Source organism: Nocardia sp. NPDC057227, from assembly GCF_042669725.1.
Lineage (GTDB): Bacteria > Actinomycetota > Actinomycetes > Mycobacteriales > Mycobacteriaceae > Nocardia > Nocardia asteroides_A.
The window spans coordinates 548528-603850 of sequence record NZ_JBHUXA010000001.1 but is presented as its reverse complement, the minus strand read 5'-3'; the positions used below and the strand labels follow the sequence as shown (position 1 = coordinate 603850).

General features: G+C 70.7%; 55 protein-coding genes and 1 pseudogene (1 of these 56 running past the window's edge). 23 read left to right on the top strand and 33 right to left on the bottom strand.

The window, feature by feature from the left end; genetic code table 11:
• Nucleotides 1-188 precede the first annotated feature (188 nt).
• Nucleotides 189-2594: a DUF6185 family protein gene (locus ACFUJ1_RS03120; RefSeq protein WP_378641850.1), complete on the top strand. Its 2406-nt coding sequence runs from the start codon at nt 189-191 to the stop codon at nt 2592-2594.
• A gap of 402 nt (nt 2595-2996) precedes the next feature.
• Here ACFUJ1_RS03120 and ACFUJ1_RS03115 read toward each other — a convergent pair.
• Nucleotides 2997-3130, bottom strand: a pseudogene (locus ACFUJ1_RS03115) (transposase); the annotation flags it as partial.
• 65 nt (nt 3131-3195) lie between these two features.
• Entirely contained in the window at nt 3196-3930 is a 735-nt protein-coding gene (locus ACFUJ1_RS03110; RefSeq protein ID WP_378641919.1) for a transposase, read from the bottom strand.
• A 121-nt stretch (nt 3931-4051) separates the two neighbouring features.
• On the opposite strand from ACFUJ1_RS03110, the gene ACFUJ1_RS03105 reads away from it, so the two are divergent.
• Entirely contained in the window at nt 4052-5152 is a 1101-nt protein-coding gene (locus tag ACFUJ1_RS03105) for an IS630 family transposase (RefSeq protein ID WP_378641848.1), read from the top strand.
• 57 nt (nt 5153-5209) lie between these two features.
• Here ACFUJ1_RS03105 and ACFUJ1_RS03100 read toward each other — a convergent pair whose 3' ends face one another.
• The 5 genes from ACFUJ1_RS03100 to ACFUJ1_RS03080 form a co-directional block, all read right to left on the bottom strand.
• A complete protein-coding gene (locus tag ACFUJ1_RS03100) occupies nt 5210-5620 on the bottom strand; it encodes a winged helix-turn-helix transcriptional regulator (protein WP_378641846.1) in 411 nt (136 codons plus the stop codon).
• 177 nt (nt 5621-5797) lie between these two features.
• The gene (locus tag ACFUJ1_RS03095; RefSeq protein ID WP_378641844.1) at nt 5798-6688 is read right to left on the bottom strand and encodes an amidohydrolase family protein; all 891 of its coding nucleotides are present in this window, start codon (nt 6686-6688) and stop codon (nt 5798-5800) included.
• On the bottom strand, nt 6685-7713 hold the full coding sequence (locus ACFUJ1_RS03090) for a nucleoside hydrolase (protein WP_378641842.1): 1029 nt from the start codon (nt 7711-7713) through the stop codon (nt 6685-6687). The genes ACFUJ1_RS03095 and ACFUJ1_RS03090 overlap by 4 nt, the downstream gene beginning before the upstream one ends.
• A gap of 29 nt (nt 7714-7742) precedes the next feature.
• Nucleotides 7743-9089 carry a CoA transferase gene (locus ACFUJ1_RS03085; RefSeq protein ID WP_378641917.1) on the bottom strand — a complete coding sequence of 449 codons (1347 nt, stop codon included), beginning with the start codon at nt 9087-9089 and terminating at the stop codon, nt 7743-7745.
• Nucleotides 9090-9230: 141 nt separating this feature from the next.
• On the bottom strand, nt 9231-9998 hold the full coding sequence (locus tag ACFUJ1_RS03080; RefSeq protein WP_378641840.1) for an SDR family NAD(P)-dependent oxidoreductase: 768 nt from the start codon (nt 9996-9998) through the stop codon (nt 9231-9233).
• Nucleotides 9999-10304: 306 nt separating this feature from the next.
• Between ACFUJ1_RS03080 and ACFUJ1_RS03075 the strand changes: the two genes are divergently transcribed.
• On the top strand, nt 10305-12089 hold the full coding sequence (locus ACFUJ1_RS03075; protein WP_378641839.1) for an acetolactate synthase large subunit: 1785 nt from the start codon (nt 10305-10307) through the stop codon (nt 12087-12089).
• A gap of 10 nt (nt 12090-12099) precedes the next feature.
• Nucleotides 12100-12849, top strand: coding sequence for a thioesterase II family protein (locus ACFUJ1_RS03070; RefSeq protein ID WP_378641837.1), 750 nt, complete (start codon nt 12100-12102; stop codon nt 12847-12849).
• On the opposite strand, the gene ACFUJ1_RS03065 is transcribed toward ACFUJ1_RS03070, so the two are convergent.
• The 4 genes from ACFUJ1_RS03065 to ACFUJ1_RS03050 form a co-directional block, all read right to left on the bottom strand.
• Nucleotides 12792-14216 carry an MFS transporter gene (locus tag ACFUJ1_RS03065; RefSeq protein ID WP_378641835.1) on the bottom strand — a complete coding sequence of 475 codons (1425 nt, stop codon included), beginning with the start codon at nt 14214-14216 and terminating at the stop codon, nt 12792-12794. The genes ACFUJ1_RS03070 and ACFUJ1_RS03065 overlap by 58 nt on opposite strands.
• Nucleotides 14217-14273: 57 nt before the next feature.
• Nucleotides 14274-15011, bottom strand: coding sequence for a sulfite exporter TauE/SafE family protein (locus ACFUJ1_RS03060; RefSeq protein ID WP_378641833.1), 738 nt, complete (start codon nt 15009-15011; stop codon nt 14274-14276).
• A gap of 89 nt (nt 15012-15100) precedes the next feature.
• Nucleotides 15101-15475: a DUF2784 domain-containing protein gene (locus ACFUJ1_RS03055; protein WP_378641831.1), complete on the bottom strand. Its 375-nt coding sequence runs from the start codon at nt 15473-15475 to the stop codon at nt 15101-15103.
• 65 nt (nt 15476-15540) lie between these two features.
• Nucleotides 15541-16425 carry a phosphotransferase gene (locus ACFUJ1_RS03050; RefSeq protein WP_378641829.1) on the bottom strand — a complete coding sequence of 295 codons (885 nt, stop codon included), beginning with the start codon at nt 16423-16425 and terminating at the stop codon, nt 15541-15543.
• Between the two features lie 142 nt (nt 16426-16567).
• Here ACFUJ1_RS03050 and ACFUJ1_RS03045 point away from each other — a divergent pair, with 142 nt between their 5' ends.
• The 3 genes from ACFUJ1_RS03045 (at nt 16568) to ACFUJ1_RS03035 (ending at nt 18497) form a co-directional block, all read left to right on the top strand.
• On the top strand, nt 16568-17104 hold the full coding sequence (locus tag ACFUJ1_RS03045; protein WP_378641827.1) for an NUDIX hydrolase: 537 nt from the start codon (nt 16568-16570) through the stop codon (nt 17102-17104).
• Nucleotides 17105-17511: 407 nt separating this feature from the next.
• Entirely contained in the window at nt 17512-18309 is a 798-nt protein-coding gene (locus ACFUJ1_RS03040; protein ID WP_378641825.1) for a Scr1 family TA system antitoxin-like transcriptional regulator, read from the top strand.
• Nucleotides 18306-18497 carry a DUF397 domain-containing protein gene (locus ACFUJ1_RS03035; RefSeq protein WP_378641823.1) on the top strand — a complete coding sequence of 64 codons (192 nt, stop codon included), beginning with the start codon at nt 18306-18308 and terminating at the stop codon, nt 18495-18497. Before ACFUJ1_RS03040 ends, ACFUJ1_RS03035 begins: the two co-directional genes overlap by 4 nt.
• A gap of 7 nt (nt 18498-18504) precedes the next feature.
• Here the strand turns inward: ACFUJ1_RS03035 and ACFUJ1_RS03030 are convergent, their stop codons facing one another.
• Entirely contained in the window at nt 18505-19935 is a 1431-nt protein-coding gene (locus ACFUJ1_RS03030) for an SDR family NAD(P)-dependent oxidoreductase (protein ID WP_378641821.1), read from the bottom strand.
• A 146-nt stretch (nt 19936-20081) separates the two neighbouring features.
• Here ACFUJ1_RS03030 and ACFUJ1_RS03025 point away from each other — a divergent pair, with 146 nt between their 5' ends.
• From ACFUJ1_RS03025 to ACFUJ1_RS03015, 3 genes are all read left to right on the top strand, one after another.
• Nucleotides 20082-21227, top strand: coding sequence for an acyl-CoA dehydrogenase family protein (locus ACFUJ1_RS03025; RefSeq protein WP_378641819.1), 1146 nt, complete (start codon nt 20082-20084; stop codon nt 21225-21227).
• Nucleotides 21211-21852 carry a TetR/AcrR family transcriptional regulator gene (locus ACFUJ1_RS03020; protein ID WP_378641817.1) on the top strand — a complete coding sequence of 214 codons (642 nt, stop codon included), beginning with the start codon at nt 21211-21213 and terminating at the stop codon, nt 21850-21852. Before ACFUJ1_RS03025 ends, ACFUJ1_RS03020 begins: the two co-directional genes overlap by 17 nt.
• A gap of 120 nt (nt 21853-21972) precedes the next feature.
• Complete coding sequence (locus ACFUJ1_RS03015) at nt 21973-22719, top strand: hypothetical protein (RefSeq protein WP_378641815.1); 747 nt, start codon at nt 21973-21975, stop codon at nt 22717-22719.
• Here the strand turns inward: ACFUJ1_RS03015 and ACFUJ1_RS03010 are convergent, their stop codons facing one another.
• Nucleotides 22720-23241 carry a hypothetical protein gene (locus tag ACFUJ1_RS03010; RefSeq protein ID WP_378641813.1) on the bottom strand — a complete coding sequence of 174 codons (522 nt, stop codon included), beginning with the start codon at nt 23239-23241 and terminating at the stop codon, nt 22720-22722.
• Nucleotides 23242-23417: 176 nt separating this feature from the next.
• On the opposite strand from ACFUJ1_RS03010, the gene ACFUJ1_RS03005 reads away from it, so the two are divergent.
• A complete protein-coding gene (locus tag ACFUJ1_RS03005) occupies nt 23418-24719 on the top strand; it encodes a TerD family protein (protein WP_378641811.1) in 1302 nt (433 codons plus the stop codon).
• A 2-nt stretch (nt 24720-24721) separates the two neighbouring features.
• Here ACFUJ1_RS03005 and ligD read toward each other — a convergent pair whose 3' ends face one another.
• The 5 genes from ligD to ACFUJ1_RS02980 form a co-directional block, all read right to left on the bottom strand.
• Nucleotides 24722-25726 (bottom strand): non-homologous end-joining DNA ligase, encoded by a 1005-nt coding sequence (gene ligD / locus ACFUJ1_RS03000; protein WP_378641809.1) that lies wholly within the window; start codon nt 25724-25726, stop codon nt 24722-24724.
• Nucleotides 25723-26805 carry an ATP-dependent DNA ligase gene (locus tag ACFUJ1_RS02995; RefSeq protein WP_378641807.1) on the bottom strand — a complete coding sequence of 361 codons (1083 nt, stop codon included), beginning with the start codon at nt 26803-26805 and terminating at the stop codon, nt 25723-25725. Before ACFUJ1_RS02995 ends, ligD begins: the two co-directional genes overlap by 4 nt.
• A gap of 103 nt (nt 26806-26908) precedes the next feature.
• Nucleotides 26909-27301 (bottom strand): cold-shock protein, encoded by a 393-nt coding sequence (locus ACFUJ1_RS02990; RefSeq protein WP_378641805.1) that lies wholly within the window; start codon nt 27299-27301, stop codon nt 26909-26911.
• 92 nt (nt 27302-27393) lie between these two features.
• Nucleotides 27394-28020 carry a TetR/AcrR family transcriptional regulator gene (locus tag ACFUJ1_RS02985; protein ID WP_357013387.1) on the bottom strand — a complete coding sequence of 209 codons (627 nt, stop codon included), beginning with the start codon at nt 28018-28020 and terminating at the stop codon, nt 27394-27396.
• A 216-nt stretch (nt 28021-28236) separates the two neighbouring features.
• The gene (locus ACFUJ1_RS02980; protein ID WP_378641803.1) at nt 28237-28473 is read right to left on the bottom strand and encodes a hypothetical protein; all 237 of its coding nucleotides are present in this window, start codon (nt 28471-28473) and stop codon (nt 28237-28239) included.
• A gap of 611 nt (nt 28474-29084) precedes the next feature.
• Here ACFUJ1_RS02980 and ACFUJ1_RS02975 point away from each other — a divergent pair.
• Together ACFUJ1_RS02975 and ACFUJ1_RS02970 are read left to right on the top strand one after the other, a co-directional pair.
• Nucleotides 29085-29318, top strand: coding sequence for a DUF397 domain-containing protein (locus ACFUJ1_RS02975; RefSeq protein ID WP_233017640.1), 234 nt, complete (start codon nt 29085-29087; stop codon nt 29316-29318).
• 148 nt (nt 29319-29466) lie between these two features.
• Nucleotides 29467-30423, top strand: a complete 957-nt coding sequence (locus ACFUJ1_RS02970; RefSeq protein ID WP_378641801.1) for a helix-turn-helix domain-containing protein — start codon at nt 29467-29469, stop codon at nt 30421-30423.
• A gap of 152 nt (nt 30424-30575) precedes the next feature.
• Here ACFUJ1_RS02970 and ACFUJ1_RS02965 read toward each other — a convergent pair whose 3' ends face one another.
• The 4 genes from ACFUJ1_RS02965 to ACFUJ1_RS02950 form a co-directional block, all read right to left on the bottom strand.
• Nucleotides 30576-30806 carry a hypothetical protein gene (locus tag ACFUJ1_RS02965; RefSeq protein ID WP_233017641.1) on the bottom strand — a complete coding sequence of 77 codons (231 nt, stop codon included), beginning with the start codon at nt 30804-30806 and terminating at the stop codon, nt 30576-30578.
• 611 nt (nt 30807-31417) lie between these two features.
• Complete coding sequence (locus ACFUJ1_RS02960; protein WP_378641799.1) at nt 31418-32071, bottom strand: NAD(P)H-binding protein; 654 nt, start codon at nt 32069-32071, stop codon at nt 31418-31420.
• 40 nt (nt 32072-32111) lie between these two features.
• Nucleotides 32112-32573 carry a DUF2599 domain-containing protein gene (locus ACFUJ1_RS02955; RefSeq protein ID WP_378641797.1) on the bottom strand — a complete coding sequence of 154 codons (462 nt, stop codon included), beginning with the start codon at nt 32571-32573 and terminating at the stop codon, nt 32112-32114.
• A gap of 93 nt (nt 32574-32666) precedes the next feature.
• Nucleotides 32667-32915 carry a hypothetical protein gene (locus ACFUJ1_RS02950; RefSeq protein ID WP_378641795.1) on the bottom strand — a complete coding sequence of 83 codons (249 nt, stop codon included), beginning with the start codon at nt 32913-32915 and terminating at the stop codon, nt 32667-32669.
• 282 nt (nt 32916-33197) lie between these two features.
• Between ACFUJ1_RS02950 and ACFUJ1_RS02945 the strand changes: the two genes are divergently transcribed.
• From ACFUJ1_RS02945 to ACFUJ1_RS02915, 7 genes are all read left to right on the top strand, one after another.
• Nucleotides 33198-34424, top strand: a complete 1227-nt coding sequence (locus ACFUJ1_RS02945; protein ID WP_378641793.1) for a lipase family protein — start codon at nt 33198-33200, stop codon at nt 34422-34424.
• Nucleotides 34425-34638: 214 nt separating this feature from the next.
• The gene (locus tag ACFUJ1_RS02940; RefSeq protein ID WP_378641791.1) at nt 34639-36075 is read left to right on the top strand and encodes a lipase family protein; all 1437 of its coding nucleotides are present in this window, start codon (nt 34639-34641) and stop codon (nt 36073-36075) included.
• Between the two features lie 142 nt (nt 36076-36217).
• On the top strand, nt 36218-37279 hold the full coding sequence (locus ACFUJ1_RS02935; protein ID WP_378641790.1) for a fused (3R)-hydroxyacyl-ACP dehydratase subunits HadA/HadB: 1062 nt from the start codon (nt 36218-36220) through the stop codon (nt 37277-37279).
• 319 nt (nt 37280-37598) lie between these two features.
• Nucleotides 37599-38456 (top strand): helix-turn-helix domain-containing protein, encoded by an 858-nt coding sequence (locus tag ACFUJ1_RS02930; protein WP_378641915.1) that lies wholly within the window; start codon nt 37599-37601, stop codon nt 38454-38456.
• 161 nt (nt 38457-38617) lie between these two features.
• Nucleotides 38618-39436 (top strand): SigB/SigF/SigG family RNA polymerase sigma factor, encoded by an 819-nt coding sequence (locus tag ACFUJ1_RS02925; protein ID WP_378641788.1) that lies wholly within the window; start codon nt 38618-38620, stop codon nt 39434-39436.
• 68 nt (nt 39437-39504) lie between these two features.
• Nucleotides 39505-40500, top strand: coding sequence for a helix-turn-helix domain-containing protein (locus ACFUJ1_RS02920; protein WP_378641786.1), 996 nt, complete (start codon nt 39505-39507; stop codon nt 40498-40500).
• Between the two features lie 78 nt (nt 40501-40578).
• Nucleotides 40579-40992, top strand: coding sequence for a DUF3052 family protein (locus tag ACFUJ1_RS02915; protein ID WP_378641784.1), 414 nt, complete (start codon nt 40579-40581; stop codon nt 40990-40992).
• Between the two features lie 20 nt (nt 40993-41012).
• Here the strand turns inward: ACFUJ1_RS02915 and ACFUJ1_RS02910 are convergent, their stop codons facing one another.
• From ACFUJ1_RS02910 to ACFUJ1_RS02890, 5 genes are all read right to left on the bottom strand, one after another.
• Nucleotides 41013-41828 carry a SigB/SigF/SigG family RNA polymerase sigma factor gene (locus tag ACFUJ1_RS02910; RefSeq protein ID WP_378641782.1) on the bottom strand — a complete coding sequence of 272 codons (816 nt, stop codon included), beginning with the start codon at nt 41826-41828 and terminating at the stop codon, nt 41013-41015.
• A gap of 172 nt (nt 41829-42000) precedes the next feature.
• A complete protein-coding gene (locus tag ACFUJ1_RS02905) occupies nt 42001-43506 on the bottom strand; it encodes a PP2C family protein-serine/threonine phosphatase (protein ID WP_378641780.1) in 1506 nt (501 codons plus the stop codon).
• Between the two features lie 8 nt (nt 43507-43514).
• Nucleotides 43515-44234, bottom strand: coding sequence for a GAF domain-containing protein (locus ACFUJ1_RS02900; protein WP_378641778.1), 720 nt, complete (start codon nt 44232-44234; stop codon nt 43515-43517).
• 140 nt (nt 44235-44374) lie between these two features.
• Nucleotides 44375-45355, bottom strand: coding sequence for a helix-turn-helix domain-containing protein (locus tag ACFUJ1_RS02895; protein WP_378641776.1), 981 nt, complete (start codon nt 45353-45355; stop codon nt 44375-44377).
• Nucleotides 45356-45555: 200 nt separating this feature from the next.
• A complete protein-coding gene (locus tag ACFUJ1_RS02890; protein ID WP_378641774.1) occupies nt 45556-46134 on the bottom strand; it encodes a TetR/AcrR family transcriptional regulator in 579 nt (192 codons plus the stop codon).
• Nucleotides 46135-46235: 101 nt separating this feature from the next.
• On the opposite strand from ACFUJ1_RS02890, the gene ACFUJ1_RS02885 reads away from it, so the two are divergent.
• The gene (locus tag ACFUJ1_RS02885) at nt 46236-47375 is read left to right on the top strand and encodes an acyl-CoA dehydrogenase family protein (protein WP_378641772.1); all 1140 of its coding nucleotides are present in this window, start codon (nt 46236-46238) and stop codon (nt 47373-47375) included.
• An 8-nt stretch (nt 47376-47383) separates the two neighbouring features.
• The gene (locus ACFUJ1_RS02880; protein WP_378641770.1) at nt 47384-48091 is read left to right on the top strand and encodes an endonuclease/exonuclease/phosphatase family protein; all 708 of its coding nucleotides are present in this window, start codon (nt 47384-47386) and stop codon (nt 48089-48091) included.
• Here the strand turns inward: ACFUJ1_RS02880 and ACFUJ1_RS02875 are convergent.
• From ACFUJ1_RS02875 to ACFUJ1_RS02865, 3 genes are all read right to left on the bottom strand, one after another.
• Nucleotides 48078-48965, bottom strand: coding sequence for an alpha/beta hydrolase family protein (locus ACFUJ1_RS02875; protein ID WP_378641768.1), 888 nt, complete (start codon nt 48963-48965; stop codon nt 48078-48080). The genes ACFUJ1_RS02880 and ACFUJ1_RS02875 overlap by 14 nt on opposite strands.
• Nucleotides 48959-51040: an acyltransferase family protein gene (locus tag ACFUJ1_RS02870; protein ID WP_378641766.1), complete on the bottom strand. Its 2082-nt coding sequence runs from the start codon at nt 51038-51040 to the stop codon at nt 48959-48961. The genes ACFUJ1_RS02875 and ACFUJ1_RS02870 overlap by 7 nt, the downstream gene beginning before the upstream one ends.
• Nucleotides 51041-51215: 175 nt before the next feature.
• Nucleotides 51216-51383, bottom strand: a complete 168-nt coding sequence (locus ACFUJ1_RS02865; RefSeq protein WP_084505282.1) for a DUF4236 domain-containing protein — start codon at nt 51381-51383, stop codon at nt 51216-51218.
• 150 nt (nt 51384-51533) lie between these two features.
• On the opposite strand from ACFUJ1_RS02865, the gene ACFUJ1_RS02860 reads away from it, so the two are divergent.
• Nucleotides 51534-51959 carry a DoxX family protein gene (locus tag ACFUJ1_RS02860; protein ID WP_378641764.1) on the top strand — a complete coding sequence of 142 codons (426 nt, stop codon included), beginning with the start codon at nt 51534-51536 and terminating at the stop codon, nt 51957-51959.
• A 58-nt stretch (nt 51960-52017) separates the two neighbouring features.
• Here ACFUJ1_RS02860 and ACFUJ1_RS02855 read toward each other — a convergent pair whose 3' ends face one another.
• From ACFUJ1_RS02855 to ACFUJ1_RS02845, 3 genes are all read right to left on the bottom strand, one after another.
• Complete coding sequence (locus ACFUJ1_RS02855) at nt 52018-52953, bottom strand: TauD/TfdA dioxygenase family protein (protein WP_378641762.1); 936 nt, start codon at nt 52951-52953, stop codon at nt 52018-52020.
• 82 nt (nt 52954-53035) lie between these two features.
• Nucleotides 53036-54271, bottom strand: coding sequence for an MFS transporter (locus ACFUJ1_RS02850; protein WP_378641760.1), 1236 nt, complete (start codon nt 54269-54271; stop codon nt 53036-53038).
• Nucleotides 54268-55323, bottom strand: partial view of an LLM class flavin-dependent oxidoreductase gene (locus tag ACFUJ1_RS02845; protein WP_378641758.1) — the 3' portion only. The gene runs 285 nt beyond the window's last position; the window shows 1056 of its 1341 coding nt (coding positions 286-1341); its start codon lies off the right edge, out of view; the stop codon is at nt 54268-54270. Before ACFUJ1_RS02845 ends, ACFUJ1_RS02850 begins: the two co-directional genes overlap by 4 nt.

Sequence of the window (55323 nt, the reverse complement as noted above, 5' to 3'; positions counted from 1 at the left end):
AGCAGTAGTTTGAGTGTCAATCGTTCGTAGGACACAGCAGATCAGAAAACGTCTAGCTGGTAGAGTTCGCCCCGAGCTGGAATTCGTCCACGCTCTTCGGCGCTGCTGCCAATCTACGAACTCAGAGAGAGCTGAATGCGAGTCAAGGTGCGGTTCCACGCCAATCCCGCTGCCTCGGAGTGTCGCATATGAAAGCGCTAGTGGATGTGGCCAAGACACTAGTTGGGTGCGCTCTCCTTGTATCTCTGGTCGCGATGCCAGCAGGATCCTTCTACTTCTTCCTGAAACGGCTGCCCCCCAAGGAGCACTCTGTTTCGGCTCTTGTCGCTGCTTGTCCCAGCGGACCTATCGCAGATGCCCAGGTCAGTTTGATGGTGCGCGTTTCAAACGATAACTTGAATTCGCCAAGATTGATGACTAATCTTTCAATTGACTTACCGATGAATTCATACTCCCGTCAACTCTTCGAGTCGGATCATCAGTCCGGTTACAAATCGACTGTTCGATGCATATTGGGTCGAGAGAATGGCTGGTTTTACAGCGAAGAACGAAGAAGACCATTTTCCGTAAGTATACGCAGTGATAGGATTACCTTCGAGAGTGTTGTAGAGGTAGATATCCCGCCTAGTGCAAACGAGTTACATTGCGGTCCCTTGAAGCTCGTAAGGAGGCAGCCTGGACTATGGACCATTCACGTGGAAAGACCCAATGCACTGGCTCTCGCTAAATGGCATTCAGTGAAGTTTGAGGCACCCGCGCGTTGGCTTGGGAATCCCTATGTCTGGCCACCGCAGGAGTCTGATGAGACTCATATAACGTGGGCTCCCTTGACTTTGATACCGCCCAGCGGGATCTTGGTCGATCTTGCCCTTGGTCATGAAGAGTATTTGAAAGAAAATTCGTACTCAGGGCGAAACAATTCCGCGTACGATTTTTTGTTCGCCATGTCATTATTCAGCGCCGCAATCGTTGCTTATGTATTTATTGTCAACTCGACAAGATCGCAGATAGTGACGGGAATGAGTTTAATTCGCAGACAATCTCGCGTTCTCGGTGGTGTTGCCGTAATAGTGATTGCGGGAGTGAACGCGCACCTTGTGACGCAGTTCATCCCTGCCGTCCAGAATCTGAGTGCTGCCCATACGGTTCTCAAGGACGCACTAATTGCTGCAGTGTGCTCTACTATCCTCTGCATAGGACTTAGGAAGAGTCGAGTTGTCAGTCTTCTTGTCGGGACTTTGGTCGCTATTGTGATCACCTATGCCTTACGTGGCTACGCAGAAAATTCTGATGGCACGATACTTGCAATTGGCATAAGTCCGATCAGTTGGATAGCCTGGAAGATGGCAGTAGTAACGGCATTGCTTCTTGTCGCTAGCTTTGGGAGCCTTGCGATTATCCGCTCCACTCTGTTTCTCGGAATTGTGAATTTAAACCCTCTTCCGGTATGGGTCGCGGCTGGTATTGCAACGCTGTTGTTGTTGAGTGACCGCGTATTGGTCAACTTTCTAGACGCGAAGCGCATCTACGCTCTTCATCCTGTGCCGATTCATGCTGACAGTTTATGTTGCGCTTTCGATTGGTTCCCGGGTCAGATTTCTGTTCAGTTGGAATTTGTAGCGACTACAGTCTTGGCTGTGCTGGTTTGGCATATATGTCAAGCCAGCTATCATCTCGGCGTTGCGGATAGGAAATTACTTGTTCGAGCATCAGCTTTGATTCTTGTTCTTGTTGTGCTCAGTCGGCATTTTTGGGTCATAGGTTGGGCAATACCGGTCACCCCGGCCCTCGGATTACTTGCGTATTGGAGCCTATCTAAGTGCGGGTCTCCATTAGATTGCATAGGTCCAAATGGGGTCAGCATGAGGGATAGGATGTCGGGTTCTGAGTGGTCCAGGATCCGAGATCGGTACCACTCCGGGGCCGCTGTGCTCGCCTTGGGGCCCTCTATCCCTCCCCTACCTGACCGGATGGTTGATGTTGACATTCTCCTGGCGGTGGGCCCGAACCAGAGTCCGATTGCTAATGCGAAGATTGCTGCGAAGATTGCCGTCATGATCGGAACCCCTCTGGGGCTCGCTTTTCAAGTCTTTCGATCATGGAAAGTCTGGAATATCAGTTCCTATCAGTCCGAGTTTATTGGTCAAATTATTTTCCGGATACTGCCGGAGATGGCCACGTGGCTTGGCGCTGGGGTGGTTCTCGGGCTGCTTTGGCAATATTTACCCGGCAGGCGAGGGATGGCGAAGAGCGCAGTGCTCGTCGGCCTGTACAGCCTCCCTCTGGGAGTCAATTTAGTGGGTGATGTTATTTCTTATCCGGCAGACTTTGCCTTTGACTTAGTGGCAATCGTCTTGTTTTCTATCGTTATGATGCTAACGGGTATTGCGATTGATTATAGAACATTGAGGCCGAACGATACGCGATCGGTGAAGTTCCTTCTTCAAGCCTATGGAGTCAGGGATCTGGCGGGGCAGGGAACATTCTTGTTGGCCCAAGTAGCTGCAATCCTGGCGATCATTAGTTTCTTGCGAGGCCAAGGAGATGCTCCCTCCTACCCCTCCATAGATCCGTTTCAGTCTTCTCGGCCATAATTGCTCCCAAACGGCGCTATTCGGGGTCGTAGCCCATGCCTGAGCTTGGTGACTGGATCGGCTAAGTATCGGTGTTCTCGGTTGTTGTGCAGCATATTCGGCCGTGTTAGCACCCTGAATCATGGATGCCAAGTCGCAGGCAGTGGCAGCGAGTATTCTACCAATAGCCGCTGGTCAGCATCCGCACCACTCCGAGTCGCGGTCTCCTATGACCGCAATAGAGCTGAGGGGAAGCGACACCCCCGGGCCGTTCTCGTCTTGGCACGGCGACGCGTCAACGTCTCGTGGGCTATTTGTGGGATAGTTGCTGCTATTCACTGCCCTCGGCCTGCGCTCAAGCCGCCACAGCCTGGCTCGAACCGGGCGGAACGCAGCGTGAGGCTTGACAATTCCATCGAGGATCGTGTTGTTCGGCAGGACCGCGCCGACGAGGCGGATGATGCAGTTGCGGTCGGGGACCGCTCAATCCCGACGACGTCGGTGCGGCGCCGGATTTCTTTGTTCAAGCGTTCCTGGGGGTTGTTGGACCAGATCTGAGGTGGCGCTAAACGCTGTCCCGTAAGTCCCGCGAGGCTGTGAAGGCCAGCGTTGACCCGAACTCTCAGGCGGCGTGAGCGAGGTTCGCCAGCCGGGCGACTCCGGCTATCGCGACCGCCACTCCGTTGTCGCGCAGGCGGCAGTCGCGCAGGATATTCCAGGTCTTCATTCGCGCGAAGGCGTGCTCCACCCGTGCCCGGACCCGCCGGTGCGAGGCGTTGTGCTCCTGCTTCCACGCGGGCAGTTCGCGTCCCCGCCTCTTGCGGTGCGGGATGATCGCCGACGCTCCCTGATATCCGCCGTCGGCGATCACCGTCGCATTGCGGCAGGCGTGGGCCGCACCGGACTCGGCGTAGGCGCGGCAGTCGTTGCGGTTGCCCGGCAACGGCCGCCCGAGCGCGACAACGAGCTCGGTGTCGGCGTCGATGACGACCTGGTGATTGGCCGAGTACCGGTAGTTCTTCGACTGTGCGGCGATGCTGTGGTCGCGGGTCGGGACCAGGGTGCCGTCCACGATCAGCACCGTTCCTTGTGGGAACCGGGTCCGCGGTCGGAGGGTCAGGGCGGGTCCGAGGTCGTCGATCACCCGGGCCGCTGCCGACTTGGAGGTCCCGAACACCGCTGCGAGCTGGCGCATCGTCAGGTTCGTCCGCCAGTAGCAGGCAACCAGCAGCACCCGGTCCTCGAAACACAGCGTCCAGGGCCGCCCCCGCAACGGGCGGTCGGCGCCCTCGCGCCGCAATGCGGTGATCAGCCGGGCGAACTTGCGCGGTTGCAGTCCGCTGAACAGCTCCACCATCACCGGGTCAGACGCCGAGATCACCGCCACGACAGCAGACTACCGCTGCGGCACAACGGCTTACGGGACAGCCTTTAGTGTTCCGCGCCTGAAATACGTTGGCTATGGGTAGGGTTCGGCTGTGGCGAGAACGGGGAGGCCGCGGTCGGGGCCGGAGTCGACGGTGTCGGATGCCCAGCGGCGCGAGCTGCTGCGGGGTGCGCGGGCGGCGACATCGACGCAGGCGTATGCGTTGCGGTGCCGGATCGTGCTGGCGTGCGCGGAGCCCGGGGCGGCGAACGCGCACGTGGCTGCGGCGGTCGGGGTGACGGCGATGACCGTGGCGAAGTGGCGGCGCCGGTTCATCGAACACGGGTTCGCGGGCTTGGCCGATGAACCGCGTCCGGGCCGGCCACCATCGATCCTGCTGGACCGGGTCAAGCAGGTGATCACGCTGACCCTTGAGCAGACCCCGCGCAACGCCACCCACTGGTCGCGGGCTTCGATGGCCGAGCGGACCGGGTTGTCGAGATCGACCATCGGGCGGATCTGGCGGCGCTTCGAGCTCAAACCGCACCTGGTCGACGGGTTCAAGCTCTCGACCGATCCGCTGTTCGTGGAGAAGGTAGTCGATGTCGTCGGCCTCTACCACAACCCGCCCGAGCGGGCCGTGGTGCTGTGTGTCGACGAGAAGTCCCAGATGCAGGCACTGGACCGATCCCAGCCGGTGCTACCGATGATGCCGGGCATGCCCGAGCGCCGCACCCACGACTACGCCCGCCACGGCACCACCAGCCTGTTCGCCGCGTTCAACATCGCCGACGGCACCGTGATCGGCGAACTGCACCGCCGCCACTGCGCTACCGAGTTCAGGAAGTTCCTGGTCTCGATCGACAAAGCCGTCCCGTCCGAACTCGACATCCACTTGGTCTGTGACAACCTGGCCACCCACAAAACCCCGATCGTGAACGAATGGCTCGCCCGCCATCCCCGCTGCCACGTCCACTTCACCCCGACTGGATCCTCATGGCTCAACCAGGTCGAACGCTGGTTCGGCTACCTCACCGACCAGCTCACCCGCCGCGGCGTCCACACCAGCGTCACCGCTTTGGAGAACGACGTCCGCGCCTGGATCGAGCAGTGGAACGCCAACCCTCGCCCCTTCGTCTGGCGCAAGACCGCCGAGGAGATCCTGGACTCCCTCGCCCGATATCTACAACGTATTTCAGGCGCGGAACACTAGTCGAGCCGTGGCTGCCGAGGTTCGAGGCCTGTAGGCAGGGTGGTGGCATGGCAGTCTCTAGGCGCTGTTCTGCGCGTCGAATTCGGCGCGGCACTGCTCGATGTAGGCGTGGTTCGTGCGCGCCCAGTCGGCGATGCCCTGGATGTGCACGGCGAGACTGTCGCCGAGCGGGGCGAGCGCGTACTCGACCTGCGGCGGTGTCGTGGGGAATACCGTGCGGCTGATCATGCCGTCGCGCAGCAGGTTTCGGGTGCTCACGGTGAGCATGCGCTGCGAGATGCCGGGGATCGCGCGCTGCAGCTCGTTGAAGCGGCGCGGCCCGGAGTGCAGCTCGACCAGGACGAGCAGGCTCCACTTGTCGCCGAGCCGCTCCAGTACCTCCTTGATGCCGCAGTGATCATCACCACAGGGTCCCTGCGCCTCGGCGCCACCGGCCTCGTCGGTTACCTCGGTGTGCGTTGCCGTCACGAAAGTGCCTCCTGTCGGACGCCGGATCTCCCGGCCATGATCGTTCTGCGGCCGTGGGAAGGGCTCGGCGGGGGCGGGGGAGCCTGGCCCGCCACGGTCGCGGCAAGCCGGGACGGTGGAGCCGCAAGGGGGCGGTTCCGCCGGACCGGCAGCGCCGACGAGGTGGTCGCCGACCTTTCAGTCTTGCACAGCTCGGTCGATATCGAAGAGCTGGGCGGCGTTGTCGTGCAATACGTTCCGCACCCACTCGTCCCCGAGTTCCAGCCGCTCCAGCACCTCGACGGCGTGTGCGTACGAGTAGGGAATGTTCGGGAAGTCGCTGCCGAAGAGGATTCGGTCGCCGAGATCGCGGACCCGCCCGTACTCGGAGCGCGGGAACGGCGCGTTCGCCTCGCTGAAATCGGTCCAGACCATGGTGGTGTCCAGCCGGACATCCTCGTACTGCGCGGTGAGATCGAGAAACTCGGAGTACTCCGGGGTGCCCATGTGCGCGATGATCAGCGGCAAGCGGGGGAAGCGGCGAAGGACGTCGGCGATTCGGCCGGGGCCGGTGAACTCGCCGGGGGCGGGGCCGGAGCCGCAGTGGATCACCACGGGGACGCGGGCGTCGGAGAGAATGCCCCAGACCGGGTCGAGCAGGGGATCGTCGGGGGCGAAGGCGCCGACCTGGACGTGGATCTTGAAGACCCGCGCCCCGGCTTCGACAGCCTCGGCCACATACGTTTTCGCTTCCGGCTCGGGGTAGCAGGTCGCGGTGTGCAGGCAATCGGGTTCGGTGGTGGCGAACTCGGCGGTCCAGGCATTGAGCCAGGCCGCCATTTCCGGTTTGTGCGGATACACCAGCGAGGTGAAGGCGCGGACGCCGAACGAGCGCAGGGTGGCGAGCCGCTCCTCCTCGCCCGCCCGATAGGTGATCGGCCACTCCTGCCCGGTCAGCGGCCCGACCTGGTCGAAGTAGGCCCACACCTTGCGCATGACGTTGTGCGGCATGAAGTGCGTGTGCACGTCGACGATCCCGGGGATCCCGAGACGCGCGCGCATCGCGGCGAGCCGATCGGCCTCGGTCATGATTCCTCCCGGTACACGGTCGCGGCGAAGTCGCCGACCCGCTCGACGAGCCGGGTGAAGAACCCGTCCGGGTCGGTGCCGACGACGATGTCGGCGTTCGGTTCCCGGCCCCACATGCCCGCCCAGTCGGCGACGGTCGTGCCGCGGGTCAACGCCCCGTTCAGCTCGACGGCGACGGTCGCGGAGCGGGTGACGGCGAGCGCGGGATCCAGGGTGACGGCGGCGGCGAACGGGTCGTGCATGTGCGCCAGGTAGCCGAGGTCGTAGGAGCGGTGGAAGTCGAAGTAGAACCGGACGGCGTCGGTCAGGTGCCGGACGATGGGGTTCGAGGTCGCGCTGCGGAAGGCGATCGGATCGTCCGGGCCGACGGTCTCGACCGGTGTGCTGCCCGCCCGCTCGGCGAGCCGGGTCAGGTGGTGCGGCAGCATCTCGATGCTCTCGGTGATGTCGAGCCCGCAGATCAACGGCCGTTGCGGGGCGCCGGAGAAGGCGTCGAAGACCTCGGCGGCCGCCTCCGGGTCGACGTGGATGTTCCACTCGGCGGTCGGCGTGGTGTTCCCGGGGTGGTTGAAGGCGCCACCCATGATCACCAGGCGGCGCAGCAACCGGGGGAGCGCGGGCTCGGCGCGCAGTGCCAGCGCCAGATTGGTGAGCGGGCCGGTGCAGAGGCCGGTGATCTCGCCGGGGTTCGCGCGGACGGTGTCCACCCAGAGCTCGGCGGCGCTGCGCGGGGAGAGTCGGCGTGTGGTCGGCGGGAGCTCGGCGTAGCCGACGCCGTGCGGGCCGTGCGTGTCCTCGGTGGTGCGCAGCGGGATCGCCAGCGGGTCGGCGGCGCCGAGCGCGACCTCGATCTCCGGCGCCCGGCACACGTCGAGCCAGGCCAGGTTGTTCGCGGCGACGCGGTCGGCCGCCACATTGCCCGCCGTCGACGCGATCCCGACGATCTCGGCCTCCGGCGAGGCGAGCAGGTAGAGCAGCGCCAGTGAGTCGTCTATACCGGTGTCGACGTCGAGCAGAATCCGCACGCGGCGAGCCTAGCCCGGCCATCGTGGGCTCAGCGCAGCGCGACCGCCCACTCCAGCGGCGATGACCCGTACTTCGGCGCAGGCCACGGGTACTCGGGGTACTCGGCGAAGGCGGGGCGCGCGGTAGTGGCGCCGCCGCCGGTGATGGTGAGTTCGGCGGCGGCCGGGGTGGCGGCCGGGTGCCGCGGGGTGCGGTCCGGTGCGGCGAGCAGCCAGGAGGCGGTGCGGGCCAGCGCGGCGCGCACGTCCCGGCCGGAGCCGTCGACGGTGCGCAGCGCGAGCGCGTCCAGCACGCCCGCCGCCAGCAGGTAGCCGGTGGCGTGGTCGAGCGCCTGAGCGGGCAGCGTGCCGGGCGCGACCTCCGCACCCTCCAGCACCGAGATTCCGGCCGCCGCCTGCACGATGGAGTCGAAGCCGCGGCGCTGCCCCCACGGGCCGCTCTCGCCCCACGCGCTCACCCTGGCGTGGATCAGCCCCGGCCGCACCGACGGGTCGATCCCGGCGAACTCCAGCGCGCCCGGCCGGTATCCGGTGACCAGCACGTCGGCCTCGGCGAGCAGCTCGTGGAAGCGGTCGAGGTCGGTGATCAGATCGAGCAGCGCCGAGCGCTTGCCCTGGCAGGTGTCGGCGAACTGCAGCGGGATCTCCGGCAGCTTCGGCGGGTCGAGCCGGAGCACGTCGGCGCCGAGCAGCGCCAGCGCCCTGGTCGCGACCGGGCCCGCGATCACCCGGGTCAGATCCAGCACCCGCAGCCCGTGCAGCGGGCGCGCCGGGTCGGTGCCGAGCCCGACCCGGTCGCCGCCGATGTCGGTGCGCCGCTCCATGGCGACCAGCGGCCCGGTGGCGGCGGCGCGCCCCTGCTCGCTCTGCGCCCACTCCTCCTCGGTGCGCACCCGGACCACGATGGCGCCGTGCTCGGCGGCCCGGTCCTCCAGGTCGCTCGCCCGGTTCATGGCCAGGTGGGTGATGGCGAGGTCGGTGCTCGCGTCGGCGGGCAGTCCGAGCGCGGAGAGCAGCGCGGCCCGGTGGTGCGGGTAGTTCGCGTGCGTGCGGATCCAGCCGTCGAAGGTCGGGAAGAAGCCGGAGAGGTCGCCGAAGGCGCTCACCGGCTCGCCCGCCAGCCGCAGCACGTGGTCGGAGGCGAAGGCGGTGCTCACCCGCGCCGGGTCCAGCTTGATCGGGGTGGCGGGCAGCCCGCGCACCGCGCGCAGGCGGTTGGCGGCGGCGGTCACGGCGGTCAGCGAGCCTGCCGCCAGCGTCCAGACCGGTAGCGTCGCGGCGAGGTGGTTACCCGCCTGGACGGCGGCGGTGGCGCCGGAGGGTGCGATCCCGATCCCGGTCTCGTAGGCATGGACCAGCGGGTCGTGCGTGTTCACCGGCACGGAACCCCCCTCTGCGACGTGCTCGTGACTCACGAGGGCACATCGTTCCACAGTGATCGGTGCCGTGTCGCGGTGGAGTGGGCCGTGTCTCGACCGCGAACCCCGGTGGGCGGGAAAGGTTCATCCCGGCCCGGCTCAGCCCTCCGCGAGCGCCGCGATGTGCTTGAGGATGTCGGGGTAGCGCTGAGTGTGCGCGCCGCCGTCGAGCGCGATGTTCGAGCCGGTCATCCAGCCCGCCGCGGGCGAGGCGACGAAGGCGACGGCGGCCGCGATGTCCTCCGGGCTGCCCGCGCGGCCGAGCGGGGTGTTGGCCACGAAATCCTCGACCAGACCGGGGACGAGCGCCGCCCCCTCGGTGAGCGGGGTCGGCACGAAACCGGGGGAGATGGCGTTCACCCGGATGCCGCGCGGCCCGAGTTCCAGCGCCGCCACCTCGGTGAGCATGGCGACGCCCGCCTTGGCCGCGCAGTAGGCGCCCATGGCGACGCCCGGCTGGGTGGCGTTCAGCGAGGCGATGAGCACGATCGAGCCGCCCGGTCGCAGCGCGGGCGCCGCGTGCTTGACCACGAGGAAGGAGCCGGTCAGGCAGACGTCGACGGTGGCGCGCCAGTCCTCGGCGGCTAGCTCGGTGAGCGCGCCGGGCCGGGAGATGCCCGCGCAGTCCACCACGGTGTCGATGCCGCCGTGCCGCTCGGAAACCGTCGTGATCAGCGCGCTGACACTCGCCTCGTCGGTGACCTCGACCGGCAGCGCCTCGACGCCGAGCTCGGCCGCGTACTCCTTCGCGCCCCCCTCGTTGCGATCGGCGATCACCACGGTCTCGCCGTCGGCGTGCAGCCTGCGCACGGTGGCCAGCCCGATCCCGGACGCACCGCCGATCACGATGCTCACCCGCTGGGTCATCTCGTTCCCCGTTCTGTGTGGACAGTGTTCCGCACAGGTGTACAGCACGGGCTCGGCCGGCGCGCCGGAAACCGGCTCGCGCGCGCCGGGCACGAGCGGTTAGCATCGGCTCGACGGCGCGTCCCCACCCCGGACGCCGCCGCTCCGCTTCGCCTCCCGCGGCGCGCCCACGGCAGAGAGACCTGCCGCGACCAGACGGTGCGTTCGTTCCCGGGAGCGCTGTCCCGTACCTGTCCACCGCCGCGCGCGGTGTCCGGTGCCGTGCGCGCTCGCCCCCGGTACCGGAGCATTCCGAACGGAGTACCGATGAGCGCACCCGCCGATCAGGCGCGCCGCCACCAGATTCCCCTGCTCACCGGCGCGGAGGTGGTGGTCCGCGCGCTGGAGGAGCTGGGGGTCGAGATCGTCTTCGGCATGCCCGGCGGCGCGATCCTGCCGGTCTACGACCCGCTGCTGAGCTCGGCGCAGCTCCGGCACGTGCTGGTCAGGCACGAGCAGGGCGCCGGCCACGCGGCCACCGGGTACGCGCAGGCGACCGGGCGGCCCGGCGTCTGCCTGGCGACCTCGGGGCCGGGCGCGACCAACCTGGTCACCGCGCTGGCAGACGCCCACGCCGACTCGGTGCCGGTGGTCGCGATCACCGGCCAGGTGCCGCTGCCCGCGCTCGGCCGGGACTCGTTCCAGGAGACCGACATCCTCGGCATCACCGCCCCGATCACCAAGCACGGCGTGCTCGTCACCAGGCCCGGCGATATCGCCGCGGCCCTGGCCGAGGCGTTCCACCTGGCCACCACCGGACGTCCCGGCGCGGTCCTTGTCGACATCCCCAAGGACGTGCTGCGCGCCAGCGCCCGCTACGCCGGGCTGCCACGGGTCCGGCCGCCCGGCCACCGCCCGCCCGCCGCACCGGACGCGGCACGGGTGCGCGCCGCCGCCGAACTGGTCTCCGCGTCCGAGGCCCCGGTGCTCTACGTCGGCGGCGGGGTGATCAAGGCCGATGCCGCCGCCGAGCTGCGCGCCTTCGCCGAGCACACCGGGATCCCGGTGGTGACCACGCTGATGGCGCGCGGCGCCTTCCCGGATTCGCACCCGCTGCACCTCGGCATGCCAGGCATGCACGGCACCGTCGCCGCGGTGGCGGCGCTGCAACGCGCCGACCTGGTGCTCGCGGTCGGCGCCCGCTTCGACGACCGGGTGACCGGCGACCCGGACTCCTTCGCCCCGGACGCCGCGGTGATCCACATCGACATCGACCCGGCGGAGATCGGCAAGATCCGCGCCGCCGAGGTGCCGATCGTGGCCGACGCCGGGGTGGCGCTCCGCGCGCTGCTCGCCGCGCTGCCCGGCGCCGCTCCGGCGCGGGCCGCGTGGTGGCGGGCGCTGCACGGCTGGCGGCAGGATTTTCCGCTCGGCTTCGCCCGCCCGCCCGGCGGCGCGCTCGCGCCCCAGCAGGTGATCCGCACGCTCGGCGAGATGGCCGGGCCGGCGGCGGTCTACTGCGCGGGGGTCGGGCAGCACCAGATGTGGGCCGCGCAGTTCCTCCGCTTCGAGCACCCGCGCAGCTGGCTCAACTCCGGCGGCATGGGCACCATGGGGTACGCCATCCCGGCCGCGCTCGGCGCCAAGCTCGGCCGCCCCGAGGCCGAGGTCTGGGCGATCGACGGCGACGGCTGCTTCCAGATGACCTTCCGTGAGCTGGCCACCGCCGCCGTCGAGCGGGTGCCGATCAAGGTCGCGATCATCGACAACGGACACCTCGGCATGATCAGGCAGTGGCAGACGCTCTTCTACGACGAGCGCTACTCACAGAGCGACCTCACCACGCACACCCGCCGGATCCCCGATTTCGCCGCGCTCGCCGAGGCGCTCGGCTGCGTCGGGCTGCGCTGCGCGCGCGAGGCGGAGCTGGTGGACACCATCCGGGAGGCGCGGGCGATCCGGGACCGGCCGGTCGTGGTGGACTTCGTGGTCGCGCCGGACGCCCAGGTCTGGCCGATGATCGAGGCGGGCGGCGGCAACGACCGGATCATGGCGGCCCGGAACCTGCGCCCGCTCTTCGACGACGGCGAGGATGTCGGGGCGGTCGTGTAGCTTCGGCCCGGTGACCCTCGAGGCGACCGCGTGGCTGCGGATTCTGCGGGCCGAGCCCGCGGCGGCCCGCTCCCTGGTGTGCTTCCCGCCCGGTGGCGGCTCCGCCTCCGCCTACCGGGCGCTGGCGGCCGCGCTGGCGCCCGGCACCACGGTGGCCGCGGTGCAGTACCCGGGCAGGCAGGACCGCTTCGGCGAGCCGCAGGCCGAGAGCATCGCCACCATGGCCGACGCCGTCACCGAGGATCTGATCCGGTTGCCGATCGAGCCGGGGGTGGCGCTGTTCGGGCACAGCATGGGCGCGACGGTCGCCTTCGAGACGGCGCGCAGGCTGAGCGCGGCCGGGCGCGGGCCGACGGTGCTCATCGTCTCCGGCAGGCCCGACCCCCGCTACGTGGAGCCCGGCGCGCTGCACGAGGCCCCCGATTCGGGGCTGATCGCCGACCTGGAGCGGCTGGCGGACGACCCGGCCTCGGTGGCGGTGCTGCGCGAGGATCCCGGCCTGGCCGAGCTGGTGCTACCTGCGGTGCGCGCCGACTACCGAGCCGTCGAGACCTACCGATACGAGCCCGGCGAGCCACTGCGCTGCCCGGTGTTCGCCCTGGTCTCCGATGCCGACCCGACCACCACCCCGGAGCAGGCCGACGGCTGGCGCGAGCACACCTCGGGCCCGTTCGAGCGGATCGTCTTCCGCGGCGGGCACTTCTACCTGGACGCCGCGGTGGCCGAGGTGGCGGCCGCGATCTCCTCCCGGCTGCGCTGATCGCCCCGGAGGGCGGGTGCGAAGGACGCCGCCGTCGCCACGAGCGAGGCCAGCGCGCACAGCAGCACCGCGCGCCCGAGTGACCCCGCCGTCGCCGCTCCGGCCAGCAGCACCCCGGTGCCGAGCGCGATGCAGAAGGTGGCCGAGAGCCGCTGCGTGAGCTGCAGGAACGAGGCCGCCACCCCGTGCAGCGAGGACGGCGCGAAGGCCAGCGTGACCGCCCGCAGCGGCGGCTCCACCACCCCGCCGGAGACCCCGGCCAGCACCTGGATCGCCGAGAGCAGCGCGAACAGCGCCCAGCCGTCGGCGACCAGCGTCGCGCCCGCGCTCAGCGCCAGGCACGCCGTCTGCAGCATCAGCCCGTACGTCACCAGCGCCGGACCCCAGCGCGCGAACAGCCGCTGCCCCCACCCGGCCGCCACCAGCCGCGCCACCGCCGACGGAATCATCGCCGCCGCGATCACCAGCGCGGCGATATCGCAGGCCTGCAGGAAGTAGACGGTCTTCACCGTGGTGAAGGCCAGGCTGGAGCCGAACCACAGCAGCGCGACCAGGTTCCCGACGACGTAGCCGGGGGAGCGCACCAGCGCGGGCGCGAAGAGCGGCAGTCTGCCGCGCCCGGCGTAGTACCGCTCCCACCGGATGAGCCCGGCGGTCAGCAGTGCGCAGAGCGCGAGCACCCCGGCCAGCCCCGGCCCGCGCAGCCCCGGCTCGATCACCGGGAGCGTGATGAGCACGACGAGCGCGCCGAGCACGGCGATACCGGGCAGGTCCAGGGCGTTCGCCCGGCCGCTGCGCTCGATCCGCGGCAGCCCGCGCAATCCGAGCAGGATGGTGCCCGCGACGAACGGCACCGGAAGCAGCAGCACCACCCGCCACGCGATCCCCGCGGGCAGCGACCAGAGCGCGGCGCCTGCCATGAGCGGCCCGGCAATGGCGGCCAGCGCACCCGCGCCGGTGTAGCGGGCCAGCGCGCGCAGCCGCTCCGGCCCGGTGAAGACATCCTGGATGACGCCGAGCACCTGCGCGCTGATGATCCCCGCGCCGAGCCCCTGCACCAGCCTGCCGCCGATCAGTGGCAGCGCACCCGGCGCGGCCGCGGAGAGCACCGCGCCCACCAGGAAGAGCAGCAGCCCGGCGACGAACGGGGTGCGCCTGCCGAAGGCGTCACCGATCCGCCCGGCCGGAGCCAAGCCCAGCCCGAAGGTCAGCGAGTACGAGGCGAGGAACCACTGCACGTGCGAATCGGCCAGGTGCAGCTCGGCCTGGACCGCGGGCGCGGTGAAGGCGACGACCGCCGAGTCGAGCAGGGTCGCGAAACCGGCTCCCAGGCAACACCAGAGCGCGGCCTGCGCGGAGCGGGTCATCCCACGATTCTCGGCGGGGACCGCGTGCGCCCACCAGGATTGCGCTCGCGCTGATCGTCACCGCGGGATGAGCCAGATCGCCAGCCCGAACCCGCACAGCGCGATCACCCAGCGCAGCGGCCGCGCCGGCAGCGCCTTCACCACCGCGGGCCCACACCAGCCGCCCGCGAACGCCCCCACCGCCATCGCCGGCGCCGCCACCCAGTGCACCGGCCCGAAGACGGCGAAGCCGAGCGCCGCCACCAGATTCGCGATCCCGAGCAGGTAGCTCTTCATGATGCTCGCCCGCCAGATGTCGGAGGCGGTGGCGACCAGCACCAGCGCCAGGATCATCACCCCGGCTCCCGCGCCGAAGTAGCCGCCGTAGATCGCGATCAGCACGATGCCGATCGGGTAGGCGCGCGGGAACGTCCGGTCACCGGCCAGCTCGCGCAGTTTGGGTTGCAGCAAAAGGCTCAGCGAAGCCGCCACGATCAGGAACGGGACGGTGATCTCGAAGGTGGCGGCCGGGGTGAAGAGCAGGAGCCCGGCGCCGATCGCTCCGCCCGCCGCCGAGCACAGCGCGTACCGGATCAGCGTGCGCTTGTCCTCCTGCAGTGCCGAGCCGGAGTTGGCGGTCGAGCCGAGTCCCACCGCCACCATGGCGACGGTATTGGTGACATTCGCGGCAACCGGCGGGAGCCCGGCGGCGAGCAGCGCGGGGTAGGAGACCAGCGAGGCGATGCCGGTGACGTAGCCGATCAGCCCCGCGAAGAACCCGGCGACCACCACCAGCCCGATGGTGAGCAGACTCAACGGGCTCGCCCCCGGCGCAGGATCATTCCCGGAGCCTATCGACGGTTCGCCGGACTCCCGGACCGCCCGGTCCGCTGTTGTGGACTAGGTCACGCGGCTGCGACCGGCTGCATCCGCCGACGCAGCACCACGGCCCCGGCCCACGAGCCGAGCACCAGCGCGGCCACGCCGACCTGCACCAGCGTGAGCGCGCTCTCCGGGTACAGCACCCCGGTGATGTAGTGCGCGATGAACCCACTGTCCGGCAGCGGCGCCTCCCCGCCGCGCTCCCTTGCCCAACTCTCCAGGGCGGTCAGCGGGCAGTCGTAGCCGATCAGAATCCCGCCGAACCCCCACACGACCGCCGCGAGGTGCAGCCAGATCGTCCGCGGCCAGCGCCAGGCGAGGAATCCGCCGGCCACGACGTACGCCACGAAGGCGTAGTGCACGACCATCGTGCCGTCGGCGAGCAGGCGAAACAGCATGAACCGAGCCTACGCGCCGGTTTTCCTCGTGCCATGAGCATTTCTACTGTGTTCGATCGGCTCCGCTAGGGCATGGCTTCCCAGCCGCTCCACGGGCGTGGACCGCGACGGCCGCGCAGAGAGTCCACGCGCAGCCGGGCCTGTAGGGCTCGCGTACTGTCCCGGCCCGCCGCCTGCACCGCCATACAGGTCATGCGCATCTCCCGAATATCCCGGAGCAGCGGGAACCCGGGCCAGGTCTCGACATCGTGGCCGTACGCCTGAGCGAACCCGACATACTGCTCCCGGGCGATCCAACCGAATGAGCTGCGTTTGATGGCGGTAGAGGTCAGATCCCATTCCGGCGGGCCGATAGAGGTGCGTTCCAGGTCGAGGAACAGCGTGGTGCCCTCGCTGGTCGTGACGGCATTGCCTTCCCATGCGTCGCCGTGTACCGGCCCCCATCGCATGCCGTCTATCCGATCGACCCACCGTTCTCGTAGCGCCGCGAGGTGGCCGCGAAGCCACCGGCGGTCCTCGGGACTCGTCGTGGACGCGGCGTCGATTCGTTGGTCGAGCCGGACGAAGGGGTCGATGTCGGTCAAGAACTCCGCCGGCTCGAGTTCGTGGAGTTTGCGCAGTGCGTGAGCGATCTCGGGAGCGGTGGCGTCGCGGTGTTCGGGTAGCTCTTTCCAGAAGGTGACCGGGTGATCGCTCTGTATGACGAAAGTGGTTGTGAGATCAGCGGGTTCGACCGCCGGTACACCTGAGTCACGCAGCCAGCCGGCGATCGAGAGCTCGCGTTCGGCAGCGGCTTCCTGACCGGGTTTCGCGATGCGGACAACGATCGCCGAGGACGGCAACCGATAGATCGCGTTCTCCGCGACCTTGATCGGCTCGAGGTCGGCGGCATCCAACCCCACGGCCGCAGATGCGGCTCGGGCGATCGCTTCGAGATATTCGTGATTCATCGGGAAGCCTGCGCGAGGTCCACTTGCTCAGCAGCGCGCATCGACCGCACCGATGACGACCGCTGTACAGCTGCGTGCGCGAACACATTCACGCCTCAACCATGCACGAAGTCGGGGGTAGCGGAGCCGTTACGGTCGCAGGGTGAGCCGAACCCAGTGGACCATCCGCAGCGAAACCGTGGTGGACGAGAACCGACACATCCGGCTGTCCACCGTCGACGTCGAGCTGCCCGACGGCGTCAGTTTCACTCAGTACGTGGCACGGATGCCCCGCTGCGCGATGACGCTGGTGCTCAACGAGCGCCGCGAAGCGCTGCTGTTGTACCGGCACCGGTTCATCATCGACCGCTGGGTCTGGGAGCTGCCCGGCGGCTACGTCGACCACGCCGAGGACGTCGCGACCGCCGCCGCTCGCGAGGTGGAGGAGGAGACCGGCTGGCGTCCGCGCAGCATGGAACACTTGGTCACCTACCAGCCGGCGATCGGCACACTGGACCAGCCGCAGGAGGTCTACCTGGCCCGGGGCGCTGAACTCACCGAGACTGCACCTGATGTCAACGAGGCCGAGGACATCCGGTGGATCCCACTCGACGAGGCGGTCCGGATGATCGACCGTGGCGAGATCATCGGCGCGGCAACGGTTGTCGCTGTGTACCGTGCTCTCGTTCTCCTCGCATAGCCACCTCGGGCACGCCTCTCGCGCACGTAGGCCGGGCTGATCATCTGTCTTTCCACCAGGGCGACACCGCCCAAGCGGTGAAGACCAGCAGGCCCAGAACGAGAGCGGTCAGGGCGCACGTGGTCACTCGTACTCGTCAGTCGAGCCGGGGTCGATCAACGGCAACACCGTCACCTCCGGAAGCGCGTGGTCCCGATTCCCATCGGGCGAGCGCCTGCGCAGTGCGCATCAGCAGATCGAGCGACGGACGGTCTACCCTTCCGGACGGGTACACATGCGAAGCTGGAATGCGTTGCGATAGAGCGCCCATGACTCGTTCCCCTCGATGAGTTTCCCCTGTTGAGGTCCATGCTGCGCGTATGAGACGAACTGGGCCACGGCGTGAAAGTTGTATCTACGATGCAACTATGCGAAGGGAGCGCCTGATCGAGGCGCGCAAGGCCACCGGCAAGACTCAGGAGCAGATCGCGGCGGAGGTCGAGGTCGATCGGACCACGCTCGGACGGTGGGAACGAGGGGACGGTACTCCGTATCCAGCGCAGCGCGCGAAATACGCTGATGCGCTGGGAATCGCGATGGATGAGCTGTCCGCGATGCTGAGCAGTATGCCGACCATGTCGGGTGAGATGCCGGAGTGGTTGTCGACGTATCTCGGTATGGAGCAATCCGCCACCGATATCCGTAGTCACGAGCCCAGAGCGATCTACGGACTGTTGCAGGAACCCGCCTATGTCGAGGCGTTGGTGGGCAAGGTGGGTATCTCGGGAGTGACCGATACCTATGTGCAGCAGGCAGTGGACCAGAGGGTGCATCGGCAGAAGCGGGTTCGATCCGGTGAGCTCGCGCTCGACGTGATCATGCCCGAATCAGCGCTCAGGCTCAGAGTCGGAACACCGGACGTCATGATCGAGCAGCTGCGTACGGTGGCGGAACTGTCCGAGCTTCCCAACGTGACCGTTCGCATCACGACTTTCGACGCCGGCCAGTACGAAGCTCGGCGGCTCGGGGCATACAGCATCATGCGTCATCCCTGGGGAAGGCCGAGGGTGCACATCGAGTCCTACGGCGGCGGGCGTTGGATAACCGATCACGACGAAGTGGGATACTTCGCCAGCGCCTTCGACCACGGAGTGCGAGTGGCACTCAGCCCTACGGAGTCGCGCAAGTTCGTCCTGGGACTGGCTGAGGAATGGAAGCAACGATGAGCGATCTGGTCTGGCGGGTATCCAGCTTTACCGACAACGAGACGTGCGTCGAGGTCGCCGGTACCGACAGCACCGTCTACGTGCGCAACAGCAACGCCCGGGACGCCGGAATGATCGCGTTCACCCGGGCCGAGTGGAGCGCATTCCTGAAGGGCGCTGCGGCCGGCGAGTTCGATTCGTTCGCTTGAGCCCGCCCTACCAGGGAGACGGCTCGTAATCCTTCAGGAAGCAACCGAAGAGATCGTCCCCCGACTCCCCACGCACGATCGGATCGTAAACCCGGGCCGCCCCATCGACGAGATCGAGCGGCGCGTGAAACCCCTCCTCGGCGAGCCGAATCTTGGTGTGGTGCGGCCGTTCATCGGTGATCCACCCGGTATCGACCGCGGTCATCAAAATCCGGTCCGTCTCGAACATCTCCTTGGCACTGGTACGCGTCAGCATATTCAGCGCAGCCTTCGCCATATTCGTATGCGGATGCCCGGGTCCCTTGTACCCGCGCCCGAACTGCCCCTCCATAGCCGACACGTTCACCACGTACTTCCGCCGCGCGGCAGCTGCCGCCATGGCCGGCCGCAACCGGGAGACCAGGATGAACGGCGCGACCGAGTTGCACAGCTGGACCTCGAGCAACTCGGTGGTCTCCACCTCGGCCACGGTCTGCACCCAGCTGTTGGTGTGCGTGATGTCCGGAACCAGCCCACCCGCATCGATCGCCACCCCGCGCGCGATCCGCTCGGGCGTGGCCGACCCCGCCACCAGCGCCAGCTCGGCGACATCGGCGGCGGTCAGCTCGGGCGCGAGCGCGGCGGTGAGCGCGGTCGGGTGCTTCTGCACTCCGGAGCTGAGCGTCATCACGTCGGGGCGCGGCCCGGAGGGCAGCGGCGCCGACTCGGCGTCGACGAGCGCGCTGTAGGCCCCCGCGGTGCGCCGGACGGTCTGCGCGGCATTGTTGATCAGGATGTCCAGAGGCCCCTGCGCCGCCACGTCGTCGGCGAGAGCGATCACCTGCCCGGGGTCGCGAAGATCGATGCCGACGATCCGCAGCCGATGCAGCCAGTTCGCACTGTCCTCCATGGCGCTGAACCGGCGCACGGCATCGTTCGGGAAGCGGGTGGTGATAGTCGTGTGCGCACCGTCGCGCAGCAGCCGCAGCGCGATGTACATGCCGATCTTGGCGCGGCCGCCGGTGAGCAGCGCCCGCTTGCCGGTGAGGTCGGCCCCGGCGTCGCGCTTGGCGTGACTGCGGGCCGCGCACTCGGGGCAGAGCTGGTGGTAGAACGCATCCACCCGCGTGTAGCGCTGCTTGCAGATGTAGCACGGCCGCGCCCGCAGCAGGGTGCCCGCGCTGGCCCCGGCCGCGGTGGAACTCAGCCGAATCCCCGCGGTCTCGTCGTCGATGCGATTCGGCGACCCGGTCGCGGTAGCGGCGACAACGGCCTTGTCCGCGGAGGCGACGGCATCCCGGACGGCATCCCGCTTGGCCTGCTTGAGCTTCTTGAACATGTGCCCGACGGCGCGCTGCACGGTGAGCGAGTCGGGGTGCTCCTTGTCCAGCCGCCCGGCCTGCTCCAGGACGCGGAGACAGGTCGCGAGGTCGGCGGGATCGATCGTGGTTTCGGCCATCGCGGCGGGCGGCATCTTTCTGGCGAGCGGGACAACGACCTGCCCATTCTCTCAAACGCCTCGGTGTGCTCCCGCCCACCCCGCGAGCCTTGTTGACAGCACGCCAATAGTGCTGGAATCTGGAGCGAACCGAGCGAGGAGAAGAGATGGCACGCGCCGTGTGGAGTGACGACGAGGTCGAGGCGGTCCGGGAGCTGTCCCGGACGTTCTTCGAGAAGGAGGTCGTGCCGCACGCGGAGAAGTTCGTGAAGCAGGGCCACCCGGACCGGGCGCTGTACAACCGGGCGGGGGAGCTCGGGTTGCTCTGCACCGGCATCCCCACCGAGTACGGCGGCGGCGGGGGCACCTTCGCGCACGAGGCGGCCATCATCGAGGAGCAGACGCTGGCCGGCGACGGCTCGCTCGGCATGCCGGTGCACACCTCGATCATCGCGCCCTACCTGCACCACTTCGGCTCCGAGGAGCTCAAGCGACGGGTGCTGCCGAAGGCGGCCAGCGGCGAGATGGTGCTCTCGATCGGCATGACCGAGCCGGGCACCGGCTCCGACCTGCAGAACATCAAGACCCGCGCGGTGCGTGAGGGCGACGAGTACGTGATCAGCGGCTCGAAGATCTTCATCACCAACGGCTGGCTCTGCGACGGCATCATCATCGCCGCCAAGACCGACCCGACCAAGGGCGCGGCGGGCGTCTCGCTGATCTTCGCCGAGGTGAGCGACGACACCCCCGGCTTCAAGCGCGGCCGCATCCTGGACAAGATGGGCGGCAAGTCGCAGGACACCGCCGAGCTCTTCTTCGACGGCCTGCGGGTCCCCGCCTCGAACCTGCTCGGCGAGGCCGAGGGCCAGGGTTTCTACCAGATGATGCAGCTGCTGGCGCAGGAGCGGCTCGTCACCGCGATCATCGCGGTCGCCATGATGGAGCAGGCGGTGAAGATCACCGTCGAATACACGAAGGGCCGCGAGGCCTTCGGCAAGCCGCTCTTCGCGCTGCAGAACACCAAGTTCGAACTCGCCGAGTGCGCCACGCTGGCGAAGGTCAGCCGGACCTTCCTCGACGATTGCATCGCCAAGCACCTGGAAGGGAAGCTCGATATCCCGACCGCTGCCATGTCGAAGTACTGGCTCACCGATCAGCTCGGTATCGTTGTCGATCGCTGCCTGCAATTGTTCGGCGGCTACGGCTACATGACGGAGTATCCGATTTCCCAGCTCTACACCGGTGCCCGTGTGCTGCGCATTCTCGCGGGCAGCAACGAGGTGATGAAGGATCTCGTTGCCCGCTCGCTCTGAGACCGGCACCGGGGAGGCGCCGCGCCGCCGTCGGCTGGAGCCGGACGAGCGGCGCGCGCAGATCCTGGCGTGCGCGATCGACATGTTCGGGGAGCGGCCCTACGCGGCCGTCTCCACCGCCGAGCTGGCGCAGCGAGCCGGGGTCGCGCGCGGCCTGATCAACCACTACTTCGGCAACAAGCGCGACCTCTACCTGGCGGTCGTGCGCCGGATGGTGACGCTGCCGCATCAGGACGACATGGTGGTGCCGACCGGCTCGCCGCGGGACCGGGTCGGCGCCAGCGTCACCTGGCTGCTCGACACCATCGCCGAGCACGGCAGCACCTGGGTCAAGGTCACCAGCCACGAGGGCGTCGGCGATGACCCCGAGGTCCAGCAGATCCTGGACCAGGCCGACGACGCCGCCGCGGATCGGCTGCTCTCCATGGTCGGACTCGGCGAATCCGCGCGCGGGGAAGAACTGCGCGCGGTGGTCCGCGCCTTCGGCGGGCTGGTGAAAGTAGCCGGCCGGGAGTGGATAACGCGGGGCTCGCTGGAACGTGACCAAGTCCACATTCTGCTCACGGATGTGCTGCTCACGCTGGTGACCACGACCATGCCGGAGATAGATCGGCCGCGAAAATAGCGACCGTTCCCGACCGCTTGCCGGTTTCCCCGTCGGCTATCGGGCAATAGCCCCTATTCTTCTCCGTGATCGGGGCGTTATCGGGGAACTTTCGCCGCGAGACGAGGTGAGAGGGACCAGATGGTACGGACCGAACGATGGGCCGAGGACCGCCGCGCGGAGTATCGCTACGGCGACCGCTGGAACGAGGAAGAGCGCGACGAGCGCCCCTCCGGTCAATGGCCCCGCGTCGAGGACGACGACGACGACAGCCGCGGCCCGCTGGTCAACCCGTACGCCGTCATCGCGCTGGTGGGCGCGCTGCTGCTGCTCTTCCCGATCGCGCTGGTCTTCGGGCTGATCGCCTTCGCGCACCCGCGCGGCAAGACCATGGCGGTCTTCGCGCTGCTGCTCGGCGCCGCCGAGGCCGCGGTCGTCGCCGGGCTCTTCGTGCTCGGCGGGTCGGCCTGGGACGACGTCGTCGACCGCGCGCAGAACACGGTCCGCGACACCAGCCAGACCACGGTGATGAGCCTGCCGCAGGCACCGGCCCCCACGGTGCCCGCCACCGTCGCCGTGCCGACCGCGGGCGACGCGGGCCCCGGCGCGCCGGAGCCGGTCGCGACCGTCGCGCGCAAGGGCTCCTCCTGCACCGAGGTGCCGGTCGGCGCCATCGGCACCACCGCCGACGGCGACACCATGCTCTGCCTCGGCGGCTCCGGCGGGCAGACCTGGATCGGCCCCTTCACCATCAACACCACCGTGCAGCAGCCGGGCGGGAGCTGTGACCCGAGCAAGGGCAAGTCCGCGCGCACCGGCGACAATCGGGCGCTGATCTGCGAAAACGGTTCGCGCGGTACCGTGTGGGGGCTCTGGACCAGCGAGTAGTCAGCGCGCGGTGCGCGCGGTCAGGTCGTCGAGCAGGATCATCACCTCACCCGCGCGCGGCACCACCTCGACCAGCCGCACCCGCAGCGCCCGCACCTCGGCACCGGCCAGCGGCTGCACCGGCTCGTGCCCGATCCGCTGCCACTCCCCGGAGGCGGGCACCCGGCCCAGCGGCACCTCGCAGCGCGCGCCGTCGGCGGTGACCAGATCGGCCGAGATCCGGATCTCCGCGTGCGGGGAGCGCACGTACACCCCCACCGCCGACACCACCCCGCTCGGCGCGAACGCCGGATCCGGCCGCGCCGCCAGCTCGATCTCCAGCTCGTTCTCCGCGTCCCGCACGAGCAGCACCAGCGCCCGCCGGTCCGCCCCGCGCCTGCCGTCGGCGTAGTCGACCGGCCGTTTGTCCGGCGCGCCCTCGGCGAAGGTGGTCAGATGCGTGCGGCCCGCACCCGGGCCGGCGAGCGTCCAGCGCGCGGTGTTCTCGAAGTCGTCGAGGAGCACCTCGGTGGTCTCCGGCATCGGCTGTGTCCCTTCGTCGTTCGCGGGGTGTCCCGCTCCGAACTCTAGGCGACGGCTGTCGGTCGAACAGCGGACATCGGCGAGGTATCCAGGCATTTGCTGTATCGGGATCGGCGCGCGGCGGTGTACTCGGGACGCGACAGCACCGACCGATAGCTCCGGGAACCGAGGTGGCGATGAACGTACTGGCAAAGGGCTCGAAGACCGATCTCACGGACCGCGTCTTCACGGTGACCGTCGGGCACGCGGGCGCGCCGGGCGCCGTCGATGTTGCCGCGGTGCTGCTCGGCGGTGACGGGAAGGTCCGCGGCGACGCGGATTTCGTCTTCTACAACAACCCGAAGCAGCCCGGCGTCGTGCTGCTGAGCGACGCCTCCGTCGGCATCGATCTCGCCGCTGTCCCGCCCGGCATCGACCGGATCGTGGTGACCGGCAGCACCGAGGCGCAGGGGCGGGACTTCGGCTCGCTCGGCAGCCTGACCGTGACCGTGCAGGGGCACTCCGAGGGATTCCGGTTCGTGCCCGACCGGCTCTCCACCGAGACGGTGCTGCAGGTGGTCGCGCTGTATCGGCGCAACGGCCGGTGGCGGCTCGACGCCGTCGGGCAGGGGTGGAGCCTGGGGCTGGCCGCCTTCGCGACCGAGCACGGGATCGACGTGGCGGAGCCCAAGCCGCAGCCGCAGCCGCAGCCGCAGCCGCAGCAGCCGGTGGCGGCCCCGGTCGATATGCGCAAGGTCCGGGTCTCGATCGACAAGGACTCCGCGTCGAAACAGGCCAGGATCGACCTGCGCAAGAGCGGCGGCGACCGGAGCTGGGTGCTGACCGTCGGGCTGGAGTGGGACGGCCGCGGCGCGGTGTACCAGCCGAACGGGTCGGTGCGGCGCTACGGCTCCGGCGATCTCGACGTGTACTTCTTCTGCCGCGACGAGGAGAGCGGGAAGTACGTGGTGATCAGCGGGGAGCGCGGGCACCTCGGTGGCCTCGACGCCTGGCCGTTCGTCCGGCACTACGGCGACAGCAAGGGGCCGGGCAACGGGAACCGGCCCGCGGTGGAGCAGGTCAGGGTGCTTCCGCGGGAGAACGGCGACCTGCTGGTGAACGTCTACCAGAGCGTCGACAACGGCGCGGGGGCCATAGATACCTTCGGCCGTCCCCGGGTGGCGGTCCGATACGGCAGGCCGGGGCCGGACGGGCTGCCCGGCCCGGACGCCGACGAGATCACGGTGTTCGTCGGGAACGGCATGAACTCGTACTGGGCCACCGTCGCGCACATCGACGTGCAGGACGGCATCCTCACGGTCGACGGCGAAACGCGGTACAGCGAGCCGGGCAGCGAGCACATGCCCGGCCTGGACAACCGGGGCACCTGGGTGCGCGAACCGCGCAACGGCCCGGTCGGCCGGAGCAAGTCGGCCCATCGGGGCATCGGGCTGAACAAGTACACCGGCCGCTGCCCCGACCCCACCGAGAGCTGGTGAGGCTACGCCTCCTTGCGCGCCTTGCTCGGCTGCACCCGCGGCGGCTCGTTCGGCATCTTGGGGTAGTTGGGCGGCCAGGGGGCGTCCATGAGGCCGTCGGCGAGGTCGCGCTCGGACCATTCGAGCAGGGTGTCGATGGACTGCGGGGCGCGGTCGGCCCAGGGGTCGCCGTGCTCGGCGAGCAGGGCGGGGACGGTGGCGATGGTCAGCTCTTCGGGTACGACGGTGTCCAGTGCCGCCCAGGTGATCGGGGTGGAGACCTGGGCGCCGACCTTCGGCCGCACACACCAGGCCCCGAAAACCGTTTTGTGCGGGGCGTTCTGGTTGTAGTCGACGAAGACGCGGCTGCCGCGCTCCTCCTTCCACCAGGCGGCGGTGATGGTCTCCGGGTGCCTGCGCTCGAGTTCGCGGGCGAGCGCGACGGCGGCGGCGCGCACCCGGTAGGCGTCCCAGCGCGGCTCGAGGTCGATGTAGAGGTGCAGGCCGCGCGAGCCGGAGGTCTTGACCCAGGTCTCCATGCCGAGCTCGGCGCAGAGTTCGCGGACGCGGAGCGCGGCGGCGCGCAGGTCGGCGAAGCCGATGCCGGGGGAGGGGTCGAGGTCGACCCGGAGTTCGTCGGCGATCTCCAGGTCGGGCACGTGGTGCGGCCATACGTGAAAACCCAGGCAGCCGAGGTTCACCGCCCAGAGCACGTGCGCGAGGTCGTGCGCGACCAGCGCGTCGCCGGTGGTGCCGTTCGGGGTCGCGACCTGGACGGTGTGCAGCCAGTCCGGGGCGTTGGCCGGGACGCGCTTCTGGAACCAGGATTTCCCGGAGGCGCCGTCCGGGTAGCGTTCGAGCATGAGCGGGCGGCCGCCGATGGCGCGCAGCAGCGGCTCGGCGATCGACTCGTAGTAGCGCACGAGGTCGAGCTTGGTCTCGCCGCGTTTCGTGAAGTAGACCTTGTCCGGGTTGCTGATGGTGACCGTGCGGCCGCCCGCCTCGATCTCGATTCCCTTGGTGCTCAACGGGTCTCCTCGCCGAAGATGGCGTGCAGCTCGGCCGGGGCCACCTCGTCGAGCTGGGCGTAGGTACAGGACGCCGGGGTGCGGTCGGAGCGGAAGCGGACCAGCCTGCCGCCGTGCCGCAGCCGCCCGGACTGCACGTGCTCGTAGCGCACCTCGGCGACGAGCTCCACCCGCAGCGCCTCCCAGGAAAGGTCCTTGCCGCCGGTCCAGCGGCTCACCCCGCCCGGCATCTTGCCGTCGGCGGCGGCCTGCGCGGCGGCGTCGGCCCACTCCTTCCACGGGTGCTCGGCCAAGGCGTTCTCCCGCAGCGGGGCCAGCTCGTCGACGAGTTCGCGCCTGCGGGCCGCGGTGAAGCTGCTGGCGACGCCGACGTGGTGCAGCCTGCCCTCGTCGTCGAAGAGCCCGAGCAGCAGCGAGCCGACGCCCTGCCCGTCCTTGTGCCAGCGGAAGCCGGCGACCGCGCAGTCCGCGGTGCGCTCGTGCTTGACCTTGAGCATCACCCGCTTGTCCCGCTGGTACGGCTGGTCGTCGCGCTTCACCATGACGCCGTCGAAGCCGGCGCCCTCGAAGCGGGTGAACCAGTCCTCGGCGACCTCCGGGTCGCGGGTGATCGGGGTCAGGTGCACGCGGGCGAGGGTGGTGTCGAGGATGCCCTCCAGCCTGCGGCGGCGCTCGGCGAAGGGCTGCTCGGTGAGGTCCTCGTCGCCGAGCGCGAGCAGGTCGAAGGCGACGAAGCTGGCCGGGGTCTCCTTCGCCAGCTTGGCCACCCGCGAGGCGGCCGGGTGCAGCCGGTTCTGCAGGGTGTCGAAGTCGAGGCCGTCGTCGGTGACCACCACGATCTCGCCGTCCACCACGCAGCGCGGCGGGAGTGCCGCGGCGAGCAGCTCGGCGACCTCGGGGAAGTACCTGGTCAGCGGGCGATCGTTGCGCGAGCCGAGCTCGATCTCGGCGCCGTCCCGGAACACCACACAGCGGAACCCGTCCCACTTGGGCTCGAACGCGAGCCCCGGCTCCCGCGGCACCGCGGGAGCCGTCTTCGCCAGCATCGGCCGTACCGGTGGCATCACAGGCAGATCCACGCAACCTCCTCAGTCGTACGACAGACGGCGCGACGCCGGGAAAATCGTCGGTGCGCGCTCGATCGTAGGTCCGGGGACCGACAGAACGGGGGAGGTGCGGGGCCTAACCCTCGACCCAGCCGTGCTGCTCGGCGAATTCCGTGAGGCGGTCACGGATGGTGAGGATCTCACCGGCGGTCAATGCGGGACTCGCCTCGAGCAGCAGTTCCGTCACGAGACGTTTGTGCTCATCGGCCCCGAGTGGCCCGGCGGCGCGATCGCGGCGGTGCTGCCGCGGCGCGGCGGCGGGGGCGGGGCCGGCGGCGGTGAGGTTGACGGCCTTGGGGCCGCGGTCACCCTCGGTCATGTCGAATTCGAAGACCCTGCCCTCACGCAGCTCGTCCTCGTCGAGGCCGATGTCGTTCACGTGGACGAAGACGTCGGGGCCGCCGTCCTCGGGGCGGATGAACCCGAATCCACGTGCGGCGTCGTACGACACCAATTTCCCGATGGCCACCAACTCGCTCCTCGCCCTCGCCGTGCGGCCACTGTAGCCCGCAGTGCGGGAGCGGGCCGGGGAAAGGTCCCTTTGGGCGGATGGTGCGTGGGTCAGGGTCGATAGAGCGCGCGGTAGGCGGTGATGGTGGCCACCAGGTGGTCGGTCATCTGGTCCCTGGTGGCACGCAGCGACCCGTTCAGCCAGGCCGAGAAGACCCCGGCGTTGCCGCTCGCCATGGCGACCGCGGCGAGCCTGCGCCGCACCGGGTCCGCGATGTGCGCGAAGAGGTGGTCCTGCAGCAGCCGGGTGAAGGCGGGCATGACCGCGATGGTGGTCTGCCCGAGCCCGGTGCTGGAGTACGGCTCGACCAGGAAGAGCCGGGACTTGCGCGGGTCGTCGAGCACCTTGTCGACGAGCAACTCGGAGAGCGCCCGGTCCCTGGACGGGTCGTCGGCGACGGCGAAGGCGGTCATCGGCCCGAGGAACTCCTCGGCGACCTGGCGGTAGAGCACGTCGAGCAGTTCGTCGCGGCCGGCGAAGCTCTCGTAGAAGTAGCGGTCGGTGAGCCCGGCCCTGCGGCAGACGGCCCGCATGGTGACCCCGGCCGCGCCCGACTCGCCGATCAGGTCGAGCGCCGCGTCCAGCAGACCGGCGCGGCGCGCCTCCCGGCGCTCGGTGAGCGTGGTCCCACCCCAGATCCGGGCTCCCGTGTCGTCGGCTGGTCTGTCGGTCTGCACGGCCTCACCCTAGTCGGTGCCGCCGCGCGCCCCGGTCCTGTGGCCTCGCGGCCTTCCGGCAAACCCGATCAACATACCGAACGGAAGGTTTTCGATAAATCACCGGGAATTGCGGGCCGCATTCGCCGAAGAATAGAACCGACCAGCTGGAATTGTTCTAGCCGGGTGAACATGGGAATTCGGAAAAACAGGCACGCGTGCCGAATATCGAACGGGCTACTCGTCGTCCAGTCCGGCCGAGAGATAGGCCGCCGCCGCGAGCCACTGCCGACAGCTGGGGCCGTGTGCGTCGTGCACCCGCAGCATCTCCCTCGCCTGCCGGTAGGTGAGCCCGCGCGGCTCCGAATTGCAATCCGGCACAGTCGAATCCGGCACCGGGCGCGGCGTCTGCGCGCCGATCGCGGTCGCCCCGGCGATCGCGATCCGGTGGGAGGTTCGGAATGGCTGGCTCATCTGGACCGCCCCTCACGTCTGGCTCTGGGAGGTCGACACCCAGCGGAAACGGCCCGCTGGACCGGAATGGAGATACCGCGTGCCTCCCCGACTTTCGAGGTCGAGTTTTGCATTCATCGCTTACAAATGCAAGTACATCTGTACGAACGACCAGGACCGGGGGCGGCCCTGCGCGCTGGTCTCGCCGACGGCGATCGCCCTTGTGCGTCTTGCCCTTCCGGCTCCGCCGCGCCCCGGCTGCCGGGGCGGCGCGCGCCCGGCCGAGCGGGCTCGAGCGTACCGGCGCCGCGCCGGGCGCCGCCGTGCGAGAGTGACCGGATCCGCCACGATCGCGGATCGTTTGCGGCACGGCTGTTTTCGTGTGACCCGCGGCAGACGGGGCACTCCGTGGTTGTGGCGGTGCGGGATCGGGTCCGGCAAGGGCACTTGATCGCGAGATCCGGCCTGGCAGTGACGACGTGCGGGTAAACGCCAGGTCAACGACGTTCCCCGAGAGCGCCCCCGACCGCGGCGCCCGTGCTACAGTCCGGATTGTGGGTGCAGATGCAAGAACGTTTGCGTGTGCATCTGCAAATTCTGGCGATCAGTCGTAGAAAAACAGGAGACGGCGAATGTCTGCAACATCGGTGCGTGCAACGGAGCGGCCGGCCGACGACGCGTGGAAGAAGAGCACCTTCAGCAATCCGAGCGGGAACTGCGTGGAAGTCGCGGAGACCAGCAACGGCCTGGTGGCGGTGCGTAATTCGCGGCAGCCGGACGGTGCGGTGATCTACTACACCCGCCCGGAGATCGATGCCTTCGTGCGTGGCGCGAAAGCGGGAGAGTTCGACTATCTGACCGCCTGAGCGGTAGCATTGGCGATCGGTGCGGTGTGCCCCACGGCTCGAAGGGTGTTCGGCGAGTAAGGCTGTTCGTGCAAACGAGAAAACAGCGGAAACTCGGAGCGGTGGTGGCACACTGTGGGCTATCCCCGAGTATCGGAGAAGAACCTCCATGATCGCTGAACCCGACGGCTTCGATGAAACCGACGGCATAACCGGCTCCGGCAGCCTCGACGGCTCCGCTGTCCCCGGATCGAGCGGCCGCGGCAACCCCGCCCCCGATCGCGGGCCCACCGTGCTGCGGATCGCGCTCGGTGGCCAGCTCCGGAAGCTCCGTGAGCACAAGAACATCACGCGCGAGCAGGCGGGGGAGCGCATCCGCGGTTCGCACGCCAAGATCAGCCGGCTCGAGCTGGGGCGCACCGGCTTCAAGGAACGCGACATCCGCGATCTGCTGACGCTCTACGGCGTCACCGACCGGGCGCGGCGCGACGAATTCCTGGAGCTCGCCAAGCAGGCCAACGAGCCAGGCTGGTGGCACCACTACAACGATCTGCTTCCCTCGTGGTTCGGCACCTACCTCGGCCTGGAGCAGGCGGCGAGCAAGATCCGCACCTACGAGGCGCACCTCATTCCCGGGCTGCTGCAGACCTCGGAGTACACCCGCGCGGTCGTCTCGCTCGGCTACGAGGACGCCAACACCGACCGCCGCGTCGACATGCGGATGCGCAGGCAGGACATCCTGACCCGCACCGACCCGCCGGTGGTCTGGGCGGTCGTGGACGAGGCGGCGCTGCACCGCCCGGTCGGCGGCCCCGCCGTGCACCGCGCGCAGATGGAGCACCTGATCAAGCTCGCCGAACTGCCCAACGTCACGCTGCAGGTACTGCCCTACACCGCGGGCGAGCACGCCGCCGCGGGCAGCTCGTTCAGCATCCTGCGCTTCGCCGAGCAGGAGCTGCCCGACGTCGTCTACCTCGAGCACCTGACCAGCGCGCTCTACCTGGACCGCAGGCAGGACCTCGCGCTGTACCTCTCGGTCATGGACCGGCTGAGCGTGCAGGCCGCGACGCCGGAGGATTCGCTGAAGATCTTCGCGGAGTACGCCGAGCGGGCCGACCCGCGGTAGGAGCCCTCTCCCAGACCAGCGCCGCACCGGTGGATACCGGTGCGGCGCTGGCATTTCTCCTGGCTCCGATGACTCGCGCGCGCCGGTGGGGGCGCGCGCGGGGCACCGAAGTTCTGTTCAGCTGCCGCCCGCACTCGCGCGGGCGGCGCGGATCACGGCGTCAGGCAGGTGGCGGCGATGCGCCAGAAGGTGTCCGGCTGCAGCGCCTCGACATCCCAGTCCTCGGACAGCGCGTGCGCCGTGCTGACGATGCGGTCGATGTCGAAGTCGGCGCGGGTGGCCGCCCCCGTCGATTCGACCGCGTCGATGACGTAGGCGGTCGCGGACTCCCGCGTGCCGATCATCGCTGCCTGTTGCCCGTACCGGGCCGAGAAAGTGCTCATGATCAAACCGTTCGCCGGCCCGTCGGCCAGTGCGATCCCGGCGGCGCCGTCGCGATCGCCGTGTAGTGGTGGATTCATTCGATAACCCCTTAACCTCCGACGACAGTGAACACCCGGCAACAATCGCCGGCCACTCCCTGCCGTGGCCTCCCTGTGTCCCCTGTCGAGCGTTGCGCGACCGAGTTTAGGGCCGTCCGCCTTTCAAATGCAAGCACATCTGTACATCCGCTTGGGTGTCGGAAAAACCGGCCGAAACGTTACGGACCAGTAATTACGCGTGGTAAAGGGCGTTCGGAGAGTCAGTTTTCGGTGGGCATCCGGGGGGTGCACCACGAGTCTTTCAGATTCGCGATTCCCGCGCGGCACGCCGCTGTGGCCGTAAATTTTCCGGCTGTTGAGCGGAGATCGGTGCGTATTCGCCGTTGGAGACCCGGTCGAGCGCAGGGCTGGTTCGGAAATCGAGTTATTCGGACGGTTGACCAGTTGTCCGTGGCAGTGGGTGTTCGGTATTCGCCGGGTGCGCGCCCAGCGGAATTGCCCGAAAAGGCGGCAGCCCTTTCCGCTTTATTTGCCGGGGGAAAGCCGGGCGCGCACCGATGGCTAATTCAGAGTTACCGAAGTGCGGAGATCGCTGCCGCGATCGGAGTTTCCCCGGCCACCACTTCCAGCGTCGCGCCGGCCGTTTCCGGGGCGTCCAGCAGCGCGACCAGGACCGCCGCGACGTCGGCGCGCGGGATGTCGGAGCGCCCGACCCGTTGCCCGATCGTGACCGCGCCGGTGGCCGGGTCGTCGGTCAGCCTGCCCGGCCGCAGCACGGTCCAGTCCAGGTCGCGGCCGCGCAGATCGTCCTCGGCCTGGGTCTTGGCGTCCAGGTAGGCGCGCCACACCTCGTCGGTGCCGTCGGGGGCGGGCTCGCCCGCGCCCATCGACGAGATCTGCAGGAACCGGCGCACGCCCGCCGCCTCGGCGGCGGTGGCGGCCAGCACCGAGCCGTCCCGGTCCACCGTGTACTTGCGCGCGGCCCCGCTGCCCGCACCGGCGCCCGCCGCGAAGACGACGGCGTCGGCGCCGTCGAGCGCGGCGGCGAGCTGCCCGGCGTCGGTGTTCTCCACGTCGAGCAGGACCGCCCGCGCGCCCGCGGCGGCCACCTCGGCCCCGTGCGCGGGATTGCGGATGAGCGCCACCGGCTCGTCGCCGCGTTCGCCGAGCAGCCCCGCCAGCAGCAGGGCGATCTTCCCGTGTCCACCTACCAGGACGACACGCATGGTGATCTCCTTCCGGTTTCGCCTCGCCCGGCGCCGGAGATCAGCGCTCCGGTCCGCCGGGATTACAGGCCGCCTGTACGACCGCGTCGTAGCCGACGGCCGGACGCCAGGGTTCCAGATTCCAGCTCGGCTTGTTCGGGGCGGCCAGCCGCGCCCACACCCAGTGGCAGCGGAACTGGTCGTACATGCCCGCGGTGTCGGCCTCCGGCGCGGCGGTGAGCACCTCGAGCCAGGCGCGGTTCTCGGCGCCGGGGAAGGGGGTGCGGCGCCCGGCCTCGGTGGGGAAGACGAGCAACCTGGCGCCGTCCTCGCCAGCGGTCCACTCGGTGCGCTCGATCAGCGGCTGATCGGCGTACGGGTCGACGGTGGGCAGCCCGGCCGATGGCAACTCCAGGGGCGCCGTCGTGGTGGGAATCGGGGCGACCGTCGTGGTCGGCGGGGCGGCGGCCGGTTCGTCGGCGCCGCAGCCCGCCGTGAGCGCGATCCCGGCGACGGTGAGCACCGCCGCGAAACCTCGCCGTCCACTTCTCGATACCCGCCTCGACACGCTCCGGTCCTCCCCGTTCGGCACCGGGGCGAGCCTAGCGGGTGCGGGTCAGTGCCAGAGCGAGCGGCAGGGCAGCCTGCCCAGCTCCGGGCGCACCTTGCCGTCGACGGTCACGGTGAGCCCGGCCTGCACCGCGGCGGAGGTGAACTCCCACGCCTCGGTGTGCGTGGCGGCGTACTCCAGGACCAGCAGATCGTCCGGGTTCGGCCCGTCGAAGTAGACGGTGATCCGGCGGGTGGGAACCTCCTCGGTGCCGACGAGCGGGTAGCGGGTCGCGCTGGTGACCGTGCTGTCCATGACGCCGTCTCCTTCCCGGCGCCGGAGTGCGACGCCGCCCCTCGACGGTAAATCCAGCACCATGGCCGGGAACATGTTCCGCGCGGTCGCTTGGACAACTCACAGCCCCCTCCGGGGCGGGTGTGGCGTTCTCACGAGGTGGACCAGCGGCGACCCGCGCCGGGTTCACAGCGAAATCCCCCGGCCGTTGTGACGTGTCGGTATGTTGTGAGCGCGCTGGTCGGGTGGGGGTGTTTGCGAACAATGATGGTCGGTAGCTCGGAGCAGGGGAAGGCGGCAGCCATGGGTCGGATGCGGTTCGCTCGGCGGAGTGCTCGAAGACGGGTGGCGCTCCTCGCCGCCGCCGCGCTGGGGCTGGCGCTGACCGCCGCCCCCGGCAGCGCGGCGCCGCTCTACCCGGCGCCCGACCCCGACCCCTTCTACGGCACCCCCGCCGACATCGCCGAGCTGGCGCCCGGTGCCGTGATCGCGGTGCGGCCGATGCCGGCGCTGGCCGCCTTCCCGGAGACCGCGGTCACCGTGGTGCGCTTCCGCTCCACCAGTTCCGAGGGCGCGCCCATCGCGGCCACCTCGACCGTGCTGACCCCGCGCGGGCACCGGCCGGACGGCCCACTGCTCTCGTACCAGCACATCATCAACGGCCTCGGCTCCGAGTGCTCGGTCTCCCGGGTGCTCTACACCGCGAACCCGGATCTGATGGTCAAGGAGGCGCCCGCGCTGAACGTCGCGCTGGCCAGGGGCTGGAGCGTCGCGCTGCCCGACCACCTCGGCCCGAATTTCGCCTACGGCGCCGCCAAGCTCGGCGGCATGATCACCCTGGACGGCATTCGCGCGGTGCGGCAGGTCGGCGAGCTCGGCGTCGGCGGCTCGCCGGTGACCATGGCCGGCTACTCCGGCGGCGGCATGGCGACCGCGTGGGCGGCCGCGCTGGCGCCGCGCTACGCGCCGGAGCTGGAGATCGCGGGCGCCGCGCTCGGCGGGGTGCCGATGAACCTGGTGTCGATGATGGAGCAGCTCGGCTTCGCCGCGCACCCGGTCTTCGGGCTGGCGCTGGCCGCCGGGCTGGGGCTGGAGCGCGAGTACCCGGACCGCTTCCCGCTCAGCGAGCAGCTCAACGAGCGCGGCCTCGCGGCGCGCGCGGCCATGGCGAACAGCTGCACCAACGGCATCCTCGCCGCGGGCGCGGGCCGCGGCGTCATGGACTTCGCGCGCACCACCTCCATGATCACCAGCCCCGAGGCGCGCGCGGTGGTGGAGGAGAACAGCCTCGAGCTCTACGACGGCGCCCCGACCATGCCGATCTACGAGTGGCACTCGCCGATCGACGGGCTGATCCCGATCGACGCCATCGTGCAGACCGACCGGCGCTGGTGCGCCGCGGGCACCCCGCTGCAGGCCGAGCTCACCCCGGTGCCCGACCATCTCACCGCGGCGGTGCTCGGCGTGCCCGGCGCGTTCGCCTGGCTGGAGGGCCGCTTCCGCGGCGATCCGGCGCCCAGTAACTGCTGAGGCGTGACAAACGGGTCGCGGGACGGTCTCGGGGCCCTGTTTCCGATTGCGAATCGGCGACGCGCCCCCAACGGAACGAATACACGCACCTGCGAGCAACCGCCTTCCCCCACACTGATCTCCCTGGCCTCGGTGCCGGAGGGGGGATTTCGGGGGCCGAAGTCCGCACTTCTCCGGTGTCCTGGCAACGCCACCGCACCCGGGGAAGTGTGCCATGCGATTCCGTGCCATCGTCGTCACGTTGCTGCTCTGCCTTCCGATCGCCGCGGCTCCGGCCGCGCTCGCGGAACCAGCCGCACCACAACCTGTTCCGCCTACCCTGAACATCCCGGGGCTCCCCCCGATCGCCCTGCCCGTGCTCCCGGCGCCCGTGGCCGGTATCCCGGTGCCGCCGCTGCACGAACTGGTGGACGCGCTGGTGCCGGCCCCGCCGGTGCCGGTGCTCCCGGCGCCCGTGCCCGGGGTCGAAGTGCCCGAGCTGACACCGGATCTCGCGGCCTTCCGGCAGGCGGTGCTGCCCGCGGCCACCGGTGACCCGCTCTTCGACCGCTGGCCGCTCGACCTCGCCGACCGGCTCCCCGGCGAGGTGCTGGAGATCCGCGACGTCACCAGGTCGGCGGCGCCGCTCATGCTGGTGCCGATCCGGCAGGCGACGCTGCTCAAGTTCCGCACCACCGACGCGCACGGCGAACCCTCCTTCGCCACCGCGACGCTCGTGGTCCCCGCGGCCGCCTGGACCGGGGACGGGCCGCGGCCGGTGCTGGTGAACAACCTGCCGATCGACGCGCTCGGCAAGCGCTGCACGCCCGGCTACACCATGGCGCACGGCCTCTCGTTCGACACCAACGTCACCGACTTCGTCCCGCCGACCACCGCGCTGGCCGCCGCGCGCGGCTACGCGGTGCTCATCCCGGACCACGAGGGACCCTGGATGGCCTACGCCGAACCGGTGGTCGCCGGGCACGCCGTGCTCGATTCCATCCGGGCCGCGCGCGGCTGGAACCACGAGGAGTTCGCCGGGAGCCGCTTCGCCATGACCGGCTACTCGGGCGGCGCGATCGCCACGCACGGCGCGGTGAAGATGCTGCCCGGCTACGCCCCCGAACTCGCGGACTCGGTGGTCGGGGCTGCGCTCGGCGGGGTCCCCGCCGACTTCGAGATCCTGGCCCGCAGCATGAACGCGAACCTGGCCTCCGGGGTGTTCATGGCCGCGATCCTCGCCATCGGCCGGGAGCGCCCGGCGATCCTGGACCGGGTCAACCACCTGGGCCGGTGGGTGGCGCTCTCGCCGATCAAGGACGAGTGCATCGGGGTCTTCGCGCTGCCCGGGCTGCTACAGCTCTCGGTCGACGTCGCCGCCGACATGGCGAACCCGCTCGGCTCCGAGCTGGCCGCGGAGATCTACGCGGTGACCAGGATGCCCGGCATCCGCTCGCCGGTCCCGCTCTACATCTACAACGGCGACCAGGAGTTCTGGATCCCGGCCGAGGGGGCGCGCAACCTGTACCGGGAGCAGTGCGCGCTGGGCGCGAACGCGGTCTACCGCGGGGTGCTCGGCGAGCACATCATCGGCGCGGCGACCGGCTACCCGGAGGCGGTGCGCTGGCTGGACCAGCGGCTGCGCGGAGTGGCGGCGCGCTCGGAGTGCTGATGTGTGAGGTGTCGGTGGCGCCGCCGGTCCGGTTTGTCGCCGGGCACAGAATCGGCGGCGACACCGCGAACCCGGCCGCCGCGGCCGGTACCGTTGGCCGCTCCGGCCGCACCCGGCGGCCGGAGGTCGCGGAGAGCAGCAGATGAACGACAGCACCACCCTCGCCTCCGACCAGGCGAAGGCCCTGGTCGGATCCCACTTCCGGCTCGCCGACCACTTCGAGGTGGGGCGCGAGAAGATCCGCGAGTTCGCCAGGGCGGTGCAGGATCAGCACCCGGCGCATCGGCACGAGGACGCCGCCGCCGAGCTGGGGTACAAGGGCGTCATCGCCCCGCTGACCTTCCCCTCCATCGTGTGGATGCTCATGCAGCGCGCGCTCTTCGACTCGGTGCTGACCGGCTACGACATCAGCCAGATGCTGCAGACCGAGCAGCGCATCCGGATGCACCGGCCGCTGGTCGCCGGCGACGTGCTCGGCTGCGACGCCTGGTTCGAATCGTTCCGGCAGTTCGGCGACAAGGACTTCCTGGTCAGCCGGAACGTGCTCACCGATGCCGACGGGCACGTGCTGCAGACCGCGCACAGCACGGTGGTCGCGCAGACCGGCCCGGCCCGGGTCACCGGCTTCGCGGACGCCGTGGACGGGGTGATCATGACCGGCACCTCGCTCGCCGCCCGCACCGGCGCCGGGGCGGACGCGGCGGAGCCGGGCATCGTCACGGTCACCGGAGCGCCGGAGGCCGTGCCCGGGGTGGACGAGTGGGCGGTGCGCATCCCGCGCACCCGGTTCGCCTTCGAGGAGCTGCGGGTCGGCGACGAGCTGCCCGCCCGCACCTTCCCGCTCTCCCGCGGCGACCTGGTGAACTACGCCGGGGTCTCCGGCGACACCAACCCGATCCACTTCAGCGACGAGATCGCCGCGGCCATCGGGCTGCCCGACGTGGTCGCGCACGGCCTGCTCACCATGGGGCTCGGCGCCGGCTATCTCACCGGGTGGCTCGGCGACCCGGCCGCCGTCGTCGAGTACGGCGTCCGGTTCAGCGGTTTCGCGCCGGTGGCGGCGGCCCGCGCGGCGTCGGTGCGGTTCACCGGGCGGGTCAGGGCGCTCGACCCGGTGCGCCGCTCGGCGACGCTGAGCATCGGCGCGACCTGCGGCGGCACCAAGCTCTTCGGCAAGGCGAGCGCGGAGGTGCTGCTGCGCTGAGCCAGGGGGCATCCCGGCCGATCGACCACAAAGGCCAGGCCGGAGCGGTTTCCGCGGCAGTGGGCGATTGCGTTGCGGCGGTGTGGATTTCGCTGTGCGTACAGATGTAAGCACAGATGTGCGCTCTTGGGTAAACCAGCACAGGTGATCGTGGATTCATGTCGTACCCACATGGCAGTATCGGTCCATGCGAGCCTCGCAAGGACGACTCTCCCCCGTGCGGAACAGCGAAATGCGGTACTCAGAAGTGCAGCCTTCAGACGAATCGTCCGATCCGGTTCCCGCACCCGGGGGTGAGGGCGGGCCGACCGCGCTGCGGATGGTGCTCGGCGCCCGGCTCCGCAGGCTCAGGGAGTCCTGCGGCGTCACCAGGGAGGGCGCGGGCGAGGCGATCCGCGGTTCGCACTCCAAGATCAGCCGATTGGAGCTTGGCCGCACCGGTTTCCGCGAGCGCGACCTGAACGACCTGCTCGCGCTGTACGGCGTCACCGACCCGGAGGAGTGCGGCGAGTATCTGGCGCTGGCCAGGCAGGCCAACGCATCCGGCTGGTGGCACCGGGACAACGACTGGCTGCCGAAGTGGTTCGACACCTACCTCGGGCTGGAGAACGCGGCGCGGCTGATCCGCGGCTTCGAGCCGCGGGTGGTGCCCGAGCTGCTGCAGACCCCCGACTACGCCCGCGCGCTCATCGCGCTCGCGCACCCCGGCGAGTCCGAGGAGGTGATCGAGCGCCGGGTCGCGCTGCGCATGCGGCGCCAGGAGATCCTGGACCGCGCGCACCCGCCGCAGCTGTGGCTGGTGGTCGAGGAGGCCGCGCTGCGCCGCCCGATCGGCGGCTCGATGATCTGGCAGGCCCAGCTGGACCACCTGGAGCGGGCGGCGGCCCGGCCGAACGTCACGGTGCAGGTGATCGCCGACCACGTCGGCGGCCCCGCCGTGGCCGAGAGCGGCTTCACCGTGCTCCGCTTCGCCGAGTCCGACCTGCCCGACATCGTCTACCTGCAGCAGCTCACCAGCGCGCTGTACCTGGACAAGCGCGCCGACCTGGACGCCTACCTCGCCGTCGCCAACCAGCTCTCGGTGCACGCGGCGCCGCCCGAATACACCCCCGGCCTGCTCGCCGCGCTGCGCAGACGGCAGCCGGAGATCATGGACCGCCCGGCCGGGGAGCGGTAGCCGCGCTCGTACCGAATGCGAAGGAACGTCGGCGCGCACCGGCGCGCAGCGAAGTCCGGCCGCGCACCCGGGTTACCGCGTCGGGGGCGCGGTAGCCGCCGATCATCGCCTCCCCCCGGTCGTGCGATTTCGCGCGCGGGGTCTCGGAAAGCGAGGTCGCGATGACTTCCTCAGCACTGCACGACAGCACCACCGCGCGCCGCGGCAACCGCGGCCGCGACAGCTACGACGGCATCGAGCCGCTGCTGGAACAGCTCGCCGCCATGGACGCGGGCGACCCCGCCCGCCCGCGGCTGCGCGAGGAGGTCATGCGCCGCTGCCTGCCGCTGGCCGACCACATCGCCCGCCGCTTCACCGGCCGCGGCGAAACCTACGACGACCTGCACCAGAGCGCCTCGGTCGGGCTGGTCCTCGCGGTCGACCGCTACGACCCGGCCCGCGGCACCTCCTTCGTCGCCTTCGCCGTGCCCACCGTGATGGGCGAGGTGCGCAGGCACTTCCGCGACCGCACCTGGGCGGTGCGGGTGCCGCGCCGGGTGAAGGAGACCCAGCTGGCGATCGGGCCGACGGTGGAGCGGCTCTGCCACGAGCACGGCCGGATGCCGACCGCGATCGAGATCGCGGTGGCGCTGAACCTGGACCTGGTCGAGGTCACCCAGGCGCTGCTGGCCGGTAACGCCTACCGCACCAACTCGCTCGACGCCACCGCCGACGACGAGGAGGGCGGCGGGATCGCGGCCCAGGTCGGCGAGCGGCTCGGCGAGACCGACCCCGCTTACGCCATCTGCGACGACGCGCTCGTCGTCGCCCCGCTGCTGCGCGAGCTGAACGAGCGGGACCGGCTGGTGCTGCGGCTACGCTTCTTCGAGAACTACACCCAGTCCCAGATCGCCGCCGAACTCGGGGTCTCGCAGATGCACATCTCCCGCATCCTCTCCCGCACGCTGGCCGGCCTGCGCCGACGCGCGCTGCGCGATTGAGCCGGGTGCCGGATCGCGCCGCCGTGGACCGGGTGTTTGGGCGGGGGGAACCCGGGTATGCGCGCGCGGTGGGTGCGGCAGACGAGGTTCAGGGCCGAGCCCGGACCGGGCTGCTGCGGCTCGGTCCAGGCCGGGTGCTGCTGGAGACCGACGACCTCATCGTGGCCGAGACCGAACTGAGCAGCCTCTACGGGCCGGTGCGGCTCGGCTCGACGAGTGCCGCCCTGCCGATCCGGGTGCTGCGCCAGGAGGTCGGGCCGGTCACCCACAGCGCCGTCCGGATCGGCGGCGAACTCGGCTACGACGCGGAACCGGCGGGCAACTGGAGCATTCTGGTGCTGCGCGACGGCGTGCTCGAACCCCGCTTCGGCGCCGCCGATCCGCAGCGGATCACCGCGGGCCGGGTGGTGGCGATGGAGCTGCCGGAGCTGCCGCGGGTCGGCGTCGTCCGGCGGGCGAGCTGGCAGTCGGTCTCGCTCCCGCCGGAGACGCTGGCCAGGGTCGACGACCGGGACCGGAACGGGCGGGCCGCCCGGCCGACCGGGCACGATCCGGTGAGCCCCGCGGCGGCGGCGCGCATGATCGCCGCCATCGAGCACTTCGGCGTCGTCGCCGCCGCGCCGACGGCCACGCCGCTGCTCGCCGGGGTGGCCGCCGAGTATCTGGCGGCGGTCGTGCTCGACACCTTCCCCTGCACCGGCGAGCGCGGCCCGACCGCGGCGGACCGCAACGACGCGCACCCGGAGACCGTGCGCCGCGCGGTCGCCTACATGGAGAGCCACGCCCGCGAGGACATCGCGCTCGCCGATATCGCCGCCGCCGCGTACGTGACGATTCGCGGCGTGCAGCTGGCGTTCCGCAGGCACCTCGGCACCACCCCGGTGCACTACCTGCGCCGGATCCGGCTGTCGGGAGCGCACGCCGAGCTGGTCGCGGCAACCCCCGGTTCCGGGCGCACGGTCGGCGCGATCGCCGCGGACTGGGGCTTCTCCAACGCGGGCCGCTTCGCCATCGCCTACCGGCACGCCTACGGCTGCAGGCCCAGCGTCACCCTGAACCGCTGACCGCCTTCGTTTCTGCCGGTTAGAAACGGGGGCCGCGGGGTAGCTGCGTGGTTCCGAGAGACGGCGGAAGGAGCGGCGGTGCCGGTGGACTGGGTGGTTTCGGCGGTGGAGCGGTTCGGGTTCGCGCCCGGACAGCTGGTGCGCGAGATCGGCTGTGCCGATGACGCCGACCGCGAGCTGCGCGGGCGGGTGGAGGCGATCACCGGGCGCAGCCTCACCGGGCCCGGCGGCCACCGCTGCCCGGACGGGCTGCTGGTGTGGCTGCGCGCGGGCGAGGGCGATCCGGTTCAGGTGCTGCTCGGCTGCGGCGAGGCGATGACCGCGCGCTCCCGGCTCTGGGTGCTGACCCCGAAGGTCGACCGGCCTGGCCACCTGGACCCGCTCGCCGTGGTCGACGCTGCCGGGCGCGCCGGGCTGAACCGGGTGGGCCGCGTCGACGTCTTCGACGACTGGAACGCCACCGGGCTGCGGCTCCTCCGCCGCAGGCGCTGAGCCGGGCGGCGGGGGCCTCGTCAGTCGCGCAGTGCGCGGGCGCGCAGCGCGGCCAGGGTCCGGGACAGGATCCGGGAGATGTGCATCTGCGAGACGCCGAACTCCTCGGCGATCTGCGCCTGCGTCCGGTTCTCGAAGAACCGCAGGTAGAGCACGCGCCGGTCGCGCTCGCTGAGCCTGCGCAGCAGCGGGGCGACGGCGATGGCGTCCTCGCAGAGCTCGTAGGAGGGGTCGTTCGCGCCGAGCGCCTCGGTGATCTGCGCGGGGACCGGGCCGCCCGCGTCGTCGGCGGGGGAGTCGATCGGGTTGGTGCGGTAGGCATTGCCCGCGAGCAGCGCCTGGGTCACCTCGATCAGGTCGAGGTCGAGTTCCATGGCGATCTCCACCGCGGTCGGCATCCGGCCGCAGTGCTGGCTCAGCTTCTCGATGACCGGCCCGATCGCGAGCTGGGTCTCCTTCACCCGGCGCGGCACCCGGAGGGCCCAGGTGCGGTCGCGGAAGTGCCTGCGCACCTCGCCCATCACGGTCGGGATGGCGAAGGCGAGGAAGCTGGTGCCGCGGGCCGGGTCGTAGCGGTCGACCGCGAGGACCAGCCCGAGCGAGGCGCTCTGGTGCAGGTCGTCGTAGGTTTCGCCGCGGCCGGTGAAGCGGCGGGCGATGTGGTCGGCCAGCGGGAGGCAGCGGCGCAGGCAGAGCTCGCGCAGCGCGGTTCGGCGGGGGTCGTGCCCGGCCATCGCGGCCAGCTCTGCCAGCAGCGGCTCGATGCCGTCGTAGCTGTCGTGCCCGCGGTTCACGCGGCGGGCGGTGGTGGTGCCCTGGCGGGTCGGGAGCGTCATGGCGAACTCGCTTTCGGTGCATGGCGCCGACGGAGCGCGGAGGTGCGAGTGATGTGCTCTGCCTACCGCCGGGGGACGCCGCGCAGCGGGGCCGCCACGATCCTTTTCGTTCTGTGCACGACCCGCGAGCGTTCTGTTCGCTATCGGTATGCCGGGTGTTGATCCGGCCGCGCTACCCCTCGCTCCCGGCGATCGCCGACGGGCTGCGCGGCGGGGCCGTCCAACGGGCCAGCACCACCGTGGCATCGTCCTGCAGGGCACCGCGCTGGTGGGTGAGCACGGCCCGGATGAGCCTGCGCGCGGTCTCCGGCGGCGGGTACCCGGCCGCCGCCTCCCTGCCGAGGAAGTCGACCAGCCTGGCCTCGCCGAAGAGGGCGCCCGCGCTGTCCCTCGCCTCCACCAGCCCGTCGGTGTAGAGCACCAGCCAATCCTCCGGCTGCAGGGTCTCCTCGCCGACGGTGAGGTCGCCCGCGCCGAGGCCGAGCGGGAGCCGCTTCCCGGCGGCGAGCGGCTTGACGACCTTGCCGCCGCGCATGATCAGCGGCTCCGGGTGCCCGGCGTTGACGTAGCGCAGCCGCCCGGTCCGCAGATCGAGCTCGGCGAGCACCGCGGTGGCGAACAGCGAGCCGCCGAACTGCCGCTCCAGGGTCTCGTCGATCAGCCTCGCCTGCTCGAACAGCCCGTGCCCCGCGTGCCTGGCGGCCCGGTAGGCGGCCAGCGCGGAGGCGGCGATCAGCCCGCTGCGCGGGTCGTGTCCGACCGCGTCGAGCACCAGCAGCTGCGCGGTGGTGTCGCTGAGCGCGTAGTCGAAGGCGTCGCCGTTGAGATCGTTGCGCGGCTCGACCACCCCGGTGACGACGAAGCCGTCCACCCCGGCCGTCAGCGGGGGCAGCAGCGACCAGATGAGCTCGGCGGCCGGGGTCCGCGGCGCGCCGCGGCGCACCCGCTGCAGCGCGTCGCCGTAGGCGCTCAGCGCGGAGATCAGGTGGCCGAGCAGCCGTGCGACCCATCGGCATTCGCTGCGCAGCGCCGGGTCGTAGATGTCGTCGCAGTCGTCCACCCGCACCTCGAGCACCCCGAGGCGCTCGCTGCCGTCCAGCAGCGGCACCCACAGCCCCGGCTTCTCGCCCGCCTGCGACGGGAGCGTCCGCACGGTGCGGAAGGCGCGGCCGGGCAGCGTGCTGTCCACGTCGAGCGCGGTCTCCGCGGGTGCCTGGCCGGTGCTGTCCGTCGTGCTCGGCAGCGGCCGCAGGTAGCGCTGCGCGTAGTCGACCAGGTAGATCGTCAGGTGCACGCCGAGCGCGCGCCCCGCCGCCTCGGCGACGGCGGGCAGCCGGTCCGGCGCGGCCAGGTGGCTGCCGTCGATCAGCTCGACCAGCGCCGCCAGCGGGGCGCTGCGGGATTCGGCATCGCGCAGCGTGCGGCTGTACCCCGCGCGGCTCGACCAGGCCCGCTGGTCGAGCCGTTCGTTGACCACGTGCGCGAGGATGTCGCGGTCGAGCGCGGGCAGCTCGCCGAGCCCGTGCAGGTAGGCATCCACCTCGAGGAAGCCGGTGTCACCGCCCATCGTGAAGTAGCCCATCCAGAGGTCCTCCGGCGCGAGCCCGGCGCCGTCGATGGCCTTGACCAGGCTGCGCTGCTGTGCCCTGGCGCGCTCGGCGTCGGAGCGGTCGTTCATCCGCCTGTTCACCGTCGCCGGTGCGCCGTCGAGGCCACCAGCCGCTCGGCCACCTGCAGCACGGTGCTGCGCTGCCTGCGCGCCGCGGCGGCCAGGACCAGGAACGCGGCCCGCTCGTCGACGCCGTCGCGCGCCATCACGATGCCCTTGGCCAGTGCCACCGCCTCCCGGCCGCGCAGGCTCGCGGCGATCCTGGCGCTGACCTGCTCCGCGTCGGCGGCCGCGATCCGGTGCGCGAGCAGCAGCGCCGCCTGCGCGGCGAACATGGCGAGGATATTGTCCTCGCGGCTGCCGTAGGCGAAGGGCTCGGTGGCGTACACCTTCATCGCGCCGAGGGCACTGCCTCCGGTGACCAGCGGTGCGCTGAGCGTGGCGCGGAGCCCGAGTTCGACGGCGCTGCGCCCCCAGACCGGCCAGCGTTCGTCGGTGTCCAGGTCGTCGATCCGGACCACCACCCGATCCGCCCAGGCGGTGAGGCAGGGGCCGGCGCCGAGCTCGTACTGCAGCGCGTCGGCGCGCCGCACCACCTCGTCGGTGGCCGCCGCGCTCGTCCGCTCGCCCGCGGCGTCGACCAGCGTCAGCCCGGCCCCCGCGGTGTGCGGGACCATCTCCCGCGCGAGCGCGGTGATCATCGACAGCGCGGTCTCGACCGTCTCCGCGGTGAGGAACAGCCCCGACATCCGGGCGAACGCCGCCGCGATCTGCTCGGCGGCGAGATCGGTTGCCACTGTGCCCTCGTCCCGTGGATCGTCCGGTGCCATCGTCGCTCGTCCTCCCGTTAGCCGATCGCGGCGTTCCTACCCCGCCGGACCTCGTTCATTCCCGGCGGCGGATGTGCCGCACGGGTTCGCGCCCGCGGCGCGTGAAATCAGCCGCGCAGGGTGCGGGTCGGCGGCTGCCCGAACCGCTTCCGGTAGGCGGCGGCGAAGCGGCCGGGATTGCTGAAGCCCCAGCGGAGCGCGACGGCGGCGACCGTCCGCCGCTCCCTGCCCGTGGCGGATTCGAGCAGCTCGGCGTGGGCCCGGTCGAGCCGGATGGTGCGCAGGTACCCCAGCGGCGTGGTGCCGTGGTGGGTGCGGAAGGCGTACTGCAGCGCGCGCGGGGTGACCCCGGCGGCGGCCGCGATATCGGCGACGCCGACCACCTCGGTGGCATGCGCGTGCAGGTAGTCGATGCCACGGCGCAGCGCGGAATCCGGTGCGGCGCCCGGCTCGGGCGCGCTGTGCACCATCGTGGTGTTCGGGAAGACGACCAGCGCCGTCGCGGCCAGCGCCGCGGCGAACTCGGCGGCGACCAGCGGGTTGCTCAGCACCGAGTCGGCGGCGGCGAGGTCGGTCCGCGCCGCGCCGAATAGCCCGGTCCACCAGCGGGCCGCCGCGCCGGAGACCGGCCGGAAGCCGAGGAACCGGAAGTCGGCGGCGGTGCCGCCGCGCTCCTCGGCGGCGGTGAGCACCGTGGCCAGCGGGAGCCGCAGCCCGGTCAGGTCGATCCGGTCGGCGTCGAAGCGCAGTGGCATGCCGAGCGGGAGCAGCGCGGGTACGCCGTCCGCGCGCTGCCTGATCTCGGTGCCGTCGCCGGTGACGGTCATCCGCCCGGCGCCGAGCCGGGTGACGAACAGGTAGTCCAGCGGCTCGGTGTCGACCCGGTAGCCGATGGTGGAGCGGATCCGGTCGGTGGCGAGCAGCGGGTTGCTCGCCGCGGACACCTCGAGCGCCGCGTCCGCGCCGACCTCGTCGAACCGGGTCCGGTTGCCCACGTAGAGCTGCTCGAAGACGGCGGTCGCCGCGTCGGCGTCGCGCGGGCGGAACTCCGCGCGCTCGATCGGCAGCGGCGCCGGGAGATTCACCACCGTTCTCCTGCCCTGTACGGATTGCGAGCACGCGATGCCGACCACGGTACTCGGCCCGAGCACGGCGGATGCCGATCCGGCGGGACGATTCGCGAAGCGGAGCGAATCGGATTCCGGCCGGGTGAGCTCCGCTCGACCGCGCCGGGTACCGAGGGCGGTCCGGTCGGCCGGATCGAGGACATCCTCGATCCGGCCGAGCCCTAGGCGCTGATCCCGTTGGTGAGGATCGAGGCCAGCTCGCGGTAGGCGGCGGCATCGTCCAGGCCAGTCCCCGCGCGGACGCCGCCCTGCTGGATGCGCACCATCATGGTGGCGGCCAGCTCGGCGGCGAACGCGGCGTGCACGCCGCGGAAGTCGCCGGTGGCGACGCCGTCGTCGATGAGCTGCTGCACCCGGCGGGCGGCGATCCCGGTATTGCGTTCGTACACCGCGCGGGCCGGGGCGAAGGCGTCCAGGTCGGCCATGAAGCGCTCCGAGGCCACCGCCAGCGCCGTGCCGACCGCGGTCAGGTAGGCGGCGATCCGCTCGCGCGGTCCGTCGGCCCTCGCCACGCTCGCCTCCACGGCGTCGGTGGCGCGCTTGAAGAAGTGCACCGTCGCGGCGGTGACCAGCTGCTCCTTGCTGCCCGCCAGGGTGTAGAGCGTGGACTTGGAGCAGCGCAGCCTGGCCGCGATGGCGTCCAGGGTCAGGTGCGCGAAACCCTCGGCGAGGAAGAGCGCCAGCAGTTCGTCGAAGAGTTCGGTGCGGCGGGCCGTCGCGAAGGCCGATGCGTGCTCCATGCGGAGATAGTACTGCGCGGCGTCTTGTAGTACTGTCCGCGTCGGCAGTACTCTCGACTGATATCGAGTACTGATACCCGTATCGAGTTCGAGGAGAGCCCGTGGCCGTCGATCGACTCCTGCCCACCGACGAGGCGCGCGACCTGATCGGGCTCACCCGCGATCTCGCGGACAAGGTCCTCGCGCCGATCGCCGACGAGCACGAGAAGGCCGAGACCTACCCCGACGGCGTCTTCGCCACGCTCGGCGCGGCCGGGCTGCTGAGCCTGCCGTACCCGGAGGAGTGGGGCGGCGGCGGCCAGCCGTACGAGGTCTACCTGCAGGTGCTCGAGGAACTGGCCGCGCGCTGGGCCGCGGTGGCGGTCGCGGTGAGCGTGCACAGCCTCGCCTGCCACCCGCTGCTCGCCTTCGGCACCGAGGAGCAGAAGAAGCGCTGGCTGCCGGAGATGCTCGGCGGCAGCACCATCGGCGCCTACAGCCTCTCCGAGCCGCAGGCCGGTTCCGACGCCGCGGCGCTCGCCTGCAAGGCGGTCGCCGCGGACGGTGGCTACCGGATCACCGGGGCCAAGGCGTGGATCACGCACGGCGGCATCGCCGACTTCTACAACCTGTTCGCCCGCACCGGCGACGGCTCCAAGGGCATCTCCTGCTTCCTGGTGCCGCGCGAGCTCGACGGGCTGAGCTTCGGCAAGCCGGAGGAGAAGATGGGGCTGCACGCCGTCCCGACCACCTCCGCGCACTACGACGGCGCCCTCCTCCCGGCCGAGCGGCGGATCGGCGCCGAGGGGCAGGGGCTGCAGATCGCCTTCAGCGCACTGGATTCCGGGCGGCTCGGGATCGCCGCGGTCGCGGTCGGGCTGGCCCAGGCCGCGCTGGACGAGGCCGTGGCCTACGCCGGGGAGCGAACGGCGTTCGGCCGCAGGATCATCGATCACCAGGGGCTCGGCTTCCTGCTCGCCGACATGGCCGCCGCGGTGGACTCCGCGCGCGCCACCTACCTCGACGCCGCCCGCCGCCGCGATGCCGGGCTGGCCTACTCCCGGCACGCCTCGGTCGCCAAGCTGGTCGCCACCGACGCCGCGATGAAGGTCACCACCGACGCGGTGCAGGTGCTCGGCGGCTACGGCTACACCCGCGACTTCCGGGTCGAGCGGTACATGCGCGAGGCCAAGATCACCCAGATCTTCGAGGGCACCAACCAGATCCAGCGGCTGGTGATCAGCAGGCACCTCGCGGGCTAGGGTGGCTCGTGCTCTCCGTCGCCTCCTGGAACGTCCTGCACCGCGTGCACGCCGAGAACTGGTACGAGGAGGTCGCGGCGCGCTGGCCGGACGAGGTCGCGCGGAACGCCGCCGTCGCCGAGCGGGTGGCCGGGCTGGACGCCGCGGTGATCGCGCTGCAGGAGGTCAGCGGCGACCAGCTGGCCGCGCTGCGCGCGATCGCCGGTGATCGGGCCGTGCACACCCTGCGCTATCCCCGGGTGCCACGGCCCAAGCGCGTCCCGACGGTGCTGCGGGACCGCGACGAGTACCTGGTGATCCTGGCCGATCCGGCGAGCGTCCCGGTCCTCGGCGAGGCGTTCGGCGACGATCCGGGCAAGGGCGCGCTCGTGGTCCGGGTCGGGGAGTTCACCGTGATCGCCACCCACGTCACCGGTGACGGGCGCGGCCCCGGCCAGCTGCTGGCCCTCGCCGACCTCGCCGCGGCCGGGCCCGCGGTGCTGCTCGGCGATTTCAACGCCGACCGCGCGACCGTCGCCGCCGCGCTCGGCCCCGAGTTCGCCGTCGCCGAGCTGCCGCCGGAGCTACCGACCCGCCCGCGCACCGGCGGCGCGGGGAAATCGCAGTTCATCGACCACATCGTCACGCGGGGAGCGGTCGCGGCCGGGGTGCGGGTGCTCGACTCCGCCGGGCTCTCCGACCACAACCCCGTGCGCGGTGTGGTCAGCGCAGGGTAGCCGCGTGACCGAGAATGGCCGCCTGCGCGGTCTGCCAGGCGAGCGAGGTGGTGTCGATGAAGTCGGCGTGCCCGGAGCCGCGCAGGACGTGCAGCTCGGTGCGGCGGCCCGCGCGCTGCGCCGCGGCGATGTAGCGGCGGCTCTGCTCCGGGGAGACCACCCGGTCGGCATCGCCGTGCACCGCGGTGAGCGCGACCCCGACGGCCAGGTGCTCGATGGGGGAGGCCAGGTGGTAGCGGTCGGGCACCTCGTCCGGCGCGCCGCCGAGCAACCCGCGCACGAAGCGGTCGCGGCCGTTGCGCACCGCGAAATCGAGGTCGAGCACGGCGGCCATCAGCGTCGCGCTGCGCACCTTCAGCTCGGGGTCGAGCGGCTGCGCGGCCACCCAGGCCGCGAGGTGCCCGCCCGCCGAGTGCCCGGCCAGGTGCACCCGGTGCAGGTCGAGCGCGTCGCCGACCCGCTCGCGGACCGGGCCTGCCAGCGCGTTCACCGCGTCGCGCACATCGTGCAGCGTGGTCGGCCAGCCGCCGGCGCCGTGCACCCGCCGGTACTCCACGTTCCACACCGCGACGCCGTGCGCGGCCAGCGCCACCGCCTGCGGCGCCGACTCACCGAGGTTGCGGTACTGCGACCAGCCACCGCCGTGCACCAGCACCACCACCGGGAACGGCCCCCGCCCCACGGTCGGCAGGTACAGCTGCCCGAAGGTGTCGGCGGCCGGGCCGTAGTCGATGCGCACCGGCGCGCCACCGGCGGGCAGCTCGCCCCCGACCACCGCTGGCGCCTCCGGCTCGCTCGGGCCGTACCCGAGCACCAGCGCGGCCCCGGTGAGCAGCCCGGCGACCAGCACCCGCCGCCGACGCACGCTCACCACCAGTTCAGGACGGGCTGCAGCTCCCGGCCGAGCGGGCCGGCCAGCGAGCGCGAGTAGCTCGCCGTCAGGTGGTGCTCGTCGTGGTAGACGAGCACATTGCCCTCGACCACCGCGCAGGTCTCCGGCTCGCAGACGGCGTCGGTGAGGTCGATCGGGAAGACCGCCGGGTAGTGCGAGGCGGGCTCCAGCAGCGGGTTCACCTCGTCCAGCGCGGCGCCGCGCGGGATGCCGCAGCTCAGCCGGTCGCCACCGCCCGCGAGGCAGTCCACCGCCTTGTAGCGGACGGCGTCGCGGCGCAGCCACGGCGTGTCCCGGATGGTGATCGTGCGCAGCCCGCGGTCCGAGAGCGCCGACCAGACGTCGAGGTACTCGGCCGGGGTCTCGTCGCCGAGGTCGGCGCGCGGGCGGGTGCCGGTGGTGAAGACCCAGTCCGGCGCCTCGGCGCCGAGCCGGTCGATCACCTCGCGCGACCAGTCGCGGCAGTCCGGGATCGGCTCGCCCTTGTAGGTGACGTTGTCGTCGAGCGTGAGCGGGCAGCCCATCTTCAGGTACACCTGGATCCGGAAGGAGTGCTCCGCGGCCAGCACCTGCAGCGCCGGAAGCCAGTGCTCGGCGTGCGAACTGCCGACCACGGCCAGGGTGCGCCCGGCCTCCGGGTCGCCGTAGGTGCAGCCGACCACCTCGCGGGTGTCCCAGTCCGCGATGCAGCCGTCGTGCGTGGGCGGCGGGCCGTCGGCGGGCGCCTCGAGCAGGGTCGGGCGCATCCGCATCTCCGGCACGGCCGCGCCCGCGACCAGCGCCTCGGCCCCCGGGTAGAGCCGCGCGTCCAGCGCCTCGACCGCCGAACCCGGATGCAGCCGTTCGGTGATCACCAGCCAGCCGCCGCTCGCCACCAGCACCGCACCCGCCAGCACCAGCACGCCGCCGCGCCCCCGCGCCGGAGCGGCCGGGGCGGCGGCCGCGCGCTCGCGCAGCGGCTCCTCGATCCAGCGGTGCGTGATCCAGGCCAGCACCAGCGAGACCCCGATGATCATCAGCCCGTCGCCGAACCCGGCCCGCGGCTGGCCCCGATCGGCCAGGTAGAAGATGAGGATCGGCCAGTGCCACAGGTACAGCGGGTAGGCGATGTCGCCGAGCCGGCGGGCCGTGCGCGAGGCGAGCAGCCGGTTCGGCCACGGCCGCTCCGGCGCCGCGAGCCCGTTGCCCGCGATGATCACCGCCGCCGCAGCACCCACCGGGAGCAGCGCGGCCGGCCCGGGGAAGCGGTTCGCGCCGTCCAGGACGAACCAGCCGCAGCCGACCACGCCGAGCACCCCGGCCACCGCGAGGACCGAGCGCAGCAGCCGCGGCGGCGCCAGCACCGGGGCGAGCAGGATGAGCGCCGCGCCCGCGCACAGCTCCCAGCCGCGGGCCAGGCTGTCGTAGTAGTTCCAGCCCTGCGCGGTCGCCGCGCCGCGGGTGGCGTGCAGCAGCGAGGCGAGCATGAGCACCGCGACGATCGCCAGCAGCGCGGCGCGCACCAGCGCGGCCCCGCCCCTGCGCCGGCCCACCCAGGCCACCGCCGCGACCACGAGCAGCGCGGCCAGGTAGAACTGGCCCTGCACCGCCATCGACCACAGGTGCTGCAGCGGGCTCACCGACGGGTCGGCGGCCAGGTAGTCCGACCAGGACCAGGCCAGCTGCCAGTTCTGGTAGTAGAAGAGCGAGGCCAGCGTCTGCGCCGCCAGCGTCGACCACTGCGTGTACGGGCGCATCGCCACGGTGGCGACCACCACCGCCGCCAGCACCACCACGAGCGCGGGCAGCAGCCGCCACGCCGTGCGGCGCAGGATCGCGCCCGCGCCGAGCGGCTCCGGGCGCTCGGCGCGGCGCAGCAGCAGCCCGGTGAAGAAGAACCCGGAGAGCACGAGGAACACGTCGACGCCGCCGGAGACCCGGCCGAACCACACGTGGAACACCACCACCAGCGCGATGGCGACGCCGCGCAGCCCGTCCAGATCCTCCCGGTACCCGGCCTTGCGCGCCGCCGCCGGTGCGGCACCGGCGATCGCCGGCGGCTCCTGGCGTGTGCTCACGGCACCTCCCTGGTCGGGTTCGGGTTCGGCACACGCCGAGTTATCTCTCCCGATTATCCCGGTCGGAGCGGATGCTCTCGCAGGTCCCCCGGATGAGGCCGCCGATGGCGGCGTGTCGCGAACGCGATACCGGCCCGGAGGCGGGTGCCTCCGGGCCGGTATGCGGGGATGCGCGTCAGCGCTGGCGCCAGCTCAGCGGGCCGGGCAGATCGACGCTGTTCTTCTTGGTGCGGGAATTCCACGACCAGCGGCCGATCTTGATCCCCCACGAGGACATCCCGTTCTGGGTGAAATTGAACTTCAGCGGCCCGAAGGACTTCCGCTGACGGTACTTGATGGGCATGGCTACCTCCCTGGTTCGGACTGGGGATAGCCAATCCTCCCCGACACAAACGGGTTTCGCCCGGCGAAAAATTTCTCCGGTGCGGCGATGAGTTCTCCGGCGGGGCTCCGTCGTATGTGATGACTCCCGCACCGACCCGAAGGACCCGAGATGACCACCGCCACCTTCTCCGCCGCCACCGCCACCCGCCCCGGCACCGTCCGCAACCGCGTCCTGTGGACCCTGCAGATCCTGCTCGGGCTCTTCTTCGTCATCGCCTCCGGCGCCCCCAAGCTGATCATGCCGGGCACGCTCGCCGAGAACGCCGTCGACAACCTGGCCTTCCCGGTCTGGCTGCTCGTCTTCATCGGCGTCGCCGAGGTCGCGGGCGGCATCGGCCTCATGGTGCCCAAGCTCAGCGCGCTCGCCGCCGGCGGGCTCGCGGTGCTCACCGTGCTCGCCGCGGGCACCCAGGCATTCATCGCCGACAAGCCGGGCATGGCGATCTTCCCGCTGGTCCTGGCCGCGGTCTTCGCCTGGATCGGCTACGAGCGCCGCGGCACCGTCGCCGAGCTGCGGAACTCGCTCTCCCGCTGAACCGTCCGCGCGCAAGGCCGGCGATCACCCGATCGCCGGCCTTCCGCGCTGTCCGTGCTCAGGCGCCGGTGAACCGATCGCCGGAGATGGAGACCGACGCCTCCCCGTCGACGCCGACCGGGATGTCGCCCTCCAGGGTGGTGCGGTAGAGCACCCGGGTGACGTCGAGGTGGTCGAGGTCGCTGGGGGCCAGGTGCGCGGTCGCCCGGTTGTCCCAGAACGCGATGGTGCCCGGCTTCCACCGGAGCGAGACGGTGAAGGCGGGCTCGGCGATCTGGTCGAACAGCAGCTTCAGCACGGCGTCGGACTGGGCCGGGCTGAGCCCGATGATCCGGGTGGTGAAGCCGGGGTTCACGAAGAGCGCGCGCTCCCCGGTCACCGGGTGCACCCGGACCACCGGGTGCTCGGTGACCAGCGGCGCCGCCGCCACCTTGCGCGCGTAGTCGCTGTCGTCGGACCACGCGGGCTTGCTGCCGCCGAAGCGGTGCTCGGCGCGCAGCCCGTCGGCGAAGGTGCGCAGCGCGTCGGGCAGGTTCTCGTAGGCGGCGACCAGGTTGGTCCAGCGGGTGTCGCCGCCGCGCTCCGGGGCGATCTCGGCGCGCAGGATCGAGGCCGCGGGCGGGTTGATCAGCGCCGAGACGTCGGTGTGCCAGTGGTTGGTGTAGCTGAACTTGCGCACCCCGAACCGCTTCTCGTAGAGCCTGCTGTCGACGGCGAGGATCTCCGGGTGCTCGGTGGGCGCGTCGGTGTCGTAGGGGTGCGACGGCGTCACCGCGCCGAACCGGCGGGAGAAGGCGATCTGCTCGGCGTGGCCGATGTGCTGGTCGCGGAAGAACAGCACCTTGTAGGTGTGCAGGGCATCGGTGATGGCGCGCACCTGCTCGTCGGTCAGCGGTTCGCGCAGGTCGACGCCGGAGATGTCGGCGCCGATGTGCCCGGCGACGGGGTCTGCGCGGACGGCGGTGGTTGTCGGGTTCTCGTGTACTGCGGTCATGGGAGGCTCACTCGGGGAGAAGGGATTCGGGTCGCGGGGCGGCCGGGGCGACAGGCGCGCCGCGGCACATCGATCGGGTCGGTCATCGGATCACCCTTTCCTCGAAGGTCTCGGCCGGAGCGGGCCGAGGTGGCCAGGGAACGTAGCGGGGCAGGTAGTGGCGCATCACCGCGGCGCCGAGCGCGGCGACCCCGCCGATGCTCACCGCGGCGAGCGCGAGCGGCGCCGCCGATGCCAGCGCGCCGATCAGCAGCGGCCCGGCGAAGGCGCCGCCGTCGTGGGTCAGCCGCCAGGCCGCAAGGAACTCCGCGCGGATCGCGGCCGGGGCGACGTCGGCGCCGATGGTCATGATGACGCCGTTGCCGATGCCGTTGCCGATCCCCATCACGACGGCGACAACGCCGAGCGCCGCCGTCGTCTGGGTCAGCGGCACCGCGCAGTACGCGACGGCGAGCACCGCCAGCGACGGCACCGCCACCGGCAGCCGCCCGAACCGGTCCATGAGGTGCCCGGCCGGGTAGGCGAAGACCAGCTCCAGCGCGGCGCCGATCCCGAAGAGCAGGCTGGCGGTGGCCGCGCCGATCCCGATCTGGTGCGCCCAGAGCGGCAGGATCACCTCCCGCGATGCCCGCGCGGCGCCCATCAGCAGCGACCCGGCGCCGAGCGTGCACAGAATCCGGTGGTGCAGCCGGGTCACGCCGATCAGCGAGATCGGCGCCGGCACCGGCGGGGCCGTGCCTCCGGGCAGCGGCAGCGCCGCCATCAGCGCGCCGGCCAGCGCGAAGGTCACCAGCTGCACCGCGAAGCCGCCGCGGGTGCCCAGGCCGAGGATCGCCAGCGCGCCGAGGAACGGCCCCGCGAAGAAGCCGAGCCGCATCGCCCCGCCGAACAGCGACATCGCCCGCGCCCGCCGCCCGAAGGCGATGGACTCGGCCATGAAGGTCATCTGCGCCAGCCCCCACACGGCATTGGAAAGCCCGACGACCAGCAGCCCCGCGCAGAGCAGCGGCACCGTCGGCGCGAGCAGGCAGAGCAGCACCCCGGCCAGCCCGACCACCGTGCAGGCGATGGTCGAGCCGCGCTCGCCGAGCCGGGCCACCAGCTGCCCGGCCGGGATGTCGCCGAGCACCTGACCCAGCCCGACCAGCGCCACCGCCAGCCCAGCGACCGCCGCCGAGGCGCCGAGCTCCACCGCGCGCAGCGTCATCACCGGGGCGGCGGCGCCCATCCCGATTCCGCGCGCCACCGTCGGCACGTAGACCGGGAAGACCAGCGGGCGCAGCGAATCGAGCGGGAGGGGAGTGGTGCACGAGCTCATGCGCTCGCTTCGGCGCGGGGTTCGGCGAACCGGCTCTCGACCTCGTCGAGGCCGTAGTGCCCGCGGAGCGTGTCTGCGGTGTACTCGGTGCGGAAGAGCCCGCGCCGCTGCAGGATCGGCACCACCTGCTCGACGAAGTCCTCCAGCCCGCCGGGCAGGTAGGGCGGCATGATGTTGAAGCCGTCGGCGGCGCCGTTCTCGAACCAGCTCTGCAGTTCGTCGGCGATCTGCTCGGGCGTGCCTGCGAAGGAGCGGTGCCCGCGCCCGCCGCCGAGCTTGCCGATGAGCTGCCGCACCGTCAGCCGCTCGTTCTCGGCCAGCTCCTTGACCAGCACGTACCTGCTCTTGTTCCCCTCGAACTCGGTGACCTCGGGCAGCGGGGGCAGCGGGGCGTCCAGCGCGTGCTGGGTGAGGTCGACGCCGAGCAGCCGGGAGAGCTGGCCGAGCGCGTAGTCCGGCGAGATCAGGTCGGTGAACTCCTGCTCGAGGGCGTGCGCCTGCGCCTCGGTCCCGGCGATGTAGGGCACCAGCCCGGGCAGCACCTTGAGCTCGTCGGCGGCGCGGCCGTACTTCGGGAGCCGGGATTTCAGGTCGCGGTAGAACGCCTGGCCCTCGGCGAGCGTGCGCTGCGCGGTGAAGACGGCCTCGGCGTAGCGGGCGGCGAACTCCTTGCCGCTCTCCGAGGAGCCCGCCTGCACCAGCAGCGGCCTGCCCTGCGGGCTGCGCGGCGAGTTCAGCGGGCCGCGCACCCGGAACCGGGGGCCGTCGTAGTCGATGGTGTGCACCTTCGCGGGGTCGGCGAAGACCCCGCTCTCGGCGTCGAGCACCAGCGCCTCGGACTCCCAGCTGTCCCACAGCCGCAGCGCCACGTCGACGAACTCCGCCGCGCGCTCGTAGCGCCCCGCGTGCTGCGGGGTGCCGTCCAGCCCGAAGTTGGCGGCCTCGTCCGCGCCGGCCGAGGTGACGATGTTCCAGCCCGCCCGGCCGTGGCTGATGTGGTCGAGCGAGGTGAACTTGCGGGCCAGGTTGTACGGCTCGTTGTACCCGGTGGA

What these genes read in the sequence shown, in the direction of transcription:
- ACFUJ1_RS03120 (WP_378641850.1), top strand. Translation starts at nt 189, where the DNA reads ATGAAAGCGCTAGTGGATGTGGCCAAGACACTAGTTGGGTGCGCTCTC.
- ACFUJ1_RS03110 (WP_378641919.1), bottom strand. Translation starts at nt 3,930, where the DNA reads ATGGTGGAGCTGTTCAGCGGACTGCAACCGCGCAAGTTCGCCCGGCTG.
- ACFUJ1_RS03095 (WP_378641844.1), bottom strand. Translation starts at nt 6,688, where the DNA reads ATGACCGAGGCCGATCGGCTCGCCGCGATGCGCGCGCGTCTCGGGATC.
- ACFUJ1_RS03080 (WP_378641840.1), bottom strand. Translation starts at nt 9,998, where the DNA reads ATGACCCAGCGGGTGAGCATCGTGATCGGCGGTGCGTCCGGGATCGGG.
- ACFUJ1_RS03075 (WP_378641839.1), top strand. Translation starts at nt 10,305, where the DNA reads ATGAGCGCACCCGCCGATCAGGCGCGCCGCCACCAGATTCCCCTGCTC.
- ACFUJ1_RS03065 (WP_378641835.1), bottom strand. Translation starts at nt 14,216, where the DNA reads ATGACCCGCTCCGCGCAGGCCGCGCTCTGGTGTTGCCTGGGAGCCGGT.
- ACFUJ1_RS03055 (WP_378641831.1), bottom strand. Translation starts at nt 15,475, where the DNA reads ATGCTGTTTCGCCTGCTCGCCGACGGCACGATGGTCGTGCACTACGCC.
- ACFUJ1_RS03050 (WP_378641829.1), bottom strand. Translation starts at nt 16,425, where the DNA reads ATGAATCACGAATATCTCGAAGCGATCGCCCGAGCCGCATCTGCGGCC.
- ACFUJ1_RS03040 (WP_378641825.1), top strand. Translation starts at nt 17,512, where the DNA reads ATGCGAAGGGAGCGCCTGATCGAGGCGCGCAAGGCCACCGGCAAGACT.
- ACFUJ1_RS03035 (WP_378641823.1), top strand. Translation starts at nt 18,306, where the DNA reads ATGAGCGATCTGGTCTGGCGGGTATCCAGCTTTACCGACAACGAGACG.
- ACFUJ1_RS03030 (WP_378641821.1), bottom strand. Translation starts at nt 19,935, where the DNA reads ATGGCCGAAACCACGATCGATCCCGCCGACCTCGCGACCTGTCTCCGC.
- ACFUJ1_RS03025 (WP_378641819.1), top strand. Translation starts at nt 20,082, where the DNA reads ATGGCACGCGCCGTGTGGAGTGACGACGAGGTCGAGGCGGTCCGGGAG.
- ACFUJ1_RS03015 (WP_378641815.1), top strand. Translation starts at nt 21,973, where the DNA reads ATGGTACGGACCGAACGATGGGCCGAGGACCGCCGCGCGGAGTATCGC.
- ACFUJ1_RS03010 (WP_378641813.1), bottom strand. Translation starts at nt 23,241, where the DNA reads ATGCCGGAGACCACCGAGGTGCTCCTCGACGACTTCGAGAACACCGCG.
- ACFUJ1_RS03005 (WP_378641811.1), top strand. Translation starts at nt 23,418, where the DNA reads ATGAACGTACTGGCAAAGGGCTCGAAGACCGATCTCACGGACCGCGTC.
- ACFUJ1_RS02980 (WP_378641803.1), bottom strand. Translation starts at nt 28,473, where the DNA reads ATGAGCCAGCCATTCCGAACCTCCCACCGGATCGCGATCGCCGGGGCG.
- ACFUJ1_RS02975 (WP_233017640.1), top strand. Translation starts at nt 29,085, where the DNA reads ATGTCTGCAACATCGGTGCGTGCAACGGAGCGGCCGGCCGACGACGCG.
- ACFUJ1_RS02970 (WP_378641801.1), top strand. Translation starts at nt 29,467, where the DNA reads ATGATCGCTGAACCCGACGGCTTCGATGAAACCGACGGCATAACCGGC.
- ACFUJ1_RS02965 (WP_233017641.1), bottom strand. Translation starts at nt 30,806, where the DNA reads ATGAGCACTTTCTCGGCCCGGTACGGGCAACAGGCAGCGATGATCGGC.
- ACFUJ1_RS02960 (WP_378641799.1), bottom strand. Translation starts at nt 32,071, where the DNA reads ATGCGTGTCGTCCTGGTAGGTGGACACGGGAAGATCGCCCTGCTGCTG.
- ACFUJ1_RS02950 (WP_378641795.1), bottom strand. Translation starts at nt 32,915, where the DNA reads ATGGACAGCACGGTCACCAGCGCGACCCGCTACCCGCTCGTCGGCACC.
- ACFUJ1_RS02945 (WP_378641793.1), top strand. Translation starts at nt 33,198, where the DNA reads ATGGGTCGGATGCGGTTCGCTCGGCGGAGTGCTCGAAGACGGGTGGCG.
- ACFUJ1_RS02940 (WP_378641791.1), top strand. Translation starts at nt 34,639, where the DNA reads ATGCGATTCCGTGCCATCGTCGTCACGTTGCTGCTCTGCCTTCCGATC.
- ACFUJ1_RS02935 (WP_378641790.1), top strand. Translation starts at nt 36,218, where the DNA reads ATGAACGACAGCACCACCCTCGCCTCCGACCAGGCGAAGGCCCTGGTC.
- ACFUJ1_RS02930 (WP_378641915.1), top strand. Translation starts at nt 37,599, where the DNA reads ATGGTGCTCGGCGCCCGGCTCCGCAGGCTCAGGGAGTCCTGCGGCGTC.
- ACFUJ1_RS02925 (WP_378641788.1), top strand. Translation starts at nt 38,618, where the DNA reads ATGACTTCCTCAGCACTGCACGACAGCACCACCGCGCGCCGCGGCAAC.
- ACFUJ1_RS02910 (WP_378641782.1), bottom strand. Translation starts at nt 41,828, where the DNA reads ATGACGCTCCCGACCCGCCAGGGCACCACCACCGCCCGCCGCGTGAAC.
- ACFUJ1_RS02905 (WP_378641780.1), bottom strand. Translation starts at nt 43,506, where the DNA reads ATGAACGACCGCTCCGACGCCGAGCGCGCCAGGGCACAGCAGCGCAGC.
- ACFUJ1_RS02890 (WP_378641774.1), bottom strand. Translation starts at nt 46,134, where the DNA reads ATGGAGCACGCATCGGCCTTCGCGACGGCCCGCCGCACCGAACTCTTC.
- ACFUJ1_RS02865 (WP_084505282.1), bottom strand. Translation starts at nt 51,383, where the DNA reads ATGCCCATCAAGTACCGTCAGCGGAAGTCCTTCGGGCCGCTGAAGTTC.
- ACFUJ1_RS02860 (WP_378641764.1), top strand. Translation starts at nt 51,534, where the DNA reads ATGACCACCGCCACCTTCTCCGCCGCCACCGCCACCCGCCCCGGCACC.
- ACFUJ1_RS02855 (WP_378641762.1), bottom strand. Translation starts at nt 52,953, where the DNA reads ATGACCGCAGTACACGAGAACCCGACAACCACCGCCGTCCGCGCAGAC.
- ACFUJ1_RS02850 (WP_378641760.1), bottom strand. Translation starts at nt 54,271, where the DNA reads ATGAGCTCGTGCACCACTCCCCTCCCGCTCGATTCGCTGCGCCCGCTG.